The sequence below is a fragment of the Cytobacillus horneckiae genome, assembly GCF_002835735.1.
In the GTDB taxonomy this organism is placed as follows: domain Bacteria; phylum Bacillota; class Bacilli; order Bacillales; family Cytobacillaceae; genus Cytobacillus; species Cytobacillus horneckiae.
In genome coordinates this window covers 1-43,793 of sequence record NZ_PISD01000063.1, presented here as the reverse complement: position 1 = coordinate 43,793, position 43,793 = coordinate 1, and the positions used below count along the sequence as shown (strand labels likewise).

Below are 43,793 nucleotides of genomic sequence, written 5' to 3'. Positions count from 1 at the left end.
TTTCTCTTCCCTGCTTTTTTATTCGTATTCGCAAATTGTATTCGCAAAGATGATAATTTTTTCGCACACATGCGAAAATCGCGCTTCCTTTTCTTTCTTTCATCATCTTTTCAATTTGGCATGTTTTTTGCACCAGTTTATATAGGAGGAGATAATATGCTGAATTTTTCTTTTACAGAAGAACAAGAGTATTTCAGAAAAATACTGAAGGAATTTGCAAAAGATGAATTGCTTCCACAGTATACTAAGTGGGATCGAGAAGGAATTACACCAAAACATTTATGGAGAAAGCTGGGGCAATTAGGTGTAAATGGACTAAGGATACCTGCTGAATACGGTGGAAGCAGTGCCGATTGTTTAACGACAGGCATCGCCGCTGAAGAAATCGGGCGAGGAGATTTTAATTTAACATACGCTGTCATGCTAAATGCACTGATTGGCGAAATCATTACAAAACACGCAAACGAAAATATAAGAGCAGAATGGCTGCCGAAAATAGCGAGCGGCGAAGCAATTATCGGCATTGCCATCACTGAGCCGTCTGCTGGCACTGATGCGGGCGGAATACAAACAACTGCAAAAAGAAGCGGTGATACTTACGTATTAAATGGAGAAAAATCAGGAATTAGTGTAGCAACTGCTGCTGATGCATTTATTATATTCGCAAAAACAAATCCGCAATTGGGAAATAGAGGCATAAGCGCTTTCATCGTCTCTAAAGATACTCCTGGGCTGGAATGCACAAGTTATGAGGATATGGGAAATGTTTCAATTGGCCGAGGCTCGCTTTATTTGCAGGATGTAGAAATACATGCAGATCATCTCATTGGCCAAGAAAACGAAGGCTTTGCTCAAGTCATGAACGGCTTTGATCTGAGCAGGCTTTTAATCGGCCTTCAATGTGCAGGAGCAGCATTTCAAAGTTTGGATGAAACGATTGAGCACGTCAAAATTAGAAAATCTTTTGGCAAACCGTTGGCAGTTTATCAAGGAGTATCTTTTCCAATCGTCACTCATTATACTCAGCTAGAAATGGTGAAATGGCAGGCCTATAGGGGTCTTTGGCTTAGAGATCATGGCCAAAAGCATTCGAAAGAATCAGCATCTGTCAAATGGCTCGGCCCAAAATATAGTCAGGAAGCAATTCATGAGTGCTTGTTATTAAATGGGCACTATGCTTATACAAAGGAAATGCCTTTAGAGCAAAGATTAAGAGATGTAATTGGCTTAGAAATTGGGGATGGGACAGCACAAGCTAACCAAATGGTTATAGCCAAAGATATTATTGGAAGAGATTTTCGTTCCTATTAAAGAAGGATTTTTTCAAAATTGATAGATAAATAGTTTAATAACATTAATAGGAGGAAAAAAACATGGAACTAACCGATATCCTTTATGAAAAAACGAAAGGAATTGCAAAGATTACGATTAATCGCCCTAATGTATATAATGCTTTTCGCGCTAGAACGATTGAGGAATTAATCTGGTCATTCAGGGATGCATGGGATGACAATCGGATTGGTGCCGTCATCTTGACAGGTGCAGGTGAAAAGGCGTTCTGCACTGGAGGGGATCAAAAGGAAAAAGGAAATGAAGGCGGCTATGATTCTAGTGGCGGTTTAGGTGGAGGGATTGGACTTGAAATCGAAAATCTCCATCAAACGATCCGAAATATACCAAAGCCAGTCATTGCCGCGGTAAATGGATATGCAATCGGCGGTGGTCATGTCCTTCATGTCATTTGTGATTTAACCATCGCAGCCAGTACAGCAAAATTTGGGCAGAGCGGACCAAAGGTAGGGAGTTATGATGCCGGCTTTGGATCAGCCTACCTAGCTAGAATAGTAGGTGAAAAAAAAGCGCGCGAGATTTGGTATTTGTGTGAACAATATACCGCTGAAGAATGCAAGGAAATGGGGCTCGTAAATAAAATCGTCCCTCCAGAAAAGCTTCAGGAAGCGGCAGAGGAGTGGGCAGAAAAAATATTGCAAAAAAGCCCGACAGCGATTAAAATGCTGAAATATTCATTTAATGCTGACAGTGCAAATATACAAGGCATATCGCAGCTGTCCATGGGCAGTTTAGCATTATTTTATAACTCTCCAGAATCTGAAGAGGGGAAAAACGCCTTTATTGAAAAACGTCCGGTAGATTTTTCGCAATTCAGAAAGTAAGGATGTTGAGTATTGCTTTAAGAATATAGTAATACGAGGAGTGAAGTTAACTTGGAAACGACCTTAACACAGCAGTATGTTAAAAAATATACGCATTTATGGCCTAATAGAACGATCATTGACTATTTACATGAAGCTATTGCGAAAAATCCAGAAAAAGTCGCTATTATCGATCAAAAGGGGAAATATACTTTCGGCGAATTAGGCAAGCTTGTTGACCGTGTCGCCTTAGGTCTGTTAAAACAAGGGATTCAAAAAGGCGATGTGATTTCCTTTCAATTGCCAAATTGGAATGAATTTATTATTTTACACTATGCAGTTACTAGAATTGGAGCAATAAGTAATCCGCTTGTTCCAATTTACCGGGAAAGAGAAATCAACTTTATGGTTAAAACAGTAGAATCAAAAATGATTATTATACCAGAGTCTTTTAGAGGGTTTAATTATCCTGAAATGATTCAGCGCTGTCTCCCTAATTGGCCTAAACTACAGCAGATATATGTTGTTGGCAATAAAGTGCCAAATGGAATGAAATCGTTTTCATCGTTAATGGATGAGCCGTGGGAAGAAAGGATGGATTGTGAGCTATTAAATGATATTGAGATAAATCCCAATGATGTAACTGAAATCATATTTACCTCTGGTACAACTGGCCAGCCAAAAGGGGTCATGCATACGCATAATACTTTATCCGTCTCGACTGATTACTGGATTGATCGTTTACAGCTTACTGAAAATGATGTCATGTTTATGGCTTCTACCTTTGCGCATCAGACAGGATTTGGGTATGGTGTCCGTTTACCGACCCATTATGGTGGAACAGCTGTATATCAAGATATTTGGAATCCTCAGGAATTTCTTAAGCTTGTAGAAAAAGAAAAAATTACCTTTACAGCAGGAGCTACGCCATTTTTACAAGACACACTGCAGGTGGAAAATATTGAAAACTATAATATTAGCAGCTTAAGGGCATTTGTGGCTTTGGGCGCTCCCATACCAAGGTCTTTAGTAAAGGCTGCACGAGAAAAGGTGTCCTTTAACATATTAGCTGGATGGGGACAAACAGAGGATGGCTTGGTAACTTTAACAAAGTTGTCTGATTCAATGGAAAAGCTGACAAATACAGATGGAATCCCGTTTGAAGGAATGCAAATTAAAATAATTAATCATAATGGAAAACAATGCGAACCGAATGAAGAAGGCAATATTCTTTGTCAAGGGCCGGCATTATTTGTAGGTTATTTTAATAAACTGGCCGAAACCGAAGCTGAATTTAATGATGGCTGGTTTATTACAGGTGATCGCGGCGTAATGGATGAAGATGGCTATATTCGTATTACTGGGAGGAATAAAGACATTATTATTCGCGGTGGAGAGAATATTCCTGTTGCTTATGTAGAAAACACATTATATGAGCATCCGGAAATTGCAGATGTACAAATCATTGCCATGCCTGATTCGCGGTTACAGGAAAAAGCCTGCGCATTTATCAAATTGAAATCAAGCCATTCAATTATACGACTAGAGGATATCCAGCAATTTTTGCTTGAGAAAGGTGTAGCGAAACAATATTGGCCGGAACATTTAGAAGTAATAATGGAGTTTCCAAGAACTCCAAGCGGAAAAATCCAAAAATACCGATTGCGTGAAAAAGTTAATAATCGTCTTAAATTATAAAAAAAGGATGTGTAGGCATGGAGGAAAAAGTGGTATTCATAACTGGTGCTGGAAGAGGAATGGGGAGAGAAATCGCCAAAACACTCTCAAAAAAATCAGCAAAGATCGTCGTTACTGATGTAAATCTAGAGAATGCACAATCTACTGTATCATTAATAGAAGAAAACGGCGGAGAAGCTACTGCGGTTTACTGTGATGTCACAAGTCTAGAAAGTGTGCAGAACGCAGTCGAGTCAGCTATCAGATGTTATAGAAGAATTGATATTCTTGTCAATAACGCTGGTTGGGATAAAATTGAACCTTTCTTAAAGAGTGAACCGTCTACCTGGAAGACGATTATTGATATAAATTTAATGGGACAAATTCATACTTGTAAAGAAATACTTCCTCATATGATAAATAATGGCTATGGTAAAGTCATTAACATTGCTTCAGATTCCGGCAGAGTTGGGTCAAGTGGAGAAGGCGTTTATTCGGCTGCAAAAGGCGGGGTAATCGCATTAACAAAAACTTTAGCCAGAGAAATGGCCCGTCATAAATTGAATGTAAATTGCATTGCACCAGGTCCTGCGGATACCCCTTTATTTCAGGAAATTGGTTCGTACAATGAAGGGATTGCAGCTGCACTGCAAAAAGCGATACCGTTCAGGCGATTGGCAGAACCAAGCGATATTGCTCATGCGGTCGCTTACTTTGCATCAGATGAAGCAGCATATATTACTGGTCAGACTTTATCAGTAAATGGCGGATTAACGATGTGCTAATACTAAATTTTATTGTAGTGGAGGATGAATCTAATTGAATCTTGATTTGAATGGCAAGAATATACTAATCACCGGAGCGGCCAAGGGGATTGGGAGAGAGCTGGCTTTGGCAGCTGCTAAGGAAGGAGCAAACATTGCTGTTCATTACTTAACAGCAGAAAAGGAGGCAAATCAGACAGTAGATGAGATCCTTCAAGCTGGAGGAAAAGCATATCCTTTTTATGCGGATATTAGCAAAATTGAAGAAGTCGAAATAATGAGAAAGGAGATCGAGCAAAATTTAGGCCGAATTCACTATGTGGTAAATAATGCAGGGTTTGTGCAAATAAAATCTTTTTTTCAATATAGGCCTGAAGAATGGCGAAGAGAAATGGATGTTTGTTTTTATGGTGTATTAAATCTTGCCTATATTTTTATACCTGGAATGGTCACTGATAACCATGGGAAATTTATTAATATTATCGGAGATTCTGCTCGCACTGGTGATACTCGCTTAATTATGTCCGCTGCTGCCCGAAATGGAGCGGTTAGTTTTTTAAAATCTCTAGCAAAAGATGTCGGTAATTCCTCAATACAATGCAATACTGTTGCATTAGGAATGATTGACAAAGGAGAATTTCCGGACAATATGATTGCCCGCATGATGAAACAATATCCTTTGAGAAGATTAGGCAAAACTGACGATATCACAGGAATGGTTTTGTTTTTATTATCTTCAAAATCTGAATGGATAACAGGACAGGTTTTTGCTGTTAATGGCGGGTATAGTATGATTGGATAAAATAAGGCTGTAAAGATGATTCTTTACAGCCATTTGCTTCTCAATCTATTTCATAAGATAATTTTTCTTGAACTTTGCCTTCCTGTGTGTGAATAATCAAATGTGTTTCCTTATTTTTTGCAATTTCTCTTGCTCGTTTAATGGCATCTTCTTTAAGTTTGAATACTTCGGATGGTCTTTCGCCATTATCAGTCTGTATTGCCCAGCCATTTTCATGTGGAAGAACATGTTGTCCTTCTTCCATTCTTTTCGGTCCATTGCCGTCGCTCTCACCGGTTGCTTGTAAATCTTGATCCGACGCTTGAATCATATGATTAATTTCTTTTTCGCTTGCCTCTTCATACCATTTTTTGCTTGGCTAGTTGCTATCGGTATGGCTCTTCCTTCGTCATAGCCTTCATTAAGCATACTATTTGCGATTTCTATCGCTTTTTTTCGTACCGCTGCTTCAAGGTTTTTTAATGAATCCGGGTAATCCTTCGTATTCCAAGCCATTCCCAAACACCTCCATTTATATTAAACTATTCCCACATATATAAAGGACAAACCTTTCTTATAAAAGGATATCGTAAAGGAGAACTTATGAGTGATAAAGGGATTGATCAGCAATTAAATATACTTACTTCAAGAGAGCATGAAAAGGTAAGCTCTTCGTTTCATTATCATCGATATGAGCCAACGCCATATAATGATTTAAATTGTTTATTTGCAGAGTATAAACCGAATAAACATGGCAGAATTGTAGACTATGGCTGTGGAAAAGGCAGACTTCTTTTTTATGTTCATTTTTATCAGCAAATGAAAGCAGTAGGTATTGAGTTAGATAATGAAATATTAAAAGTGGCGAAAAAAAATTTGCAAATGTATCAGAAAAAAACACCAGTAAAAGCAGGCGATATGAATTTTGTACATTGTTTCGCTGAAAAATATCCAGTGAAATCAATCGATCAAACGTTTTTTTCTTTAATCCTTTCTCTATACAAATTTTCATTGTTGTAATTAATAATATATTACTATCATATTTGGAATTTCCTAGAGGTATTGATATAATTCTTTATTATCCTTCAGAAGATTATATTTTTTTCTTGGAGAACCATACGATTTTTGAATTAAAACAAGAAATAAAGCTTAACAAAAAAAGTGAGGATGAACGATTCCTTATTTATGGCATTTAGCGGGAGGTAATATTCCTTCCTATTAAGGAAAAAGAAATGAATATGTAATTCAGTTATCCTTTAATTGGAATATATTTAAATACTTGCCTCCATTAAAGAATTAGATAGCAAGATTAAAGCTGTAATATTCATAAGCATAAAAATAAGCAAGGTTGAGCGGCCCTGCTTATTTTAATGCTTTACCAACTTGTCTGCCAGTAAATAGGCAGCCTCCGAGAAAAGTACCTTCTAGTGACCGGTAGCCATGTATGCCTCCGCCGCCAAAACCAGCTGCTTCACCGGCAGCATAAAGACCTTTAATCGGCTCTCCAGCATCATTTAAAACTCTTCCAGATAAATCAGTTTGTAAACCTCCGAGCGTTTTACGGCTTAATAAGTTTAAGCGGACTGCGATTAATGGTGCATTTTTCGCATCAAGAATTTTATGAGGTTTTGCCACTCTTATTAGCTTATCTCCGAGATAATTTCTTGCTCCTCTCATTGCTGTAATCTGTAAATCTTTTGTGAAGGCATTTTCCATTTCCCGATCTCGAGCGAGGATTTGCTGTTTGACTTCTTCCAGCCTCAGCAAGTGGTCACCTGTTAATTTATTCATGCCCGCTACTAAATCAGCGAGATTATCTCTCACGATAAAATCCTCGCCATTTTCCATAAATGCTTTAACTGGTTTCGTTGGACCAGGTGATAACCGGGAGAGGACCTTCTTTATGCTCTTTTCCGTTAAGTCAGGATTTTGCTCAGAGCCGGAAAGTGCGAATTCTTTTTCGATAATTTTTTCAGTAAGGATGAACCATGAATAATCATATCCGGTCCTTTGGATGGCTTGTAATGTTCCTAATGTATCAAATCCAGGGAAATTAGGCGCAGGAAAGCGCTTTCCTCTGGCATCAAGCCAAATAGACGATGGACCAGGAAGAATTCTGATACCATGGTTTGGCCAAATAGGATTCCAATTCTTAATCCCTTCCGTATAGTGCCACATTCGATCGCGATTGACAATTTTTCCGCCTGCCGTCTCGCTAATCTTAAGCATTTTACCATCAACATGAGCAGGGACGCCGGAAATCATATTCGTTGGGGGTGCGCCTAGCCTTTCTGGCCAATTTGCTTTAACTAAGTCAATATTCCCGCCAATCCCACCAGAGCTGACAACAATATGATCGGCAAAATATGTGAAATCGCCCACGACTTCACGAGAACTTGCTTCTCCTCGCAATACAATACTCTCAATTAAAATATTTCCACTAACACCGGTGATGGTCCCTTGCTTCATTTCTAACGCTATTACTTGGTGGCGCGGGCGATAGTCAATGAGTCCGTTTTTAATTCCTTCTTTTACTTTTTCAGCAAAGGGTGTGACGATTCCAGGTCCTGTTCCCCAAACAATATGAAATCTTGGAACAGAATTGCCATGGCCATCAGCTAAATATCCGCCTCGTTCAGCCCAGCCAACAACAGGAAAGAACTTAATTCCTAAGCTAGACAGCCACTCTCTCTTCTGTCCAGAAGCAAAGTCAACATATGCTTCAGCCCATTTTATCCCCCAGTAATCATCATCTTCATGTTTATCAAAGCCTGCGGTACCAAGCCAATCCTGCCAAGCGAGCTCTTTCGAATCTTTAATTCCCATCCTTCTTTGTTCTGGAGAGTCAACTAAAAATAAACCTCCAAACGACCACCATGCCTGCCCTCCAAGGGAAGCTTGGGGCTCCTGGTCAAGCAGCAATATCTTTTTATTGCTTTCGCATAGCTCTGCTGCTGCAGTTAAGCCTGCAAGTCCGGCGCCGATAATGATGACATCATATCTCATTGGTTCTCTCCTTTTTGTTTGAATTTTTAGATATTTTAATTATATAGGATGTCAGTAAAAAGGAAAGCATACAAATCAATTTTACTGAATAAAGATGGGAGGGGAATAAATTGATTTTATACTGGAGGAAATATGAAATATTTAATCTGTCCTTTCATATTAATGATGGTCGTGCTTTCGGGTTGTTCAGATGCGAGTGAGAATGAACAAAAGCTGCAAAAGGAAGTAAAAGCATTGCAAAATAAAGTCGATGAATTGGAAAAAGAAAAGGGTTCAATCAAGGAGAAAGAGGTTAGCGAATCTGATGAAAAACAACAGAAAGTTGTTATCATTGATCCGCAAACAAAAGAAGAAATTCAGTCATTACTACCGGAGGATTTTGGATATGGGTCTGATGAAAACAAGTATGAGGAAGAGATAAAGAAATTGGCGCGGGATTTGGCGCGTGGCAAAGATGAAAAACCAGGATATGATAGACGAATGTTCCCAGACAAATTAGATGACGAAGGTAACATTATTAAAGGCACGCCAAGAGTGATTCTTGAAGAAGAAGAGCTCGTAGAGAATATATTAGCGGCATCAGCAAATGGAGGGTCGGTTCAGCTGCCATTATACACCACTACAAGTGGATATAAAGAAGAGGATGCGGCAAAACTTGATGAAGTCCTGCTTTCATCCTATTCAACAACTTTTAATAGTGCGGTTGAAGGAAGGACGAAAAATATTGAGCTATCAGCTAAAGCGATACACAATGTAATAGTCGGTGAAGATGATATTTTTTCTTTTAATACGACTGTTGGACCCAGTGATGAAGAGCATGGTTATCAGCCGGCAGAGGAAGCAGTAAATGGAAAATTAGTTATGGGAATTGGTGGAGGTATATGCCAAACTTCATCCACTTTGTTTAATGCAATTGATCAATTAGCAGTTGAATATGTAGAAAAGCATCACCATTCAGTTACAGTGGGCTATGTGCCAAAAGGCAGAGATGCTACAGTATCATACGGCGGACTTGATTTTAGATTTCAGAACACAATCGGCGTACCTATTCTTCTGCAATCCAAAATATCTAACAATACATTAACAATCGAAATAAGAACATCCGCTCACTACGCTGAAAAGATTTAGTTTTGTCGAAACCTGTTGGTGCCGTTCACCGACAGGTTTCGACATTTTTTATTAAGCAAAAATATAGACAAGTTTTATTGAAAGGAGTATAAGAAAGGGAAGAAGTGGTTTATATTGAGGAAGATTGGAGGAATCATTATGAAGTGTAAAATGAATCGCAATGCGGCAAAAGTTTTGCATAAAATGCTTGAAAGTGAAGAAGGAGAAGGTAAAATGGTAAGGGTCTTTATTACCCATATGCATGGTGACCATGCCCATTACGATGTTAAATTGGACACGCCGACTGAGCATGATGAAATTGTGAAAACAGATAAAGATATCGATGTCATATTAGATAAGCGCGAAGAATTTTTAGATGGCGTATGGATTAAATATTTTTACGTGCCACAGGAAGGGTTTGAAATAAATAACCCGAGTAAAGAAGGCAGCGGACATCACCATCATTAATTAGAAAAACGGCAATGAAATAAAAACCATAGCGATAAGCTAGGGTTTTTTATTTTGTCCAGCATAAATTTAATATTGATATAATAATTTGAATCGAAAAATAACATATTTCTAAAAATTTTGATTACTGATTGACAAGTGATTGTGTATATATGTAGAATGATAAAACGATGTTTTCTAATTAAAACATAACAATAATGGAGGGGTAATATGCCTAAAATCCAAGTAAGCGATGAAATCATCATCAATTATGAAGTAGAGGGTGCGGGGAAACCGCTAATTATTTTGCATGGTCTTGGGAATCATTCGCAATCATGGAAAAAACAATTAGAAGGTTTAAAGGAACACTATCAAGTGATTGCATGGGATGCACCGGGTTATGGAAACAGCAGTGATCCTAAAGAAGAGTTTAAGCAATTTAGTCAATTTGCTGACGTATTAAAGGCGTTCGTTGATGCTTTAGGCTTTAAATCTATATACTTACTCGGCCATTCTATGGGCTCAGCTATTGCACTTGATTTTACTTATCGTTATCCTGAAATGGTAGAATCGCTGATTATTGCTGATGCTACTAGAGGAGCGGCAGGTCAAAGTGAAGAGGATAACTTAATAAAATATATAAGCAGGATAAATAATATTAAAACATTAACAGGAGAAGAAATGGCTAAACAGCGAGTGAAGGAATTATTAGCGCCTAATCCTGATCCAGCGATTAAAGCAGAAGCAGAAAGAATTATGGCTCAAGTCAGGCCGAAAGGGTATATCTCTGTCTCTAATTCGCTCTATACTCTAGATCAAACAGATATTTTACCCTTCATACTAGTTCCTGTTTTAGTCATATGTGGCGAGTATGATAAAGCGACGCCTGTTAGCGAGTCGGAAATTTTTCATAAATTAATACCTAATTCGAAGCTTGAAATTATCCCAAACACAGGTCATTTATGCTACCAAGAAGACCCTGAGAGCTTTAATCATGCTGTAATTGACTTTTTAAAACATCAATAGAAAAATAGAGTCCACTTCGGTTCCAGATATCTTTTTATTTAAAATTTTGTTAAAATACTAATTATAGAATATATTGGTAAGGAGGTGAGAAAATGGCCAGCAATGCAGAGAAGGAAAGGTATAATGCTAATTCCCTTGTAAGAGGGCTGGAAATATTAAAACTGTTTAATGAGGATCGCTCTACCATGTCGCTAGCAGAAATTGCAAAAGAGCTCGACGTAAGCAGGACTGTTCCATACCGATTATTATATACATTACAAACACTCGGCTATTTGAACCAGGATGAACATACGAAAAGATATAATTTAACTCCTAAAGTGCTTGAGCTAGGATTTTCTTATTTAAATAGTTTGAAGCTGCCTGAAATTGCGCAGCCGTATTTGGAACAATTAAGAGATACAACAGGTGCGTCGTGCCACTTATCTATATTAGATGATTATGAGGTTGTATACATAGGAAGTGCTCCTGTAAGAGGGGTTTCTGCCATTAATGTAAATATCGGTTTAAGGTTGCCTGCCCATGCGACTGCGAATGGAAAGCTTTTACTAGCCACCCAGCCATATGAAAAATTAAAACAAACAGTTTATGGTACAAGTTTAAAGCCTTACACAGATAAAACGCAAACAGATTTAGCTGGATTCTTTGAAGAACTTGAAACAATTAGGAAAAACGGATATGCGATTTCAATAGGTGAATTCCATCAAGGAATACAGTCAGTTGCAGCACCAATTTTTGACCGGAGTGGTCATGTTATCGCGGCGATCAATGTTGTGGCTACAGACATCACTTTCCATAGTGAATTTATCGAGAAAATTGCTTTACCAAAAGTAATAGAGACTGCCAAAGTCCTTTCTGGATATATGGGGTATTGAAAGAAAACAAATTAATATATTTTTTAAAACCTGCGTAAAGCAGGTTTTTTTATGTCAATTTAAGCCGTTTGTAAGCATTTTATATGATGTTTGGGCGAAAGAGATTGTAAGTTCAATATATTTCGTATTGACAAAATTTTTTCAAAATTTTAATATTATATAAAACTTTGTTTTTTATACGAAACAAAGTAAAGGAGGTGTTCATTTTTTAACCGGACTTTTTATGCTGTACGATTATTAATGAGGAGGAGGATACGCATGTTAAAAGGGAATAAAAGATGGTTGTATATTGCGGTGCCAATTTTCTTTTTCTGGTTTTTTGGACAAATTGATAAACTAGGAATATCTATTATTCAAACTGATGCAGGATTCTTAAATGATTTGGGTCTAACTGGAGCTGATCGCAATGCAAAGGTCGGGTTCATTACATTCATATTTACAATTGCATATGCGGTTTCAAACTTATTTTGGGGAGTTATTATAGACAAGCTTGGTGCAAGGAAAACAGCAATGCTAGGCCTCGTAATATGGACAATTACTATGATAACAGCAGGGTTATCGACTACATATGAGATGTTCGTTGTGAGCAGAATTGCTCTTGGTTTAGGTGAAGGGATGATGATTCCTGTTTGCGGTAAGTTTATTTCAAACTGGTTTAACCATAAAGAGCTTGGAAAAGCACAAGCATCCTGGCTTTCGGGTAACTATTTAGGACCAGCAATAGGTGCTGTGATGTTATCAGTTATTATTGCCTCACTACATTGGCAAGCAGCTTTCTTTATATTAGCAGCATTTAATTTACTACTCGTGCTGCCTTTATTCTATTTCTTATCAAGAGACAGGCCAGAAGAGCATAAAGGAATCAGTCAAACCGAGCTTTCCTATATACGAGAGGAGAATCCTGCGGAAGTAGGGAAAAAGAAGAAAAGCTTCGCCCAGGATTATCGTTATTGGATCGTATGGTTCGGAATGATAATATCCTCCTTTCTTTTCTTTGGAATTAGCATCTGGCTGCCAACCTATTTAATTGAAGCAAAAAGTTTTTCAAGAGAAGCTATGACTAGCATTACTTCGATCTCATGGTTATTTGCACTTGGTTTTGTTTTATTATGCGGATATTTAGCTGATAAAACGAATCGTCCAAGTTTATTAGCAACGATACTATTTGCCTTAACGACCGTTTTTCTAACAGCGGGCGTAATGTCGCCTAATGCAATTGTTGCTGGCGTTTGTATGGGACTTGCAATGGGAACACAAGGTGGCGTTTTTCATTTAAGCAACTTATTTATAGTTAAGTTTTCTACTCCTGAAACTGCAGGACGAGCAGCGGGATTAATGGGCTTTACTAATATTTTTGGCGGCTTCTCAAGTTATATAATGGGATGGCTTCGAGATGTTTCAAACGGAGATTTCGGTCCTTCAATAATTATTTTAATTATCGCAGCTGGTCTTGGTTTCAGTGCATATATATTTACTCTGAAAAGAGAGGCTCGAGAATTGCGCATAAATAATACAAATATAGAAAAGGCAACGATTTAATTTTTTTATTTGTTTTGTATATAAAACATTGTGTATATTTAAAATTTTCTAAAAACTAATTGACTTTTGAATACCTTCATTTTAAAATTGGTTTATACAAGAAACATAGTTTCTTATATAAAACGAAAAAATGAAAATAAGGAGTGATTTTAATGGCATTTAATGTTGAAGAATTCGAAAAAAAATATGTTGCAAGATTACAAGACCGCACACTTGACTGGAACGTTTTGAAATTCCAAGAGGAGATTGATCCAAAATACAAAAGAGCACAAATGAGATATATTGGCCGTGGAGCTACAGCGAATGCTGATGCAAACGTCATTACTGCGGAACATTTTACTTTGAGTACAATGGTTCTTCCGGCTGGATGCATCGGTCCTCTTCACTTACATGATGATGTGGAAGAAGTATTTTTCATTATTAAAGGAAGTGTGAAAGCGCTTATTCAGGAGGTTGACAGTGATGAAGTGCATGAAATTCGCTTAAATGAGCGCGATTGCATCAGCTCACCTCCAGGTGTATACCGTGGTATTCATAATGATGGTGATGAAGAAGCATTAATGCTTGTTATGCTAGGGGCGGTTAAACCTAACTTGCCAACATATGTAAAAGGCAGTGAACTTGAAGAACTTCGTTTGCAGCGTGCGAAAGAAAGAGAAGCGATTATCGCTGATAAATAATTAGAATATTTCTTGAATAGCGGGGGTGATCCATTGATACTTGATATGGCCCATCCTTGCTAATTTTAAATGGAAAGCTGAATCACTTGCCACATACGAAATGCTTGTCATTCTATCAATCAATTTTTTAAAAAACGTATTTAATGAAAAGGAGGGTATAAATTATGTTAGGAATTACGCATTTAAGGCATATCAGTTTAGTTACTCCTAACCTTGATGAACAAGCTTCATTCTATGAGAAAATTTGGGGTCTTGATAAAACCGCTCAAGATGAGAGTTCCGTTTATTTTAGAGGTGCAGGACCTGAAAACCACATTCTTAGTTTGCATAATGGAGAAAAAAGCGCTCTTCATCACATTGCATTCGGAATGGTTGATAAAGGAGCAGTCGACCGTGCAGCAGAGATTTTGAAGTCAAACGGTGTTCCGCTTGTGCAGGAGCCAGGTTATTTAGATGAAGAAGGCAAAGGCTACGGATTGCGTTTTGCTGATCCGGAAAATCGTGTCATTGAATTGTCTGCGTGGGTTGAAATTCATACTTCTATTTGGAATCAAAAAAACGTCGACCCGGTGAAATTGAACCACGTAGTCATGAACACTGCCGATCTGGATATGATTACTGATTTTTATACAAATGTTCTTGGTTTTAAAGTAACGGACTGGAGCGAGCATCAAATGGTCTTCCTTAGATGTAACCGCAAGCATCATTCTATTGCGTTTAACCAGGAGGGTCATGCATCAGTTAATCATATCGCTTACGAAGTAGATACAGTGGACGAAGTCATGCGCGGAATTGCCAACGTGCGAAAAGCAGGATATCAGGAACTTTGGGGACCGGGACGTCATGGACCAGGTGATAATATTTTCTGTTATTTTAAAGATCCGTCTAATTTTGTTATGGAATACACTTGTTATCTTGAAACAATTGAAGATGAGGAAGAGTGGAAAGCGAGAGTTTGGAAGCGTGTACCTCATTTAATGGATCAATGGGGGATTGCAGGGCCGCCATCAAAGGAAGCGCGATCAGCTATGGGTGGACAGCCTGATTCGGGTTGGGCGAACGTAAAATCTTTGATTTAAAGCAGCATTGAAAGGAAGATGACAATGGATTTAGGATTAACGAATAAAGTTGCAGTCATCATGGGAGGAACTTCTGGTGTGGGTTTGAAAACAGCAGAAATGTTCCTTCAAGAAGGAGCGAAAGTCGCGATTTGCGGCAGAGACGCCGATAGAAAAAATAAAGCTTTTGAGCATCTTCTTAGTTTTGGAATTGAAGGGGATATTTTTGCGTCTACTTGCGATGTAACTAGCAAGAAAGATGTAAATAAGTTTATAGGAGACACTGCAGCAAAGTTTGATGGAATTGATATTCTAGTCAATGCTGCCGGCCAAAGTGTGATGGGCTACTTCTTTGATGTGACAGATGAGCAATGGGAACAGCAAATTCAATTAAAGTATTTTGCTATCATCCATGCAGTCCGCGCGGTGCACCCTCATTTAGTTAAACGGGGCGGCGGGCGTATTATAAACATTAATGCAACCTTAGCAAAAGAGCCTGAGAGGCATATGATTGCCACAGCGGCTACAAGAGCAGGCTTATTAAATTTAAGCAAAACACTATCTCAGGAACTTGCTTCAGACAATATTCTTGTTAACTCAGTTAGTCTAGGCCTCATTCGAACAGATCAATGGGAAAGAAGGCGCAAGAAAAATGAACCTGATATGGATCCAGAAGTGTATTATCAAGAATTGGCAAAAAAACGCAATATTCCTTTAGGACGTGTAGGGGAAGTGGAAGAGGTAGCGAGCGTTATCCTGTTTTTAGCTTCAGCTCAAGCAAGCTACGTAGCCGGTTCTACAATTGAAACAGCTGGCGCGTTAGGAAAAGCGCTATAATAAATAGATAAAGGCAGGAATATAGAATGACTCAATCTAAGCAAATGGAAGTACCGGTTTCAAATATCGAAAATGCTGTTGAATATACTGTTGCAGATGCTGTTGTCAAAGAGCTTGTGCGTGCAGGAGTGACAACTGCATTTGGAATAGTTAGCATTCATAATATGCCCATTTATGATGCAATTCTAAGAGATGGAACGATTCACCTTGTCTGTGCAAGAGGTGAAAGCGGCGCAGTTAATATGGCTGATGGCTATGCACGTGCAACAGGAAAGCTAGGTGTCGTGATTACGAGTACAGGTACAGGTGCAGGAAATGCTGCTGGTTCATTAATTGAAGCGTGGGCTGCTGGAGTACCGCTTCTGCATCTGACAGGAGAGGTGGCATCTCCATATTTAGGGACTGGGAGAGGTTATATTCATGAATGTAAAGACCAGCTTTCAATGATGGAAGGCTGTTCTAAAAAAGCAATTCGATTAAGAATTCCTGACCAAGCATCTGCGGTAGTGAGGCAAGCAATTAAAGATGCGGAAGAAGCACCAACTGGACCAGTGACGCTTGAAATCCCCATTGATTTTCAATCTGCGATAATATCCGATTATTCTCTAGAAGAAATGAAGATATCTCCAGCAATCAACTCAAATACAAATTTTCCTGAAGATGCATTACTAAAAGTGATTCATGCTAAACGACCAGTCATTTGGGCCGGAGGCGGTGTCATTTCAGCAGATGCATCCAGTGAATTGACTGAATTGGCAGATATCATTGGTGCGGCCGTTATTACAAGTCAATCTGGCAAAGGCAGCATTCCTGAAGATCATCCACAATGCGTCGGACATTTTGCTTCATATGCAGAAACAAAGGAATTGCTGGCTAACGCTGATATTTTGATTAGTGTAGGCGTTAGATTCAGAGGAAATGAAACATCAAATTGGAAGGTAAAGGTTCCAGGTGAGCATATTTCCATTGATGCAGACTGGCAAGCGATGAATAGGAATTATGAAGCAACTTACGGGATTGTTGGCGATGCAAAACATATCCTAGGTCAGTTGGTCAATGAATTATCAACAAAACAATTACAACGTGATGAAGCGTATGTTAAAGAAGTGAAAGCAGTAAGAGAACAGCTTCGTGCACAATTAAGAGCAACACTTGGACCTTATGAACAAATTATGGATCATATGAGAGCGGCACTTCCAAAAGAGACAGTGCTTGTTCGAGACGTGACTGTTCAAGCAAATGTATGGGGCAGCCGCTTGTTTGAAATTTATCAGCCAAGGACTTCCATTCATGCTTCTGGTGGCGGCATCGGCCAAGGATTGCCGACTGCAATCGGAGCACAAATGGCAAGCAAAGATCGTAAAGTTGTGCTTATGGCTGGTGATGGCGGCTTTATGGTGAATGTTGGTGAGATGTCAACAGCCGCTCAAGAAGAATTGCCAATGATTATTGTGCTATTTGATGATGGTGGCTATGGCGTGCTGCGCAACATTCAGCAAAATGCATACGGTAGACAAGTGGCCGTTGATTTATTAAGTCCAGACTTCGTGCAAATGTCCAAATCGATGGGCTTTGAAGCAGTAAGAATTGGCTCCCCTGCAGAATTTGAAGTGGAAATTAAGAAAGCAGTAAAATCAGTGAAGCCAATGATGATTGTTGTAGATATGGAAGCAGTAGGCCCGATGGCAAAACCTTTCGGCGGACCTCCTGGAGCGGCAGATTCTTTTAAGCCGAAGAAATTATAAGACTATCAATGTTTTCAGTGACAGCTTCTGTGTTGCTAGAGCTAGTAAAGGAGGAAAAATGATGATATCAACCTATCCAAATGTATCAGGGAAATATTTGATTGATGGTAAATGGATTGAAGCTGAAAAAACTTCAAAAATAATGAATCCTGCCGATGTGACTGAGGTTGTTGGTGAAGTGGCGCTTTGTACTTTAGAGGATGTTGATCATGCAATCACTGCTGCTGAAGTAGCATATAAATTATGGTCAAAAAGTGATATAAATGAGCGAGCGAGCAAGATGAAGGCGGCAGCTCTAGAAATTAGAGCGATTGTAGAGGAGAATGTCCCTGTTTTAGTAAGGGAAAATGGAAAAGTGCTAGTTGAAGCAAAGAAAGATTTATTGAGATGTGTGGATATAATGAATGAAGCGGCTGCAGAACTATTAAACTGGTGGCAGCCTGAGATTTTACCTGGCAGCCAAAAAGTCCAGATTCGCAGACGTCCTAGAGGAGTAACAGCCATTATTTCTCCTTGGAATTCTCCGATGATTTTGACATTTAAGCGCGTTATTCCGGCAATTCTTGCAGGCAACTCAGTTGTTGTTAAACCGGCAACTAACTGTCCATTGACAATCATGACTTTCTTAAAAGTAGTTGCTTCATATTTCCCGAAAGGTGTAGTAAATGTTATTACTGGGTCGGGTAGCGTTATTGGAGACGCTCTCTGCACCGATCCACGCATTCGCACGATTGCGTTTGTAGGAAGTACTGAAACAGGCAAAGAAATTATGAAGGCAGCCGCAAGCAATGTTAAGAATATTTATATGGAACTTGGTGGCAATGATGCTGCAATCGTTCTTGAGGATGCGAACTTGGATGATGAATTAATTACAAAGTTAAGATATGGAATCCTTCGTGCAGCAGGCCAAGTATGCTCAGCTGTTAAGAGAGTATATGTGCATGAATCTAAATATGATGAATTGGTAGAAAAGCTTCGCAAAAAATTCCAATATATTCGTGTAGGCAACGGCATTCAACCGGATGTTGAAATGGGGCCATTAAATAATAAAGCACAGTATGATTATGTAACAGGCCTGATTGACCGTAGTGAACAAAGTGGTGCAACAGTCATAACCGGAGGGATACAAATTGATCCAGAAGGCTGGGCTGACGGCTATTTCATTGCTCCGACCATTATTACCGGAGCTGCCCAAAATAGTGAAATTGTACAAACAGAGCAATTTGGACCAGTTATTCCAATCCTACAATTCAGCACGCATGAAGAAGCCATTCAGCTTGCAAATGACAGCAACTTTGGGCTGCGTGCATCTGTTTGGTCAGAAAATGAGGAGCTTGCGATTGAATTTGCTGATCAGCTGGAAGCAGGGGCTGTTTTTATTAATAATCATACCGTTTTCCAGGATTTGCACCTCGATTTTCCAGGTTTAAAGGAGAGTGGCATTTCTCGCGAAACAAGACATTGCAGCTTAGAATTTTTTGCGGATACATTTGGTTTCGCAAATTAGGAAAGAGGGATTGGAATGAAGCTAGGGTTAATTGGGGGCGGTAATATCGGTCAATTCCTGCTCCAATCAGTGAATGGTAAACAGATGATTCCTAATACAACAATTTCTGGGATGTTTTCCCGAAATCAAAAAACAGCACAGAGATTGGCTGATGTTTATCAAGTAATAAACCACGAGTCTATAGAGTCAATCATTCAGTCAGATGTAGAAGCAATAGTAGAAGCAGCCACCGTTCAGGTTGTAGAGCAATCTGCAGCACAGATCCTTGCAAGCGGAAAGGACTTAATTTTGAGCAGTGTCGGAGCATTGGCGGATAGTCATTTTTACAATGAATTAATGAGTATTTGTCAAGCCAATGGTACAAAAATACATTTGCCATCGGGAGCAGTTGGAGGGCTGGATATTTTAAAAGCTGCTAAATCAAATGGTGAACTGGAAGCAGTATCAATCACTACAACGAAACCTCCGCATGCTTTAGAAAATGCACCAAAAGATGTAAGGGCGGTTATTTTTGAAGGATCTGCTTCTGAAGCGATTAAATTATATCCTAAAAACATTAATGTATCGATTATTCTATCTTTAGCAGGCTTGGGACCGGAGAAAACAAACGTAAAGATTATATCTGACCCCGATGTGAAGAAAAACAGTCACGCAATCGATGCATTTGGCGCGTTTGGGAGGCTAACTCTTACAATCGAAAATGACCCGATGCCGAGTAATCCAAAGACAAGCTATTTGGCTGCTTTAAGCGTGCTGGCAACTTTGAAAAACAAAGATGAATGGATACGAGTTGGATAAAAAAATCATTCATTTTAGTCTGTCAAGCTGCGGTCGCTAGGAGCAAATTCGCCGCTGCTTTCGTTCGCTTTTAGCAAACCGAGCAGCATATAGAATAAGGGGGAAGTTAAGATGCTTAAAACGGTAAAAGATATTGAAGATATGACAAAATCCGAGCTAATTGAACATTTAAATGAAACGGTTAAGCCTGATGAAGGCTCTATTCCTGCTTTTGTCATAGCAGACCCGAAAATCTATGATCTAGAACATAGGAAAGTATTTATGAAAACCTGGATTTTTATTGGTCATGAAACAGAAATTCCCAATAAAAACGATTATATGCTAAGAGATTTAGCAGGTTATTCTATCATTGTTTCCCGTAATGCTGATATGAGCATTCGCGCATTCTATAATATGTGTACGCACCGCGGAATGAAGCTATGTCGCGCAGATAAAGGGAATAAATCAGCTTTCGTATGTCCATACCATGGCTTTAACTTTAAGAACAATGGTGACCTTATTGGTGTGCCGCTTCAAAAAAGTATTTATGGCGAAGAGCTGGATAAGTCCACTATGGGGCTGACAGAAGTGCGTATTGAGTCTTACAAAGGTTTGTTATTCGGTACTTGGAATGAAGAAGCTGAGCCGCTGGATGACTTTCTTGGCGATTTTAAATGGTATCTTGATATTTTAGTTGGCAGAGCAGAGATGGAAGTTATCGGGGTGCCGCAAAGATTCGTAATCCACTCAAACTGGAAAATTGGTGCAGATAACTTTGTAGGAGATTCCTATCATACAATGGTTACTCATGGATCTATTGCTAAATTAGGAATGGTTCCGAGTGCAACGTATTCTAAAATGGGCTATCAAATTCATTCAGATCATGGCCATGGTTTAAATTTAGGCACGCCAAATCCAGACTTTGCTTTTCCTGAAGAGCTGATAGATGAATATAAAGCAAACTTAACAGAAGAACAATTTGAAGTGCTTTCAACCTTGAAAAATATGATCGGAAACATTTTCCCTCATTTATCATTTCTAATTTCACATACGAAAGTGAAAGGACAGCTCATATCAAATACGACTGTTCGATTATGGCGTCCAATTGATCACGATAAAATGGAAGTGATTGCATGGTTCTTAGTAGAAAAAAATGCATCAGAAGATTGGAAAAGACGCTCTCGTGAATCCTTTGTTCTAACCTTCAGCCCATCCGGTATTTTTGAACAAGATGATACCGAAGTATTTACGGACATTACTGCTGCGGCAAAGGGGCCAATGCCTGTAATGAAACAGCTTACTTATAATTACACAATGGGTATGCATCGTGAACCTGTTGATTTTATCGGTCCTGGTGTTGCCTATGATGATAAGTTTTCGGAAGCCAATCAACGAAATTTTTATAAATATTGGTTAGAACTGATGAATAGTTAACCTGAAGCTCATTAACTATTTGGAATTCTATTAGAGGATGGTGTTTATTTTGACAGTGGAGAAAATGCTAGCAAACTATGAATTTGAGCAATGGCTCTATAAAGAGGCACAGCTGCTTGATGATATTGATTTTGATGCATGGTTCAACCTGATGCATAAAAGCTTAAGTTATCAAATGCCAGTACGGGTAAATAAGGAAGGTACAGAAAGGCCTGACTATGCAGAAGATATGTTTTGCTTTGATGATGATATTGCCTTGTTAAAGCTCCGTGTCGATCGTTTAAAAACGGATTATGCTTGGGCAGAAATTCCTCCTTCAAGAACGCGCCGATTTGTGAGTAATGTGAAGCTGGAAACATATGTCCCAGAACATAAGGCATCAGTAAATAGTTATTTGCTTCTATATCGCAGCCGCAGCACAGATATTCATCATGATATCATCTCCGGTGAGAGAAGAGATGAATTTATATACGAGAATGGTGCGTGGAAGCTATCTAAGCGTGTATTTATTGTTGATCAAACGACGATTAATACGAGAAATCTAGCTATCTTTGTTTAATAAAACAGCAGAGGGGGAGCATCTAGAATGGCTGAATTTGCGAATCATTCTATATATATAACTGGCGGAGCTTCAGGAATTGGAAGTGCGGTTGCACAGGCATTCGCACGTGAAGGAGCTAACATTACAATACTTGACAAATCCGCTAAAGGACTTGAAGAAATAAAATCATTATTAGGAAATCAAGTTCAATGTATTGAGGGAGATGTCACTGTCTATGAAGATCATGCAAAGGCCGTGCGAAAGGCAGTGGATGCCTATGGTAAATTAGATGTTTTCATTGCGAATGCAGGAGTATTTGATGGTTTTGCAAAATTTGAAAATGTAACATCCGAAGCGATGTCAGATGCTTACGATATTTTAATGAATATCAATGTAAAAGGTTATTTTAACGGAGCAAAAGCAAGTTTACCAGAGCTGAGAAAAACAGCTGGAAATATGATTTTCACCGTATCAGGTGCCGGATTTTATCCTGATGGCGGAGGAGTATGGTATACCGCAAGCAAGCATGCACAAATCGGTTTAATGAAGCAGCTTGCATTTGAAGTTGCTCCAGAAATCAGAGTAAATGCAGTGGCGCCAGGCGGAACTTTAACAGCGTTGAATGTCATTCCTCCTCTGAAATCCTTTGTAAAAGAAATAGATAATGAAACAAAGGCTAAAAGCATTAAAAGGAGAAACCCGCTGCAGATTGCAATGGATTCTGAGGATCATGTTGGTCCCTATCTATTGCTAGCATCAAAGAAATCCCGTGCCATTACGGGCGAGGTTATCTCGAGTGACGGCGGTTTAGCAGTTCGAGGCTTGGGATGATGAAATATTACGTGCAGAGGGGAAATAAAATGACAGCACAAACAAAAGGTCTGAAACCATTGTTAGGGAATAATGAAGTGAACCAGCTTGCATTTGTGGTGAGAGATATAGAAAAAGCGACAGAAGATTTTTCAAAGCTACTAGGCATCCCTAACCCAGGCTGGTTCCTCACTGGTGAGCAAGAAATTTCAAAAGTGGTGTTCAGAGGAAAAACGACAGCTTCTAGAAGTAAATTGGCTTTTTTAAATACGCCAACTATTCAGTTTGAATTGATTGAACCTAATGAAGACCCAGGGACGATGAGAGAGTTTCTTGATCATATTGGCGAAGGAGTACACCATATAGCTTTTGATGTAGATAAAATCAATAATTATCTGCCTCCATTAGAGGATAAAGGCTATCCGTTATTGCAAAGCGGAGAGTTCACTTCTAGTGATGGCCGATATATTTACGTGGATACTTCTAAACAATTAAAAACGTTAATTGAGCTATTGGAAAGTGCAGAGCCGAGAGATACAAAGCCGAGTGATGAACCTTGGGATGCGCCGCTATTAGGTACAAACAAAGTGGAACAATTAGCGCTAGTTGTGAAAGACCTAGAAGCAGCAGCTGACGCGTATTGTACGCTTTTAGGTGTTGAGAAACCAGCTGTTATTCATTCAGGTGGCAGTAATATTACACAAGTAATTTACAATGGTGAGCCAACGGATGCAGATTCTAAATATATGTTTATTAAAACACCGTTCCTTGAAATTGAATTAATAGAGCCTGGTAAAGCGCCAAGCACATGGAAAACACACTTAGAAACTTGCGGTGAAGGAGTTCATCATATATCTTTCGTTGTGAAAGATATGGATGAAAAAGTTCAACTTTTTGAGAGGATGGGCTATCCTGTTATCCAAAGAGGGAACTTTTATAATGGAAAAGGCCGTTACGCATATATGGATACGACGTCTACATTTAAAGTGATTATCGAGCTATTAGAGAAATATGAGTAATATTAATTTACCTACCATTAATAAATTGACTTTATGGCCTTTCTGAAATTAAGAAGGACTTTATTTTTATTAGTTAATTTAGAAATTTAGTCAATGTGTAACAGGTCAATCTGATTTTCCAAATCAGGTTAATAATGTCCTTGCCTTTCCAGTATTTTTCACGGGGCATTACATGTCAGGGCAAAGGAAATAAATCGGGAAATGAAAATTGCGGCAGCATATGCGATCGCTTCCTTAATTTCCAATGATGAATGGCATGAGGATTAAATCATCCCTTATCCATTTAATAAGAAAGTGGCAAAATGTGTAGCAAAATAGGGGGCAACCATCGAGCAGAAAGAGCTGATATAATCTCAATCATTTTTCTTGAAAAATAATGAAAAAGCCGAGGGATGTTTGTCCAAACAAACAAGCTTTATCGGCATAATATAATTGTGTAAGATCTCCTCCCTATTTGATTTTTTAATCTACTTTTGATCACCGGCTTCATGCTGGTGGTCTTTTTTTACTTATATGGATAATTTATAAAAGACTCCACTCGCTGTTATTTTCCTCTCCTACCGCACCAACCATCAGCGTGCAAAAATTAACATTTACAGCGCCAAAAAAAAAACTGCCAGTAAGCGGACTTACTGACAGCTTTTGACCTCACGTACACGATACCTCCTTAACAGACGCCCCTGGCTATTTCTTTTTCTTAATCACCATCCCCTCCTTTGTTTGCTTGAAAACTTGATGTCCAAAAACTGAAATCCCAGCAGCGATGATTCCATTTGTTATTGCGTCGATAGAAAAGCCATATTCAATGCTCCCGATGCCGATGGATACGATAAATAAAATCCAAATAATAGTCCAATCAGGTATGACAGGCGTCTGTTTCAGCGCGTGTCCAATGAGCCAAAGAGCCGGTATTAATACAAGATAATTTTGGTTCAAATATTGCATCAAGTCCATATCACCACCTCCTTTTTCCGGCTGTACTATATCTTATGGTATTTTCAGAATAATGCTTGTTCGCTTTTCCTATTAAAAAGTATTAATAAAAAAATGATAGGAAAAAACATTCTTGCTGTCTTTTAAACTAAGAAAAATGTATATAGAAAATGAAAGGAGGTGAATACATTGGCCCAAGCTATTTTGATAGAGTCCAAGCTAAGGTTAACGTTTGAAACGGGGATGAAAGAGAATGGAGAACCTTTGTTTAAGTCAAAAACTTTTGCAAACATTAATAACAATGCAACGAGTGAACAGCTTTATCAATTTTCAAACGCAATTGATACTTTAAGTGCAAATCCACTCGTTTCTGTCCAGCGGGATGATCGCTATAGGATCATCAATTGAGTCAATCAACTCGAATGGAGGAGGAGAAAATATGGCAAAAACATTAGAACTTAGCTTTGTTAATGAAGAAGAGGGAATCACTAGAATCTCAATTGAAAATCCTAAAGAGCCAGTCGAGCTAGAGAAATTAAAGACAGCGATGCAGGAAATAGTTGCTGCAAATGCAGTAGCATCTAAGAGCGGTTCGCTTACTTCAATTAAGGGAGCTAAACTAGTAGAAAGAAATGTGACAGATTATGATTTAATGTAATTGTTTGGGGCCGGTAGCATTTTAGTGCCGGCTCTGCTCGCATTTGGAGAATGGAGTGAGGGAAGATGAATGAAATCGTAAAAATCATTGGAGAAGTTGGTTTTCCTATAGTAGTGACTTTATTCCTCCTCTATAGGATTGAAACCAAGCTCGATGTCGTTGTTCAATCGATCCAAAGTCTGCCTGAACGTTTGAAAGAGTAAGAAAATGGAATTGTTATTAAGTGAATTTGTTGACAGAGAATAGTTATGATGCTAAATTAAAATTAACCGTTACACATTAAGTTATACTTTTCTACAGCTTTTCCTAGAGTTTGGATGAGTAATATTTTGTTTAGCATAATGATTGTAAATGGTGAATTACACATGGCTTGATTATAAAGCCAATAGGAGGATTTTTAGTTTATGAAAAACGGTAAAGTAAAATGGTTTAACGCAGAAAAAGGTTTCGGTTTTATTGAAGCTGAAGATGGAAACGATGTATTCGTACATTACTCTGCAATCCAAATTGAAGGATTCAAAACTCTAGAAGAAGGCCAAGAAGTTACTTTCGAAGTTGTTGAAGGTGCTCGTGGACCACAAGCTGCTAACGTAAATAAACTTTAATCTTATAATAAACCTATAATCAGAACAGCCTAACTTTGTTAGGCTGTTTTTTTATGGCACCAATTAATAATGATTCTGTACAATGCAAAACACCTTTATTCAAACCACTAAACAGCCTGTAAATTGAGATTACTATGACCCATATTGCATGACTCCGCACAAAAATGGTTGCAGTTGCATAAACTAAGCCCATTTTCTGAATGACTGCACCCAATAATGGTTGCAGTTGTATAAACTAAGCCCATTTTCCGCATGACTCTACCTAATAATGATTCTAGAAGAATAAACGCAATTTATTCGGCTGATTTGACCTGTTTTGTTGCAATTGCCCCTAAGTTTGAGCTAAAGTGGTGTCTTTAATCATATCTTACTGAGGAGCCTTATTTTTATCAAAGCTCAAAAATAACGATCTGCTAACAAGGGTGGTTCTTAAAAAAAGCTGTTTTTTTGTACAATAAATCTCTTTAGTGCAAAATTAATAGTGGAATATGTTACCATAAAAGAAAAAGCATGTAAAGGGGGGATTTATGAATATTGAAATGAGATATAAAGCCAATAGGTTGTATTATAATTTAATTAAACTAGCAGCGATTGGTTTCTCATTATTCATTATTTGTACGTTTTTAATCCTTTGGACAGGTTTTGATATGGATGGATTATCGGAACTTTTCCGGACCTAAAGGTTTGGGGATTCTTTTATGGATATGTCCTATTGATTACTGTTAAGCTCGTTTTATTGTATTTTTTATATTTATGGGTATTAATATGTTTTTACTAATTTGCTGTTAATGTCGGTTCATTATGTGCATGGCTCTATGTTGTTAACTGCTTAACGATTTAATAGAAGAATAGAATGAAGCGATACTGAATGGGAACTACATAAGTGTTTAAGTTTTCCTTGGGATCAATACGCCAATCGGGATTTAAATAGCAAAGAATGAAATTTTAAAGCTACAATAACATCAAACTGTATAATTTATTCTCCTTTTTCTAGATATAGAAAAAAAGCATAGATTGCCTATTGATTTAATTGTACAAACAAAAATAGTTAAGAATTTTATCAAGTTTAGTTGAAATTATCAAGTAAGCGTTTATATAGGGGAGGGTATGTATATGGGAATAATTATTTTATTAGCATTAATTGTTACTATTTTATCCATTGAGGTTAGGTTAAAAAAATTAAATAAAACAGTTGAAACGATTGCTGAACTTTTAAAAGAACAGAAGGATAAGAAATAAAAAATTTGATTCGAAAACTAGTTGTTGTATACCAATTAAAGGTTAGTGCCTAATAACTGGGGTGCAGTATTATTCATTTCTAATTAATAGGGGTTAGAGAGGGGCTATTGACAGAAATAATTGGTTATAAATTTTTTATGCATTAATTTTAGGAATCGTTACTTTGGTCGCTAAAGAGGTGGTATAGCCTAACATAATATTGTTACTTTCAAATGCTATATTAGAAGGTATTGAAAAATTATAATAAAGTAAAAGAAAAATAGCAATCATAATACGGAGGTAATTTATGGAGGTTAAGTCGTTTGACATTTTTGGGATAGCTGTTAAACATTCAAAGGGTGAGGATAAAGAATATAACTTAGTTGAATCAATGAAAAGGTATATGGAGAATTATTTAAACACGGAAGTCTATAGAAATTTCTACTTAGTTCAAGTTTATCCTGAGGATTTTTTAAGTGGAGAAAATCAAAGATTTGTTACTTTTTTGGGCGTGCGAACGAAGGATAACCCAGCAAATAAACATTTAACAAAGTTATCTATACCATATTCAAAAGGATATGCTTATACATTCAATGAAAAAAATTCTACAAAGAGTATAGATGAAATGTATGAAGAAATTTATGAAGAGCTAGAAAAAAAGGGAATTACTTTAAATCCAAATTATGATTTTGAGATATGGAGAAATGCTGGAGATATAATGATGTATTTTCCCGTTGAATCTGAAAACATAGCTTTTCCAAAATTAATGTCCTTGCACACTTTTCTAATGGATTATAATGACTGAATAAACTCTTATATTTATACAAAAAATTTAGGTTTTGGCGTGATAATTTATAGGATTATAGGAACGCCCCACATAAATTTAGCAATTTACTTTAAATCATATATTAGTTAAAGTGGTTATTTCCCCTCAATTATAAATGTAATTAACACATTTTCCTTTCAAATGAAAACTTCATCTAAAAATTAATACCGTACAAAAAAACTTGACGATATGATTAGCATAAAGGACAGTGTTTGAAATTGATTTAAGATAATTATAAATGGACACGGTAAGGATTTTTTCTAATAACAGCCTTTGATTTAGCAGAGGAGTGAATGTATTGAATATAGAATGTACAAGATTCAAAGTAAAGAAGGGGAAAAGTCAGAAGGTCGATGAATGGATGAGTTTGCTCAACCAATATATGGATGAAGTGCTGCTGACATTAGCGGACGAAAAAATGTATGTTGAGACGATTTTTAGAGAAGTTTTGAATGGGGAGGAATTTTTATACTGGTACTCCATTCAAGGTGAAGGTGGACAGGGAGTATCAGATTCACAACATGAAATCGATCGGCTTCATCTTCAATATTGGAATGAATGTATTGATGTAACATATGAACCAGTTGATTTAAACATGCAAGTATCAATGATTCCAAAAAATATAATTCGTGAAATGAAATAGCAGCGCACACCCCAAAAAATTTATTTGTTATACTAGTAGTATTGAAGTTTTAAGGAGGATTTAATATGAAGTTTATACATACAGCCGACTGGCATTTAGGAAAGCTTGTACATGGCGTATATATGACTGAGGATCAGCGCCACTTTCTCGAACAGTTTGTTGAACTTGTAGCTGAGGAAAAGCCTGATGCAGTCATTATCGCTGGTGATTTATATGATCGGTCAGTTCCTCCTACTGATGCTGTAGAATTATTAAATGAGATGTTATTTAATATAAATGTTGATTTGAAAATACCGATAGTGGCTATTGGAGGCAACCATGATAGTGCAGAAAGGCTCTCCTTTGGCAGCTCATGGTATGAAAAAAGCAAATTCTTTTTAACTGGCAAACTGTCAAACCAATTATCTCCTGTTCACATTCATGGCGTGAATTTCTATTTAGTTCCATTTGCTGAGCCGAGCTATGTGAAGCATCTTTTTGAAGATGAAAGCATTCATTCTCATGATGATGCAATGAAGAGAATAGTAGGAGAAATTGAAAAGCAGCTCAATCCTAATGAACCAAATGTGCTTGTTGGACATGCCTTTGTACTAGGAGGAAAAACGAGCGACTCAGAAAGAACACTGTCAGTTGGTGGTTCAGGCTGTGTCAGTGCCCAGCATTTTGAACCGTTTGCCTATACTGCTCTTGGCCATCTCCATAGTCCGGATGCATTAAAGCATGAAAAGGTGCGTTATTCAGGTTCGCTTTTAAAATATTCATTTTCTGAAGCAAAGCAAGAGAAATCAATTTCGATCATTGAAATGAAAGACAATGGTGAGTTTGACTTACGGCTGCGGACGATTAAACCTATGAAAGACATGAGAGAGATAGAAGGACATTTGGAGGAATTGTTAGACAACCAGTATTATAGTAAACAAAATACGGAGGATTATTTAAAAATTACTTTGCATGACCAGGGCGCACTGATTGACCCAATCAATAAATTAAGGCAAGTTTATCCTAACGTCCTTCATCTTGAACGTAAATTAGCGATTGCTGACATGAAGAAAAAAAGCAATTTTACATCAATTAAAGAAGAAGGCAAATCTGAGATTGAACTATTTACCAATTTTTATGAGGAAATGACGACAGCGGAATTCAATGAAGAAAAAAGGTTATTAATGGTAGATATGATTGAAAAAGTAAAAAAGGAGGAATCTGTAAAATGAGACCTCTACAATTAACAATGCAGGCTTTTGGTCCATATGCCGGGACGGAAACGATTGATTTTACCGAGCTCGGATCGAGGACAATGTTCGTGATATCTGGCAAAACAGGTGCAGGTAAAACCACTATTTTTGATGGCATTAGCTTCGCAATTTACGGAAGAGCAAGCGGTGAAGATCGCAATGGAGTCGATCTGAGAAGTCAATTTGCCCATCCTGATGTGCAAACAGAAGTTTCATTAAAGTTTTCATTGAGAAATAAAACCTTCTTTATTAAACGTTCTCCCCAGCAATTAAAGAAAAAGGCACGCGGAGAAGGAATGACAACAATAGGGGCAAAGGCAGAGCTCTATGAAATGACTGACGAGGGCGAACAGCGGCTGCTTGCCTCCAACGTTCGTGATGCTGATGAGAAAATAAAAGAGATTATGATCATTGATAGCAATCAGTTTAGGCAAATTTTAATGATTCCTCAAGGAGAGTTCCGCAAGCTTTTAACTTCTGACAGCAAAGAAAAAGAAGTGATTCTGCAGCGGCTGTTTCATACTGAGGTTTATAAAAAGATAGAAGATAGGCTGAAAGATGAATCTTCCATATTAAAAAAAGCTGTAGAAGCGCAAAGTGAGCAGATGCATCATGCATTTAGACAAATCCATGCAATCTATCTGGATGATTTAAAGACAGCTTTGGAAGCTGAAGACCTTAATACTGTGCACGTCCTTCCGTTATTAATAGCAGAAATAGATGAAATGGACGTTGTATTGCAATCACTATCTGCATCAGTGATAGAAAAAGATGCTCAGAAAGAAAAGCTACAGAAAACAATGTTTGAAGCTGAAAATATTTTAAAGCAATTTCAAGCAAAGGAAGCGTTAGCGAAGCAAAAAGACGAATTACTACAGTTGGAAGATAGTAATAAACAAAAGGAGCAAGCATTATCACTCGCTCATAAGGCTTCTGTTCTTGATCAGCAAGAACAGCTTTGTCATCGGTTAAAAAAAGATTTAGATCATGCTGAAGTAGACCTGAATGAATCCCGTCAAGCTTTGGAGATCGTTTCCGAACGTGTAAAAACAAAAGAAGAGCTATTACAGAATGAAAGGAATCGCAGTGAGGAAAGAAAAGCAGCAGAAGATGAAGTAAATAAATTAAGGAATATGAAAGAAGATATTTTGTCCTTTGCTCAATTGGATGTTGAAGTGAGCCAATCAAAAGAGGCAATGCTTCATCTGGAGAAACGAATAGATGAGACGAAATCAGAGATTGTAAAACAGGAACAAATAATTAAGCAATTAAAAATTGAAAAGATAGAGCTGGAAAAAGGACAGGAGCGCTCGATTGAAATTGAACGCAATCTGCTGTTATTAGAAGCTGAAAAAGGCAAATTACAAAAGTACATAGCCTTGAAAGAAAGCGAAAAGCGGATCTTAAAATCACTGCAGGACAAAAAGCACAATTTAAGTCATATATCCGCAAGGTTAGTGGACGCCAAGTCTTTAGTTGTTCATTTGGAGGAGCGCTGGCTTCATGGGCAGGCTTCCATCCTAGCTGAACAATTGAATGATGGACTAGCATGTCCAGTTTGCGGCTCCGAGCATCATCCTCTTCCTGCTCAATCAAATGATGAGCTACCGAATGAAACAGATATTAAAGAAGCAAAAAGGCAAGCGCATGAAATCGAAGGGGAAAAAGCAAAGCTTGAAGCAGATTATTATGAAGTCAATTCAAAATCATCCTCCATTCAAGAAGCTTTATTAGAAATAACAGCAGAAATTAAAAGCCGAAGACCTGATTTTTCAAATGAATCAGCAGCAGCTTACTTAACTACTGCGGAGGAAGAGCTTGTCCGCCTTGCAAAGCTTCAAGCTGATTTAGCGAAAGGGAAAGCACAATTAAATGAATGTCTGCACAAATTAGAAAAAGTGGAGTCAGAAAAGAATAACCTGGATTTGCAGCTAAAGAAAAATGAAGAAAAATATGGTGAAGCTAAACTAGTCTTTACTGAGAAAAATGCCTATTTACAGCGGATTTTAATTGTCATACCTGAAGAATTGCGTTCAGTACAAGCCTATCAGGACAGGTTGGCAGCAGCAGTTAAACGATATAATGATTTGCAAACAGGGTTAGAAATGGCAGAAAAGGAATTTCAGGTAACAAAAACGAAGCAGACTTCGGAAGAAGCACGCTATGCTACACTATTTAAAAATCATGCCCACTTAAAGGAATCGTTAAATACAGAAAGAGGTTTATTTGTTCAAAGAATGAAGGACCAGGGCTTTAAAGTATATAATGAATATGCGACTGCAAAAAAATCAATTAATGAGATTGATGAAATGGAAGCATCTATACGTTCGTATCGAGAAGAAGTACGTTCAGTAAATGATCGCTATAATGAGCTGCAGTTACTGTTAAAAGGCGTGAACATGCCGAATATGGAAGTTCTTCATTCAGAAAATAATCAGGTAATGAAAGAATTGGAGTTTATTAAAAATCAGCATACAGATTTGTTCATTAAAAAACGCGATAATGAAACCACGGCTGCTAAAATTAAACAGATTAATGAAGAAATAGCCGAGTTAGAAAATAAATATAAGCTTATCGGTCATTTGGCAGATATTTCAAGAGGGCAAAACACATATCGAATTACGTTTGAACGCTTTGTACTAGCTGCATTTCTTGATGATATTTTACAGCAGGCGAATATGCGTTTAAGTAAAATGACAAGCGGAAGATATGAATTGCTGCGAAAAACAGACAGATCGAAAGGGAATGTTCAGAGCGGCTTAGAACTATTAGTTTTCGATCAATATACAGGTCAGGAAAGGCATGTGAAAACCTTATCAGGCGGTGAAAGTTTCAAAGCGTCATTATCGCTCGCGCTTGGTTTAGCTGATGTCGTCCAATCATATGCAGGCGGCGTTTCGCTTGAAACAATGTTTATTGATGAAGGCTTTGGGACACTTGATCCAGAATCACTTGAGCAAGCGGTTGAGTCATTAATAGAAATTCAAAGCAGTGGCAGACTAGTTGGAATAATTTCTCATGTACCAGAGTTAAAGGAACGAATAGATGCTCACTTAGAAGTAACTGCGACAAAAGGTGGAAGTCAGACAGAGTTTATTTTTTTAAGTTAATTAAGTCACAAAAAAATATTGTGACATTCGAAGTGAAAATAACGAAATTTCAGTTGGGTATAAGGAGAGGGGAACGCTCGTCTCCGGCGGGCACTACTTTAACGAAGTAGTGTCCCAATTTCCCTTCTTTCCTTGTTCTCAGGCACTATGTACCGATGAAGCACACTCAATGCTCGAATTGCTCATAAGAGGAGAAGTAAGCCTGGAAAATCCGATACTCGCATTTAAAATTAAATGAGTTTGTCTACAGCCTCAAGTCACAATTTTTTATTGTTGGCTTTTTTTTAAGTATAGATTGCAGGTATACTTCTCCTGCTTATTGAATAATTTCCTGAACTCTGCCAACTTGTCCATCTGTTAATCGTACTTTTATGCCGTGAGGATGAGAGCTTGAGTTGGTTAATATATCTTTGACAATGCCCTTCGTCAGCTTCCCGGTTCTTTGATCTGCTTTCAATACAATTTGTACTTCTATTCCTGGTTGAATATCTTTTCTCATTTTTCCATTCATTTTATATCCCTGCCTTCTGTCTTTCTTTTTTTAGTATAGATGATTTTTGGTTTTTTGTATAAAAAGATAGTTCAATGATCTTTACTATACTATAATAGTAAGAAAATTAAAGTAATTGCAAAGGGGAGACTGGAGTTTGATTATTAAAATTGATGACTTAACAGAAAATAAAACAATCGCGCTAATAGCAGAACATTTAAAGGGCATGGAGGAAAACTCCCCTCCTGAAAGTATTCATGCGCTTAATTTGGATGGATTGAAGGAGACCAACATTACATTCTGGAGTGCATGGGAATCAGATGAAGTATTAGGATGCGGAGCGATAAAAGAAATAGATAGGCTGCATGGGGAGCTAAAATCAATGCGTACAGCGGCGAATCATTTAAGAAAAGGAGTTGCTGCAAAAATTCTCACTCATATTATTGAAGAAGCTCAAAAACGGGGATATGAAAGAATTAGTTTGGAGACTGGCTCGATGGATGCTTTTCTTCCTGCTAGAAAGCTTTATGAAAGGTATGGGTTTAGTTACTGCGGTCCTTTTGCAGAATATAAGGAAGATCCAAACAGTTTATTTATGACAAAAGAACTGAAGTAAGGAGAACTTAAATGGAGCATTTAAAAGTTTATGATATTGATAAAAACTATATCGGGATTGCTTCCAGAACAGAAATACATAAGAAAGGGCTTTGGCATGAAACATTTCATTGCTGGTTCGCTTGTCAAGAAGGTGGAAAAACCTATATTTACTTTCAATTAAGAAGCAGAAAGAAGGCAGATTTTCCATATTTGTTAGATGTTACTTCAGCTGGTCATATTCTAGCAGATGAGACAATCCAAGATGGAGTAAGAGAAGTGGAGGAAGAGCTGGGAATCTCTTTAACTATTGATGATATTGAGAAGCTGGCTGAGATACCTTATTGTGTTATAAAAGACAAGGGTGAGTTTATTGATAGAGAGTTTGCCAATGTATACCTATATCGACAACCAATTCAATTTTTAGATTTTACTTTGCAAAAAGAAGAAGTAGCCGGGATTTTTCGCGCCGAATGGACAGAATTTGTTCAATTGTTTACAAGCTTAAAAGAGAAAATAGAGATGGATGGTTTTGAAATTCTTGATAAAGGTACTGTTCAATGGAAGAAAGAAAAAATAGGGATGGATGCCTTTGTGCCCCATCCTGAGAAATATTATCATTGTATTATTAAGGAAATAGGAGAACGACTTTGAATTTATTTTTTCCAATGATCATGAATCGATTAAAATTAAAGGAGGAGCAAAATGCCAGTCATTACGAAAGATAAAGGAATTATTTATGAATTTTCAAGTAAAAACCATCCTATTATCAGCATACCCTCACGTTCGACTATTACAATAGAAGCTTATGATTGTTTTAAAAATCAAATCGATTCTCCAAAAACAGTTGTATCAGAAATTGATTGGAAGCAAATCAATCCAGCAACAGGACCTATTTTCGTAGAGGGTGCATCTCCAGGAGATATCCTTAAAGTGAAAATTGAAAAAATTGATATAGCCACTCAAGGTGTGATGGTCGTCGGTCCCAATTTAGGAGTGATGGGGCACCGTATTACTGAAATGGAAGCAAAAATAATCCCAATTGTGGATGGTAAAGCAAAATTTAACGATCTTAATATACCTTTGAATCCGATGGTTGGCGTCATCGGCGTTGCTCCCGCTGGTGAATCCGTCAATTGTGGGACACCTGGATCGCATGGTGGCAATATGGATAATAAAATGGTTGCTGAAGGAGCAACTTTATACTTTCCAGTTTTCACTGAAGGTGCTTTATTTGCTTTAGGAGATTGCCATGCAGCTATGGGAGATGGAGAAATAAGTGTATCTGGAATTGAAATTCCAGCTAATGTAACTGTTACGCTTGAAGTGCTAAAAGGAGCATCGTTGCAGCATCCAATGTTAGAAAATGATGAAGTGTTTACACAGATAGTATCAGCACGGACACTTGATGCAGCTTGTAAGGAGGCAACGGAAGTTATGGCTGATTTACTTGTTGCGAAGACAGGGCTGACCTTAAGTGAAGTGACTATGCTATTGAGTGCAGCCGGTCAAGTTGAGGTTTGTCAAATGGTCGATCCACTAATGACTGCGCGTTTTTCGATCCCTAAATATTTATTGGATCAGTTAAATATCAAACAGCTTTTTTAGAAAATAAGCAATAAGCTAAGATGGGATTTATGTTAAAAGAGACTTTGGATAATCTGGCTATAAACCGGGGAATTTCATGTTTTCAAACATTAAAGGTAGATTCAAAAGCCTTTCTTATTATGGGCATTATAATGACTACCTTTAATGTAAAAAAATTTTAGAGGACGATTGGATAAACACCAAAAATAATGAATAGCATGATTATTAGCCCAACTGTAATAACCGCAGTAGTTGCTATCTTGCTTTTCGCATATCTAATAAGGACAACAGCAATGATGATGAATACGATTAAAAAAATGATTGAGGGCAGAAGTACAGTTAATGTAGAATTCATTGTTATTCTCCTTTTTCTATAATAATATATTATTCTATACGAAGTATATTCTTTCCTGCAAGCTATGAGAATGTAAAGTTTTTGGATAACATAACTTTAGGCTATAGAGTATCATCTCAAAAAAATGAATGAAAGGTTTACTTAACGAAAGTAAAAACATGGTAGAGGAAAGCCCTTTATTTAAAATTAGAAAACAAGTACCTTTACTATCTCAAAAGCTATTTATGGAGATCGAGAGTTAGAAATACCAGACGATGCACTCCCTCACATTAAAAAGGTCCTGAATAAAGAAAAGCATTCCTCCATGGGGTGGTCAGTTTGCAATAGAAACTCTTCCACTTACACCAAAACAGTATGGAAAAGTACTAAAGAACAAACTACATTCTCAGGAAGGTTAATTGGTGGAGTACTTAATACATTATAGCTACTTCATGGAACACCATTTGATAATGTAAGACAATTTATTGAGGGATATACAAAAGACACAGGAGTCGTATGGTATTTCGAGAGTGTTAATATGAGTGCAGCTGAAATTTATAGAGCATTTTTAAATTGGAAGACTTAGCGGTGATAAACCATCGAAGGATTATGAATTAATAGATGTGTTAAAAGATATATTTTCTGAAAGTCATATTCCGTTCGTTTATGATGTCGATATTAGTCACTTACCACCTCAAAATACCTTAGTAAATGGTGCAATTGCTCAAGTACACTACTCTAATGAGGAAGATAAAATAGATATATTATTTAAATAAATTTAAGATAGACCATTGGTGTTATAACTAGTATTTATTATGATAATACTTGTTCTTCAACTAACGGGGCTTTCTTAAGTAAAGGGAAGCCTCTTTGTTATGATGCTAAAGGGGCAAGTTAGTTCGAGATGAGGTAAGAAAAGCTAATGGGCCACCATTAAAGTAGCCCATTGCTTTATTCCGCAACGTTACCCATGGCAATTGAGATTCGATTCCAACTATTAATTTGATTAATTAATACAACCAAATCAACATATTCCTTTTCTCCAAAATGTTCACGGACGCGTTCATATAGATCATCTGGTACACGTTTTTCAGGAATAAGAGTAATATGTTCTGTTAATTCTAATGCTACTTTCTCATCTTCTGAATAAAATGTACATTCTCTCCAAGCACTTATACAATATAAACGTTGTTCCGTCTCTCCCATTTTTTTAGCATCTGCTGTATGCATGTTAATACAAAATGCACAACCATTAATTTGAGAAGCTCTAATTTTAATGAGCTCACGAACCTTTCTGTTAATACTGCTTTTCTTTGTATATTTTTCCATCTCCATCATTATTTTCATTGCATCTGGGGCAATTTCATAATAATTAATACGCTGTGTCATAGGTTATCCCTCCATTTTTTATTTGCTAATTCAACTGACAATTAGATATACAATATATGAATAGTTTCCCTTAAAGAAGGGGCAAGTTTATTAGGGGGTTATTTCTGAACAAAAAGTAGCAATTTCGGAAAAGGGAAAACACTTTAGTTGTTGCTTATTTATATAATAACTATACTTAACATAAATAGCTATTTAAACGGGGTGTTAAGATGAGTAAGAAATTTTTTATATTTGGAGCAAGCCAAGGGCTAGGCGATGCATTTGTAAAAGGCTTACCCAATAATGGAGATACAGTATGGCTGGTTTCACGCACACGACCAAGTAGTTTGGATATAAGTGACGGGGTAAATCGTAAATGGGTCAAAATTGATTTATCTAGTCAACAACAAATACCTTCTTTAAAAGAAACTTTAAAAAACATTCCTATTGATGTATTAATTTATAATGTAGGAGTATGGGAAAAACGTGGTTTTGAAGACGACTATTCTTTTGATAAGGATGAAGTTGAGGATATTTCGAACTTAATTAATATTAATATAACTTCCACTATTACATATATACAGGCGCTTTTACCCAACTTAAGACATTCGGATAATGGAAAAATTATATTAATTGGTTCGACGGTAGGTTTAGATCATACGAATAGTGCACAAGTTTCATTCGTCACATCTAAATTTGGCTTACGTGGTATTACAAATGCTTTACGTGAGCACGTAAGAAAAGATAAGATTTCTGTAACGTGTATTAATCCAGGAGAGCTTGCTGCTGAAGTACCGTATGAAGAAGGTGCAGAAAAGGCAATTATGTTGTATCAAGGTACACGTATACCTGTACAAGACATTGTAGCCATTGTCCATTGCGTTATTAATTTATCGCCAGTTTCATGTGTAAAGGAAATTAATATTCCTGCTATAACAGACTTAAATGCATGATTTGTATAGCAATCATTCAGTACTACTTACAGCTCCCATTATGATCAATCTTTTTCAAATGGAAGCTATTTAATATCCTTCAAATGAGATCTAACCGATAGCCTCTAGCACTCCTTATAGTTTTCTCCCATGGAGGCTTACGTTCTACCTCGGCTACCTTTAGTATTCTAGAAACTAAATAAAATGGTCAATTAATAAAGATTGGTTAATTTTATAATACAAAGAAGGCCTTTAGTTCAAAAACCTCTTTTAAAAATCAACTAACGGAGCAGATTAGCTCAAGTAGAAACACTAAAAAATATGACAAAAAAGGAACAGCTTTTTACTGTTCCTTTTTTGTCATTATACTTCAGCACACCATATTTCAATTTCTAATTTCAATTCATGCAACCCTAGTGCTGATATATATGCAATTGTCATAGAAGGGTATTCATCCCCAAAAAACTCGTCCCACTTAAGGTCGAAATAATCCCAGTCTATCTCTTCAGTTGCCCAGATATTAACCTTAATAACGTTCTCTTGTGATAACCCCTCTGATTCAAGAACTTTTTTCATGTTTGCAAAAGTATTAGTTATTTGGTCGTTTAAACTCTTGGGAACATTGCCTTTCATATCTGTTCCTATTTGACCTGATGTTACTATTAAGCCAGCCCCTTTTGGCACTCTAGTGATATGACTATAGTTGCCCACTGGTTTTGGCATTAACTTAGGATTTTTTCTTATAATTTTCTTCATAATATTACCTCACTCACTATAAAATTTCTGCATTTCTTCTTAATTAAATAGGCAGACTCCACCAATTGCTATTTTTCTAAAAGAAAACTGCAGTCGAGTACCCATAACCCATAGATAAAAACACCAGTATTTTCTTTTTCATGGTATGGACACTCCCTTTCTTTATAATGTAAGTAAAATATATATTATAAAATTGGTAATAGTTTTTATAGAATTAAGTTTACCATACTAGAATATATGCTAACAAAATTTAATTGAACATCTGTAAGATGATACTCTTTCACTAACAGATGCATAAGCTTAGAGCTGTCATTTAAACAGCCTTTTCCTTCTTCCACAAATGGGCAGTATAGCTCTATAAATTTTTTATATGGTATAATATGGTTTTTGTGAAGGGGGAATTAAAATAATAGTGAAGAAAAAGTTATAAAAAAGGTTTAGTTACTTATATTCGGGATTACTAATTTCAATAATTTGTTTTGGTTTTCTTAGTTATTTACTTAATGTTTCATATCCTAACTTAAGGTTATATTCACTTTATTCTTTTTGGGCCTTTTTCTTTTAGAATTTCTATTCTATGTATTGGTACGCAAAATGGAAACGATTAAGAATCGAAAACACTTCTATTACTCCTATTTGGATAGTTAAACTGTTACGGCGATTGAGAGTAATCAATATAAGCTTGATTATGATTTCAATCCTAGCTTTCGCTGTTGATTTTTCTAAATGGCATCCTTCTTTACCAGTATGGAGGTTATTAATTGCGGGATTCATTTATATATTTTCGGTTTTAGAGTATATTAACTATTTTCTCATTCAATTATCAAATGACAACATCTCAGATATTAAATATTTGCTGAAAACTAAAAGGTTGAAGCAAGCCTGTATAAGTAAAGACTTTAAACGACTGTCGTTGAAAAATTAAAAATATATATGTTTGTGAAAAGACGTTCTTCAACTAGCGGATGCTTTAGTTCAATAAGAATTAAATAACTTTAATATCTTTTAAGCAACAAAGTTCTTTTAGATCAATTCGAGTATAAACAACTTTTAAAAGCCTTATTACATATCAAATGTAGTAAGGCTCTTGTTTATTAAAACGAAATTAAACAACTTTATTATCGCTCTACATGAAAGATATTTCTAATCTGTCAATTATGATTGACAGATTTCGATAAACTATGCAATTCATCTTCCTTCTCTTTAATTAAGACGTTTTCTTCATTTCAATGGCAAAATCCGATTGCTTTTTTAGTTTTTTTCGGTATACGATTTTTGATAATGTAATACTACATTCGTACAACACTAAAAGCGGTACGATAACTAATATATCGGAAATCAAATCAGGTGGTGTAATTAAAATAGACACAACGATAAGCAAAAAGTAAGATATCTTTCGCGCTTTTGAAAGAATCATAGGATTAATGACGCCAAGAGAGGTGAGGAACATGACGACAAGCGGGATTTCGAATAAAAATCCAAACGGCAGTGTCAAGTTAATCATGAATTTGAAATATTTTTCAGATGTGAACATCGTTTCAAATAGTCCTTCAGACAAGGATAGTAAAAAGGAAAGTACGGTTGGATACACAACAAAATAACCAAATGATAAGCCAGCAATAAAGAAGAAAAATAATCCAGGGATGTATGATAGTGTCGTTTTTCGTTCTTTTTCAGAAAGCCCCGGTTTTACAAATAGCCATGTTTGATGGGCAGCAATCGGAATAGTAAGAGCAATCGCGATCACTCCAGAAATCATTAAGTACACCCAGAGGATTTCACTTGGCCCCAACACAGCTAAATTATGGTTGAGATCACGGATAAGCCATTTGTAAATTTCCTGTACATAAATGAATGATCCAAATAAGAAAACGATAAAAGCCACCAAAGTATAGATTAACCGTTTCCTGAGTTCTCCGAGGTGCTCAACTAAAAGCATTTCTTGATTAGCCATACAACTTCTCCTTTCCTAAAAACAAGAGGAAGATGCAAGCTTGTTGCTTACATCTTCTTCAAAATTACTTAGATTGCGTCTTTTCTTCTTCGTCTGAAGAAATTAAATCTTTAGTAGAGCTTTTAAACTCTCTTAATGTACTTCCAAAAGCACGTCCAATTTCGGGCAACTTAGATGGTCCAAATATGATGAGGGCAATAACTAAAATCAATATTAATCCAGGTATCCCAATATTTTGTAACATTATGTTTCCTCCTTAAAATTTAAATCCTGTCATAGCCACAATAGCCGGGCGAGGCATTTTTTCGCCTTTACGGTGCGGCCATGTTCTTGTAGGATTGTTCTTAACTTTCGTTTCTTTCACCAGGAAGTTGAATGGAAAACATTTTTTATCTTTGGGGATTGGCTGTCTCACTTAAAATACTTTGGCCAGAAGTGGCAGCAGCACCTGTTCCGTATATGTTAAAAACATACATATGGCGATTTAACGGTTTGTTCTCCACCAAAAGTCTTCCTATCAATCTCTTGAAATTTAAAGCTAAATTAGAGAGCGCGCTATGCTTTCGTTATTCCATCTATTTTCAAAAATGTGTCACTTATATTCCCAAATGAATCAATTGCATATACTTCGATCCTATAGCTTGTACCAGGCTGTAATCCCTTAACTGGCTGAACGAATGGGTTAGGAACTGGATCTTTGTAAAATTCTGAGAAAGCACGAAACTCTTTTGCTATTTGTCCTGTTAAATTGTTCTTCGCTACTATTTTATAAGAATGTACCAGCGAATTATCATTGGCCTGATTAAACATGATATTCATCTCAGTACTAGTGGTATCAACAATCGAAATGCTTGACCCTTTCGGGAAACGAGGTTTTACTTGATCTCTCTTTTCTTTATATTTAAATGAATTCTTTTTACCTCGACAGTCAATTACCCATGGTTCGCCTATCCAATCATTTTGAGTAAAATCACGACGATGAATGAATACTTTGTCTCCATGAACCTCTACAACTAGACCTTGGCTAAACGTTTCGGCTCCTTTAGGTAATTCTCCTTGAATATAACCAGCTTCGACCCACATATTTTTTAGTGAAGCAGTTGCAAGTGTAGTAAAATCCTTTTGGTGGATTGTTCTTGGTTCATCTAATGGATAATGTGTATGACCAGAAAACGTGATTACTTGCGGATATTCTTTCAAAGTATCGTAAAAAAGGTCTCTATTTTCAGAGAAGCCCCATTCGCTTCCATAAATGGTTCCTTTGATAGGCTGGTGATGGAAGACAAAAATTGGTTTTTTCGGATCATCAGCGTTGGCTAACTTTAATTGTTCACCCAACCATTCAATTTGCTTCACTGAAAAGGTTCCCTCTGTTTTACCATCTTCCGTACCAAGAACAATGAAATGATAACCTTTGACGACCTTATGATAGTAAATCGACTCCATTCCTGTTTTCTCAATAAATCTTTTTTGAGAATCTATTACTGATAAACCATTCCAATAGTCATGATTTCCGATTGCGATCATAGATACAGCCTTCGGTTGTTTTTTGATATTATAAATCGACATAAAGCGATCATACTCTTCTACGTAGCCATACTCTGTTAAATCACCAACAACAACGAGAGCATCTTGTTTTGGTACTAATTCATTCAATTGATGCAATGCGCTGCCCCACTTTTGCAGATCCGCTGTCCCACTCTTCAATATATGCACATCACTAATAACTGGAAAAACTAAATCGCTTTTTTTATGCAAACCAAGCTTCGATGATGCTTCAGCTGACTCAAGATTTAGTGAGTTAACTAGCGATAATCCAATGGTAAGCCCAGCAATCTTCGTTGTACCTTCCAAAAAACTGCGTCGGTCCATTCCTTTTTCAAAGATAGTATTCGATAATTTTTCTGATTCGTGTTTTAGTTGCTCGTCTTTCATTGGGATCTACTCCTTTTTTGGATATATTGCTATTATTGGTTTCAATTGAAAACTTTCTAATGAAAAATTGAAGCAAAGCTGAATCCAAGGTGTTCTTAGTTGATTTTGTTAATTATAAATCCTTCAAGTTTTGGTAATATAGGTTAATTTATATCATGGATGTTACCGCTCATTCACCACCTTATATTCCTTAAAGCTTGAAAAAATATCGTGTACCTTACTTGTTATTAACATAAACCGCTAAATGAAATGTTTCGATTTGATGTCGACAACCATAAGTCGTTCCTAATCCGGAAAAAAGCAACTTTTAGCACAAATTACCTCTTTTCAACATGAATATACAAAAAAAATGTTAAATAAACGTTAGTTTAAAGTGAATTATTTTTGGTTTTAATGTAAATTGACACAAATAACCATATTTCTACAACTTTAATCATATAAAAAGAGGAAAAGTAACATTCACTTTTCCTCAACGTAACAGGCAGATTCTATTTGTTTACGATCTCTATACCCTCTTTTTCATACTTCTTCAATATTATTTCCGACAGCTCAGAGTCGGAAATAATACGGTCAATCCGATCAATCTGGCCAATTTCAGCATGATCTAGATCCCTGCGGACTGTCTCGGTGGAAACGCAAAATAGTTTTGTAACAGAAGACACCTTTATCGCTTTATTTTTTCGCAGTAAGTCTACTATTTTTTCATAGCGCTCATGTGCTAACCATTTTTTACTTACCTCTGCAATAAAGTGTTGATTATTTATAAATAACACAAATGTACATAAATCCACTATATAAACGAGATTCATATATAACAAAACCAGCTAATAGTTTGTCA

47 protein-coding genes and 3 pseudogenes are annotated in these 43,793 nt (G+C 36.9%); 38 read left to right on the top strand and 12 right to left on the bottom strand.

Features of this window, described 5'->3' with window-relative positions:
* The first annotated feature begins 156 nt into the window (after window positions 1-156).
* The 5 genes from CWS20_RS23285 (at window position 157) to CWS20_RS23265 (ending at window position 5,396) form a co-directional block, all read left to right on the top strand.
* Window positions 157-1,311, top strand: coding sequence for an acyl-CoA dehydrogenase family protein (locus CWS20_RS23285; protein ID WP_180321519.1), 1,155 nt, complete (start codon window positions 157-159; stop codon window positions 1,309-1,311).
* 62 nt (window positions 1,312-1,373) lie between these two features.
* The gene (gene menB, locus CWS20_RS23280; protein ID WP_066197542.1) at window positions 1,374-2,174 is read left to right on the top strand and encodes a 1,4-dihydroxy-2-naphthoyl-CoA synthase; all 801 of its coding nucleotides are present in this window, start codon (window positions 1,374-1,376) and stop codon (window positions 2,172-2,174) included.
* A gap of 51 nt (window positions 2,175-2,225) precedes the next feature.
* Window positions 2,226-3,851, top strand: coding sequence for an AMP-binding protein (locus tag CWS20_RS23275; protein WP_066197545.1), 1,626 nt, complete (start codon window positions 2,226-2,228; stop codon window positions 3,849-3,851).
* Between the two features lie 17 nt (window positions 3,852-3,868).
* Window positions 3,869-4,615 carry an SDR family NAD(P)-dependent oxidoreductase gene (locus tag CWS20_RS23270; RefSeq protein WP_066197546.1) on the top strand — a complete coding sequence of 249 codons (747 nt, stop codon included), beginning with the start codon at window positions 3,869-3,871 and terminating at the stop codon, window positions 4,613-4,615.
* Window positions 4,616-4,649: 34 nt separating this feature from the next.
* Window positions 4,650-5,396, top strand: a complete 747-nt coding sequence (locus tag CWS20_RS23265; protein ID WP_066197549.1) for an SDR family NAD(P)-dependent oxidoreductase — start codon at window positions 4,650-4,652, stop codon at window positions 5,394-5,396.
* 40 nt (window positions 5,397-5,436) lie between these two features.
* Here the strand turns inward: CWS20_RS23265 and CWS20_RS29235 are convergent, their stop codons facing one another.
* Both CWS20_RS29235 and CWS20_RS29230 read right to left on the bottom strand, forming a co-directional pair.
* A complete protein-coding gene (locus CWS20_RS29235; RefSeq protein WP_326135209.1) occupies window positions 5,437-5,706 on the bottom strand; it encodes a DUF2188 domain-containing protein in 270 nt (89 codons plus the stop codon).
* On the bottom strand, window positions 5,703-5,891 hold the full coding sequence (locus CWS20_RS29230; RefSeq protein WP_326135211.1) for a DUF2188 domain-containing protein: 189 nt from the start codon (window positions 5,889-5,891) through the stop codon (window positions 5,703-5,705). Before CWS20_RS29230 ends, CWS20_RS29235 begins: the two co-directional genes overlap by 4 nt.
* Window positions 5,892-5,978: 87 nt before the next feature.
* Here CWS20_RS29230 and CWS20_RS23255 point away from each other — a divergent pair.
* A pseudogene (locus CWS20_RS23255) lies at window positions 5,979-6,571 on the top strand (methyltransferase domain-containing protein).
* A gap of 166 nt (window positions 6,572-6,737) precedes the next feature.
* Here the strand turns inward: CWS20_RS23255 and CWS20_RS23250 are convergent.
* Window positions 6,738-8,381 (bottom strand): FAD-binding dehydrogenase, encoded by a 1,644-nt coding sequence (locus CWS20_RS23250; RefSeq protein ID WP_066197553.1) that lies wholly within the window; start codon window positions 8,379-8,381, stop codon window positions 6,738-6,740.
* Between the two features lie 132 nt (window positions 8,382-8,513).
* Between CWS20_RS23250 and CWS20_RS23245 the strand changes: the two genes are divergently transcribed.
* The 16 genes and pseudogenes from CWS20_RS23245 to CWS20_RS23170 form a co-directional block, all read left to right on the top strand.
* Window positions 8,514-9,509 carry a VanW family protein gene (locus tag CWS20_RS23245; RefSeq protein WP_066197556.1) on the top strand — a complete coding sequence of 332 codons (996 nt, stop codon included), beginning with the start codon at window positions 8,514-8,516 and terminating at the stop codon, window positions 9,507-9,509.
* A gap of 138 nt (window positions 9,510-9,647) precedes the next feature.
* Entirely contained in the window at window positions 9,648-9,956 is a 309-nt protein-coding gene (locus tag CWS20_RS23240) for a heme biosynthesis protein HemY (protein WP_066197558.1), read from the top strand.
* A gap of 210 nt (window positions 9,957-10,166) precedes the next feature.
* Window positions 10,167-10,961 (top strand): alpha/beta fold hydrolase, encoded by a 795-nt coding sequence (locus CWS20_RS23235; protein WP_066197563.1) that lies wholly within the window; start codon window positions 10,167-10,169, stop codon window positions 10,959-10,961.
* 92 nt (window positions 10,962-11,053) lie between these two features.
* Window positions 11,054-11,833 carry an IclR family transcriptional regulator gene (locus tag CWS20_RS23230; protein WP_066197566.1) on the top strand — a complete coding sequence of 260 codons (780 nt, stop codon included), beginning with the start codon at window positions 11,054-11,056 and terminating at the stop codon, window positions 11,831-11,833.
* 258 nt (window positions 11,834-12,091) lie between these two features.
* A complete protein-coding gene (locus CWS20_RS23225) occupies window positions 12,092-13,372 on the top strand; it encodes an MFS transporter (RefSeq protein ID WP_066197569.1) in 1,281 nt (426 codons plus the stop codon).
* 152 nt (window positions 13,373-13,524) lie between these two features.
* Window positions 13,525-14,052 carry a cupin domain-containing protein gene (locus CWS20_RS23220; protein WP_066197573.1) on the top strand — a complete coding sequence of 176 codons (528 nt, stop codon included), beginning with the start codon at window positions 13,525-13,527 and terminating at the stop codon, window positions 14,050-14,052.
* A 164-nt stretch (window positions 14,053-14,216) separates the two neighbouring features.
* Window positions 14,217-15,131, top strand: coding sequence for a VOC family protein (locus CWS20_RS23215; RefSeq protein ID WP_066197575.1), 915 nt, complete (start codon window positions 14,217-14,219; stop codon window positions 15,129-15,131).
* 24 nt (window positions 15,132-15,155) lie between these two features.
* Entirely contained in the window at window positions 15,156-15,947 is a 792-nt protein-coding gene (locus tag CWS20_RS23210) for an SDR family oxidoreductase (RefSeq protein WP_066197578.1), read from the top strand.
* Window positions 15,948-15,973: 26 nt separating this feature from the next.
* Complete coding sequence (locus tag CWS20_RS23205) at window positions 15,974-17,692, top strand: thiamine pyrophosphate-binding protein (RefSeq protein ID WP_066197581.1); 1,719 nt, start codon at window positions 15,974-15,976, stop codon at window positions 17,690-17,692.
* A gap of 58 nt (window positions 17,693-17,750) precedes the next feature.
* Window positions 17,751-19,199 (top strand): aldehyde dehydrogenase family protein, encoded by a 1,449-nt coding sequence (locus CWS20_RS23200; protein WP_241504248.1) that lies wholly within the window; start codon window positions 17,751-17,753, stop codon window positions 19,197-19,199.
* Between the two features lie 15 nt (window positions 19,200-19,214).
* Window positions 19,215-19,997 carry an aspartate dehydrogenase gene (gene nadX, locus CWS20_RS23195; protein ID WP_066197591.1) on the top strand — a complete coding sequence of 261 codons (783 nt, stop codon included), beginning with the start codon at window positions 19,215-19,217 and terminating at the stop codon, window positions 19,995-19,997.
* 111 nt (window positions 19,998-20,108) lie between these two features.
* Window positions 20,109-21,410 carry an aromatic ring-hydroxylating oxygenase subunit alpha gene (locus CWS20_RS23190; protein WP_066197593.1) on the top strand — a complete coding sequence of 434 codons (1,302 nt, stop codon included), beginning with the start codon at window positions 20,109-20,111 and terminating at the stop codon, window positions 21,408-21,410.
* 55 nt (window positions 21,411-21,465) lie between these two features.
* Window positions 21,466-21,969 (top strand): aromatic-ring-hydroxylating dioxygenase subunit beta, encoded by a 504-nt coding sequence (locus CWS20_RS23185; protein WP_241504250.1) that lies wholly within the window; start codon window positions 21,466-21,468, stop codon window positions 21,967-21,969.
* A 27-nt stretch (window positions 21,970-21,996) separates the two neighbouring features.
* Window positions 21,997-22,782 (top strand): SDR family NAD(P)-dependent oxidoreductase, encoded by a 786-nt coding sequence (locus CWS20_RS23180; protein ID WP_066197595.1) that lies wholly within the window; start codon window positions 21,997-21,999, stop codon window positions 22,780-22,782.
* Between the two features lie 29 nt (window positions 22,783-22,811).
* Complete coding sequence (locus CWS20_RS23175) at window positions 22,812-23,780, top strand: VOC family protein (RefSeq protein ID WP_066197599.1); 969 nt, start codon at window positions 22,812-22,814, stop codon at window positions 23,778-23,780.
* A gap of 100 nt (window positions 23,781-23,880) precedes the next feature.
* Window positions 23,881-24,044 (top strand): annotated as a pseudogene (locus tag CWS20_RS23170) (malic enzyme-like NAD(P)-binding protein); the annotation flags it as partial.
* A 420-nt stretch (window positions 24,045-24,464) separates the two neighbouring features.
* On the opposite strand, the gene CWS20_RS23165 reads toward CWS20_RS23170, so the two are convergent.
* Window positions 24,465-24,734: a phage holin family protein gene (locus CWS20_RS23165; RefSeq protein ID WP_066197601.1), complete on the bottom strand. Its 270-nt coding sequence runs from the start codon at window positions 24,732-24,734 to the stop codon at window positions 24,465-24,467.
* 168 nt (window positions 24,735-24,902) lie between these two features.
* On the opposite strand from CWS20_RS23165, the gene CWS20_RS23160 reads away from it, so the two are divergent.
* The 10 genes from CWS20_RS23160 (at window position 24,903) to CWS20_RS23125 (ending at window position 33,005) form a co-directional block, all read left to right on the top strand.
* Window positions 24,903-25,121, top strand: a complete 219-nt coding sequence (locus CWS20_RS23160) for a DUF1659 domain-containing protein (protein ID WP_066197603.1) — start codon at window positions 24,903-24,905, stop codon at window positions 25,119-25,121.
* Between the two features lie 31 nt (window positions 25,122-25,152).
* A complete protein-coding gene (locus tag CWS20_RS23155; RefSeq protein ID WP_066197605.1) occupies window positions 25,153-25,371 on the top strand; it encodes a DUF2922 domain-containing protein in 219 nt (72 codons plus the stop codon).
* Window positions 25,372-25,436: 65 nt separating this feature from the next.
* Entirely contained in the window at window positions 25,437-25,574 is a 138-nt protein-coding gene (locus CWS20_RS23150; protein ID WP_066197607.1) for a YvrJ family protein, read from the top strand.
* 201 nt (window positions 25,575-25,775) lie between these two features.
* Window positions 25,776-25,976 carry a cold-shock protein gene (locus CWS20_RS23145; protein WP_066197609.1) on the top strand — a complete coding sequence of 67 codons (201 nt, stop codon included), beginning with the start codon at window positions 25,776-25,778 and terminating at the stop codon, window positions 25,974-25,976.
* A gap of 527 nt (window positions 25,977-26,503) precedes the next feature.
* Window positions 26,504-26,656 (top strand): hypothetical protein, encoded by a 153-nt coding sequence (locus tag CWS20_RS28210; RefSeq protein WP_157090536.1) that lies wholly within the window; start codon window positions 26,504-26,506, stop codon window positions 26,654-26,656.
* Between the two features lie 433 nt (window positions 26,657-27,089).
* Window positions 27,090-27,215 (top strand): hypothetical protein, encoded by a 126-nt coding sequence (locus CWS20_RS29115; RefSeq protein WP_276328337.1) that lies wholly within the window; start codon window positions 27,090-27,092, stop codon window positions 27,213-27,215.
* Between the two features lie 286 nt (window positions 27,216-27,501).
* Window positions 27,502-27,999: an effector binding domain-containing protein gene (locus CWS20_RS23140; protein ID WP_066197612.1), complete on the top strand. Its 498-nt coding sequence runs from the start codon at window positions 27,502-27,504 to the stop codon at window positions 27,997-27,999.
* Window positions 28,000-28,318: 319 nt separating this feature from the next.
* The gene (locus CWS20_RS23135; protein ID WP_066197618.1) at window positions 28,319-28,663 is read left to right on the top strand and encodes a DUF6176 family protein; all 345 of its coding nucleotides are present in this window, start codon (window positions 28,319-28,321) and stop codon (window positions 28,661-28,663) included.
* A 65-nt stretch (window positions 28,664-28,728) separates the two neighbouring features.
* On the top strand, window positions 28,729-29,874 hold the full coding sequence (locus CWS20_RS23130) for an exonuclease SbcCD subunit D (RefSeq protein WP_066197621.1): 1,146 nt from the start codon (window positions 28,729-28,731) through the stop codon (window positions 29,872-29,874).
* Entirely contained in the window at window positions 29,871-33,005 is a 3,135-nt protein-coding gene (locus CWS20_RS23125; protein WP_066197623.1) for an AAA family ATPase, read from the top strand. Before CWS20_RS23130 ends, CWS20_RS23125 begins: the two co-directional genes overlap by 4 nt.
* Before the next feature lie 316 nt (window positions 33,006-33,321).
* Here CWS20_RS23125 and CWS20_RS23120 read toward each other — a convergent pair whose 3' ends face one another.
* On the bottom strand, window positions 33,322-33,516 hold the full coding sequence (locus CWS20_RS23120; RefSeq protein WP_066197627.1) for a YwbE family protein: 195 nt from the start codon (window positions 33,514-33,516) through the stop codon (window positions 33,322-33,324).
* A gap of 136 nt (window positions 33,517-33,652) precedes the next feature.
* Here CWS20_RS23120 and CWS20_RS23115 point away from each other — a divergent pair, with 136 nt between their 5' ends.
* Genes CWS20_RS23115 through CWS20_RS23105 form a run of 3 tightly spaced genes read left to right on the top strand, consistent with a single transcriptional unit; the run spans window position 33,653 to window position 35,697 of the window.
* Entirely contained in the window at window positions 33,653-34,111 is a 459-nt protein-coding gene (locus CWS20_RS23115) for a GNAT family N-acetyltransferase (RefSeq protein ID WP_066197629.1), read from the top strand.
* Between the two features lie 11 nt (window positions 34,112-34,122).
* The gene (locus CWS20_RS23110) at window positions 34,123-34,743 is read left to right on the top strand and encodes an NUDIX hydrolase (RefSeq protein WP_066197632.1); all 621 of its coding nucleotides are present in this window, start codon (window positions 34,123-34,125) and stop codon (window positions 34,741-34,743) included.
* A 51-nt stretch (window positions 34,744-34,794) separates the two neighbouring features.
* Complete coding sequence (locus CWS20_RS23105; RefSeq protein ID WP_066197635.1) at window positions 34,795-35,697, top strand: acetamidase/formamidase family protein; 903 nt, start codon at window positions 34,795-34,797, stop codon at window positions 35,695-35,697.
* Between the two features lie 157 nt (window positions 35,698-35,854).
* Here the strand turns inward: CWS20_RS23105 and CWS20_RS28205 are convergent, their stop codons facing one another.
* Window positions 35,855-36,031, bottom strand: a complete 177-nt coding sequence (locus CWS20_RS28205; protein WP_157090537.1) for a hypothetical protein — start codon at window positions 36,029-36,031, stop codon at window positions 35,855-35,857.
* Between the two features lie 551 nt (window positions 36,032-36,582).
* Here CWS20_RS28205 and CWS20_RS29380 point away from each other — a divergent pair.
* Window positions 36,583-36,786, top strand: a complete 204-nt coding sequence (locus CWS20_RS29380) for a hypothetical protein (RefSeq protein WP_142385414.1) — start codon at window positions 36,583-36,585, stop codon at window positions 36,784-36,786.
* Window positions 36,787-36,961: 175 nt separating this feature from the next.
* Here CWS20_RS29380 and CWS20_RS23100 read toward each other — a convergent pair whose 3' ends face one another.
* Entirely contained in the window at window positions 36,962-37,399 is a 438-nt protein-coding gene (locus tag CWS20_RS23100; RefSeq protein WP_066197637.1) for a carboxymuconolactone decarboxylase family protein, read from the bottom strand.
* 209 nt (window positions 37,400-37,608) lie between these two features.
* Between CWS20_RS23100 and CWS20_RS23095 the strand changes: the two genes are divergently transcribed.
* Window positions 37,609-38,331, top strand: coding sequence for an SDR family NAD(P)-dependent oxidoreductase (locus CWS20_RS23095; protein WP_066197640.1), 723 nt, complete (start codon window positions 37,609-37,611; stop codon window positions 38,329-38,331).
* 342 nt (window positions 38,332-38,673) lie between these two features.
* On the opposite strand, the gene CWS20_RS23090 is transcribed toward CWS20_RS23095, so the two are convergent.
* Window positions 38,674-39,066 carry a RidA family protein gene (locus tag CWS20_RS23090; protein ID WP_066197643.1) on the bottom strand — a complete coding sequence of 131 codons (393 nt, stop codon included), beginning with the start codon at window positions 39,064-39,066 and terminating at the stop codon, window positions 38,674-38,676.
* A 463-nt stretch (window positions 39,067-39,529) separates the two neighbouring features.
* Here CWS20_RS23090 and CWS20_RS28860 point away from each other — a divergent pair.
* A pseudogene (locus CWS20_RS28860) lies at window positions 39,530-39,991 on the top strand (general stress protein).
* Window positions 39,992-40,273: 282 nt separating this feature from the next.
* On the opposite strand, the gene tatC reads toward CWS20_RS28860, so the two are convergent.
* From tatC to CWS20_RS23065, 4 genes are all read right to left on the bottom strand, one after another.
* The gene (tatC, locus tag CWS20_RS23080) at window positions 40,274-41,020 is read right to left on the bottom strand and encodes a twin-arginine translocase subunit TatC (RefSeq protein WP_066197646.1); all 747 of its coding nucleotides are present in this window, start codon (window positions 41,018-41,020) and stop codon (window positions 40,274-40,276) included.
* Window positions 41,021-41,084: 64 nt separating this feature from the next.
* Entirely contained in the window at window positions 41,085-41,264 is a 180-nt protein-coding gene (locus CWS20_RS23075) for a twin-arginine translocase TatA/TatE family subunit (protein WP_066197649.1), read from the bottom strand.
* A gap of 311 nt (window positions 41,265-41,575) precedes the next feature.
* The gene (locus CWS20_RS23070) at window positions 41,576-42,955 is read right to left on the bottom strand and encodes a metallophosphoesterase (protein ID WP_066197652.1); all 1,380 of its coding nucleotides are present in this window, start codon (window positions 42,953-42,955) and stop codon (window positions 41,576-41,578) included.
* Window positions 42,956-43,443: 488 nt separating this feature from the next.
* Window positions 43,444-43,764 (bottom strand): DeoR family transcriptional regulator, encoded by a 321-nt coding sequence (locus CWS20_RS23065; RefSeq protein ID WP_066197654.1) that lies wholly within the window; start codon window positions 43,762-43,764, stop codon window positions 43,444-43,446.
* Window positions 43,765-43,793: the final 29 nt, after the last annotated feature.

Excerpts from the sequence above, each read along its gene's own strand:
- CWS20_RS23120 (WP_066197627.1), bottom strand. The coding sequence starts at position 33,516 with ATGAATGGAAAAATGAGAAAAGATATTCAACCAGGAATAGAAGTACAA.
- CWS20_RS23095 (WP_066197640.1), top strand. The coding sequence starts at position 37,609 with ATGAGTAAGAAATTTTTTATATTTGGAGCAAGCCAAGGGCTAGGCGAT.
- CWS20_RS23110 (WP_066197632.1), top strand. The coding sequence starts at position 34,123 with ATGGAGCATTTAAAAGTTTATGATATTGATAAAAACTATATCGGGATT.
- CWS20_RS23230 (WP_066197566.1), top strand. The coding sequence starts at position 11,054 with ATGGCCAGCAATGCAGAGAAGGAAAGGTATAATGCTAATTCCCTTGTA.
- CWS20_RS28210 (WP_157090536.1), top strand. The coding sequence starts at position 26,504 with ATGAATATTGAAATGAGATATAAAGCCAATAGGTTGTATTATAATTTA.
- CWS20_RS23210 (WP_066197578.1), top strand. The coding sequence starts at position 15,156 with ATGGATTTAGGATTAACGAATAAAGTTGCAGTCATCATGGGAGGAACT.
- CWS20_RS23065 (WP_066197654.1), bottom strand. The coding sequence starts at position 43,764 with ATGAATCTCGTTTATATAGTGGATTTATGTACATTTGTGTTATTTATA.
- CWS20_RS23190 (WP_066197593.1), top strand. The coding sequence starts at position 20,109 with ATGCTTAAAACGGTAAAAGATATTGAAGATATGACAAAATCCGAGCTA.
- CWS20_RS29230 (WP_326135211.1), bottom strand. The coding sequence starts at position 5,891 with ATGGCTTGGAATACGAAGGATTACCCGGATTCATTAAAAAACCTTGAA.
- CWS20_RS23140 (WP_066197612.1), top strand. The coding sequence starts at position 27,502 with ATGGAGGTTAAGTCGTTTGACATTTTTGGGATAGCTGTTAAACATTCA.
- CWS20_RS23235 (WP_066197563.1), top strand. The coding sequence starts at position 10,167 with ATGCCTAAAATCCAAGTAAGCGATGAAATCATCATCAATTATGAAGTA.
- CWS20_RS23240 (WP_066197558.1), top strand. The coding sequence starts at position 9,648 with ATGAAGTGTAAAATGAATCGCAATGCGGCAAAAGTTTTGCATAAAATG.
- CWS20_RS23270 (WP_066197546.1), top strand. The coding sequence starts at position 3,869 with ATGGAGGAAAAAGTGGTATTCATAACTGGTGCTGGAAGAGGAATGGGG.
- CWS20_RS29115 (WP_276328337.1), top strand. The coding sequence starts at position 27,090 with ATGGGAATAATTATTTTATTAGCATTAATTGTTACTATTTTATCCATT.
- CWS20_RS23125 (WP_066197623.1), top strand. The coding sequence starts at position 29,871 with ATGAGACCTCTACAATTAACAATGCAGGCTTTTGGTCCATATGCCGGG.
- CWS20_RS23175 (WP_066197599.1), top strand. The coding sequence starts at position 22,812 with ATGACAGCACAAACAAAAGGTCTGAAACCATTGTTAGGGAATAATGAA.
- CWS20_RS23250 (WP_066197553.1), bottom strand. The coding sequence starts at position 8,381 with ATGAGATATGATGTCATCATTATCGGCGCCGGACTTGCAGGCTTAACT.
- CWS20_RS23225 (WP_066197569.1), top strand. The coding sequence starts at position 12,092 with ATGTTAAAAGGGAATAAAAGATGGTTGTATATTGCGGTGCCAATTTTC.
- CWS20_RS23205 (WP_066197581.1), top strand. The coding sequence starts at position 15,974 with ATGACTCAATCTAAGCAAATGGAAGTACCGGTTTCAAATATCGAAAAT.
- CWS20_RS28205 (WP_157090537.1), bottom strand. The coding sequence starts at position 36,031 with ATGAATTCTACATTAACTGTACTTCTGCCCTCAATCATTTTTTTAATC.
- CWS20_RS29235 (WP_326135209.1), bottom strand. The coding sequence starts at position 5,706 with ATGATTCAAGCGTCGGATCAAGATTTACAAGCAACCGGTGAGAGCGAC.
- CWS20_RS23245 (WP_066197556.1), top strand. The coding sequence starts at position 8,514 with ATGAAATATTTAATCTGTCCTTTCATATTAATGATGGTCGTGCTTTCG.
- nadX (WP_066197591.1), top strand. The coding sequence starts at position 19,215 with ATGAAGCTAGGGTTAATTGGGGGCGGTAATATCGGTCAATTCCTGCTC.
- CWS20_RS23150 (WP_066197607.1), top strand. The coding sequence starts at position 25,437 with ATGAATGAAATCGTAAAAATCATTGGAGAAGTTGGTTTTCCTATAGTA.
- CWS20_RS23200 (WP_241504248.1), top strand. The coding sequence starts at position 17,751 with ATGATGATATCAACCTATCCAAATGTATCAGGGAAATATTTGATTGAT.
- CWS20_RS23155 (WP_066197605.1), top strand. The coding sequence starts at position 25,153 with ATGGCAAAAACATTAGAACTTAGCTTTGTTAATGAAGAAGAGGGAATC.
- CWS20_RS23220 (WP_066197573.1), top strand. The coding sequence starts at position 13,525 with ATGGCATTTAATGTTGAAGAATTCGAAAAAAAATATGTTGCAAGATTA.
- CWS20_RS23075 (WP_066197649.1), bottom strand. The coding sequence starts at position 41,264 with ATGTTACAAAATATTGGGATACCTGGATTAATATTGATTTTAGTTATT.
- CWS20_RS23105 (WP_066197635.1), top strand. The coding sequence starts at position 34,795 with ATGCCAGTCATTACGAAAGATAAAGGAATTATTTATGAATTTTCAAGT.
- CWS20_RS23180 (WP_066197595.1), top strand. The coding sequence starts at position 21,997 with ATGGCTGAATTTGCGAATCATTCTATATATATAACTGGCGGAGCTTCA.
- menB (WP_066197542.1), top strand. The coding sequence starts at position 1,374 with ATGGAACTAACCGATATCCTTTATGAAAAAACGAAAGGAATTGCAAAG.
- CWS20_RS23145 (WP_066197609.1), top strand. The coding sequence starts at position 25,776 with ATGAAAAACGGTAAAGTAAAATGGTTTAACGCAGAAAAAGGTTTCGGT.
- CWS20_RS23100 (WP_066197637.1), bottom strand. The coding sequence starts at position 37,399 with ATGACACAGCGTATTAATTATTATGAAATTGCCCCAGATGCAATGAAA.
- tatC (WP_066197646.1), bottom strand. The coding sequence starts at position 41,020 with ATGGCTAATCAAGAAATGCTTTTAGTTGAGCACCTCGGAGAACTCAGG.
- CWS20_RS23215 (WP_066197575.1), top strand. The coding sequence starts at position 14,217 with ATGTTAGGAATTACGCATTTAAGGCATATCAGTTTAGTTACTCCTAAC.
- CWS20_RS23285 (WP_180321519.1), top strand. The coding sequence starts at position 157 with ATGCTGAATTTTTCTTTTACAGAAGAACAAGAGTATTTCAGAAAAATA.
- CWS20_RS23070 (WP_066197652.1), bottom strand. The coding sequence starts at position 42,955 with ATGAAAGACGAGCAACTAAAACACGAATCAGAAAAATTATCGAATACT.
- CWS20_RS23130 (WP_066197621.1), top strand. The coding sequence starts at position 28,729 with ATGAAGTTTATACATACAGCCGACTGGCATTTAGGAAAGCTTGTACAT.
- CWS20_RS23090 (WP_066197643.1), bottom strand. The coding sequence starts at position 39,066 with ATGAAGAAAATTATAAGAAAAAATCCTAAGTTAATGCCAAAACCAGTG.
- CWS20_RS23165 (WP_066197601.1), bottom strand. The coding sequence starts at position 24,734 with ATGGACTTGATGCAATATTTGAACCAAAATTATCTTGTATTAATACCG.